The following is a 44,524-nucleotide window of genomic DNA, read 5'->3' on the forward strand; positions in this document are numbered from 1 at the left end:
CCCCACCCTCGCCCGCCGCCGCCACGCATTCCTCCGAGACCCCTCCCTGCGCCGAGGCCCCCGTGGGCGCGGACACCGAGGAGACCGCCCCCGTCACGGACGCCACCGTGACCCGCGCCGCCGCAGAGCCCGCCGAGGCCCCCGAGGCGCCGCGCCGCGCCCGCCGCCGCGCGACCCGTGCCGCCGCCGCGCCCGCCGCCGAGGCGAAGCCCGCGGCCGCGGACACCGAGGCCGCCGCCACGGACGCGCAGGACGCCCCGAAGGCCGCCGCCCGCAAGGCCGAGCCCGCCGAAGCCGTCGAGGCCGACGCCGACGCCGCGCCCCGCGCCCGTACCCGCCGCCGTGCGACCCGCAAGGCCGCCGCCGGGTTCAGCGCGCCCGCGGAGCAGCGGACGAAGGACACGGACGAGAGCGGGGACCGTCCGTCGCGGCCCGCCGTCGCCGTGTTCCAGGCGCCCGTGTTCACCGAGCCGATGTTCCAGACCCCGGAGCGCGCCGCGGCCGCTGCCGCCGCCGAGGCGGCCGAGGCCGAGGACACGGCCGTCGCCGCCGCCGAGGAGGAGCCGGCCCCGCGCCGCCGTCGCCGCCGCCGTGCCGCGGACGAGCAGCCCGCCGCCCCTGCGGCACCGGCCGCCGAGGAGACCGTGACCGCCGACGAGCCGCAGGACGCGGACGCCGACGCGGAGGCCGACGAGGCCGACGATGCCGCCGACGCCGAGGAGTCCGGCGAGCGCCAGGGCCGTCGCCGTCGCCGTGGTGGCCGTCGCCGCCGCCGCGGTGAGTCCGCCGAGTCCGACGACGTGGCCGCCGAGCAGGCGGAGCAGGACGCCGAGGACACCGCGGAGCAGGCCGAGGAGGACGCCGAGGACGCGGAGGACGCGGCCGAGGACGCCGACGACTCCGCCGAGGGCTCCGGCGGCAGCTCCAGCAGCAGCCGTCGCCGCCGTCGCCGTCGCCGCCGTGCCGGTGACGCCGCCGAGACCGAGCCGGGCGAGGGCGACCCGGAGCGCACGGTCGTGAAGGTGCGCGAGCCGCGCAAGAAGAGCGACGACGCGCCGTCGGACGAGGTGCAGTCCATCAAGGGCTCGACCCGTCTGGAGGCCAAGAAGCAGCGCCGCCGCGAGGGCCGCGAGCAGGGCCGCCGCCGGGTGCCGATCATCACGGAGGCCGAGTTCCTGGCCCGCCGCGAGGCGGTCAACCGCGAGATGATCGTCCGCCAGAACGGCGACCGCACCCAGATCGGCGTGCTCGAGGACAACATCCTCGTGGAGCACTACGTCAACAAGGAGCAGTCGACGAGCTACGTCGGCAACGTCTACCTGGGCAAGGTGCAGAACGTCCTGCCGTCGATGGAGGCCGCCTTCATCGACATCGGCAAGGGCCGCAACGCCGTCCTGTACGCGGGCGAGGTCAACTTCGAGGCGCTGGGCATGGCCAACGGGCCGCGCCGCATCGAGTCCGCCCTCAAGTCCGGCCAGTCCGTGCTCGTGCAGGTCACCAAGGACCCGATCGGCCACAAGGGCGCCCGCCTGACCAGCCAGGTCTCGCTGCCCGGCCGGTACCTGGTCTACGTGCCCGAGGGCTCGATGACCGGCATCAGCCGCAAGCTGCCCGACACCGAGCGGGCGCGTCTGAAGACCATCCTCAAGAAGATCGTCCCCGAGGACGCGGGCGTCATCGTGCGCACCGCCGCCGAGGGCGCGAGCGAGGACGAGCTGCGCCGTGACGTCGAGCGGCTCCAGGCGCAGTGGGAGGACATCCTCAAGAAGTCGAAGATGACCACGACCAGCTCGCCGAGCCTGCTGTACGGCGAGCCGGACATGACCGTCCGCGTGGTCCGCGACATCTTCAACGAGGACTTCTCGAAGGTCATCATCAGCGGCGACGAGGCGTGGGAGACCATCCACGGATACGTCTCGCACGTCGCGCCCGACCTGGCGGACCGGCTGCAGCGCTGGACGTCCGAGGTCGACGTCTTCGCGACGTACCGGATCGACGAGCAGCTCGCCAAGGCGCTCGACCGCAAGGTGTGGCTGCCGAGCGGCGGCTCCCTGGTGATCGACAAGACCGAAGCGATGGTCGTGATCGACGTCAACACCGGCAAGTTCACCGGTCAGGGCGGCAACCTCGAAGAGACCGTGACCAGGAACAACCTGGAGGCGGCCGAGGAGATCGTGCGCCAGCTGCGCCTTCGCGACCTGGGCGGCATCGTCGTCATCGACTTCATCGACATGGTCCTGGAGTCCAACCGGGACCTGGTCCTGCGCCGGATGCTGGAGTGCCTGGGCCGGGACCGCACGAAGCACCAGGTCGCCGAGGTCACCTCGCTGGGCCTGGTGCAGATGACCCGCAAGCGGGTCGGCCAGGGCCTCCTGGAGTCCTTCTCCGAGACCTGCGTCCACTGCAACGGCCGCGGCGTGATCGTCCACATGGACCAGGCGACGACGGCCGGTGGCGGCGGCAAGCGCAAGAAGCGCGGTCGCGGTGGCGCGGCCGAGCACACGCACGAGGCCGCTGCGGCGGTCGAGTCGGGCGTGACGGAGGCCGCCGAGACGACGGCCGAGGTCGCGGCGGAGGTCGCCGAGCCGGTGGCGCTGCCGGAGCCTGACTTCGCGCCCGACGAGGAGCTGTACAGCAGCGCGGCGGAGGCCGAGGCGGCCGCGTCCCGTGGCCGTTCGCGGCGCCGGGCCACGCGCCGGGCGTCGGCTCCGGCGGGCGCGCCGAAGCAGGAGACCGCGGAGCAGCCCGAGAAGGCCGAGAAGCCTGAGAAGGCCGAGAAGGCCGAGAAGGTCGGCAAGGCGGACAAGGCCGGTAAGAAGGCCAAGTCCCGCGCGGCCAAGGCCGAGACCATTGAGGCCGTCGAGGCCGCGGAGGCCGTGGAGACTGCTGAGGTCGCTCCGGCCGCCGAGGCCGCGCCTGAGGCGCCGGTCGCCGAGGCCGCCGACGTCGTCGAGGCCCCGGCCGCGGACGCCGTCGCGGCGCCCGCCGAGGACGACGCCGCCCCCAAGGGACGTACGCGTCGTCGTGCGACCCGCAAGGCGACGGCCCCGGCCGGTTCGCCGAAGGCGGCGGGCGAGGGCGAGATCGTCGTCGCGGATGCGGCCCGCCAGGAGGCCGTGGCGCCGGAGCCCGAGGCCGCCCCGGCCCCGGTCGTCGAGGCGCCCGCGGCACCCGAGGCGGCGGAGGCCCCCGCGGCCCCGGCCCGCCCGCGTCGCCGTGCCGTCCGCAAGGCGACCGCGCCGACCGCGTCCGAGGAGGCGGCCGTGGTGGTCGTCCCGTCGGCGGAGAAGGCCGAGCAGCCGGCCGAGGCCCCGGCAGCCGTGGACGGGGACGCCCCGGTCGCGGACGCCGGCGCGGAGGACGAGGCCAAGGCCGCCAAGAAGACGGCGCGCAAGACGGCCAAGAAGGCCACCGCCAAGAAGGCCGCGACGAAGAAGACCGCGGCCAAGAAGACGGCGGCCAAGAAGACGGCCACCACGAAGAAGGCGGCCGCCAAGAAGACGACGGCCAAGAAGGCCGCGACGAAGAAGACCGCCACGAAGAAGGCCGCGGCGGCGGAGCAGTCGTCGCCGTCCGCCGTGTCGGCCGACGCGAGCTGACCCGAAGGGTCACGGCGCTCCAGGTGCCCCCGTCCGGCGATTGCGCCGGGCGGGGGCATCCGCGTACGCACGTCACTGTGGTCTCCGCGCTCCCCCTGTGACGTATCCGTCACCTAGCTGTCTTCCACCTATCTGTCTTCGTTTTGTCCTTTCCGCCCCGCACTTGGTGCCCGGTGTGGATACCTGTAAGACTCACCGGGTCCGTTGAGCAAGGGGAGGGGATGGACGTGGCGGAAGCGCGCCCACGAGGGATACGGCTGAGGGGGACGGGACGCCACCGCGCGGTGCGGCCCGCGAAGGGCGGACGGCAGGCCGCGGCGTTCGCCACGGTGCTCTCCGCGGCCGCGAGCCTCCCGGCCGCGGGCACCGCCACCGCCGCCCCCGCCGAGGAGACGCCCCGCTGGACCGAGGGGCCGGTCTTCAACGACCCGCTGGGCACCGTCGAGGCGCAGCACGCGATCCGCACCCGCCTCATCGAGCTGACCGACGCCGCCGTGCCCGGCTCCACGATCAAGGTCGCGGTCTACCACGTGTGGGAGGCCCCGGTCGTCGAGGCCCTCGTGAACGCCCACCGGCGCGGCGTGCACATCCAGATCCTGCTCGACTCGACCAGCAGGACGGACCGCCCGGACAACACCGCGTACCGCACGCTCGCGGACGCGCTCGGCACCAGCAGGACCAAGCCGTCGTTCGTGACGCTGTGCCCGAAGGACAAGTCGTGCCTGGGCGATCCCCGGTACGGCAAGTCGATCATGCACAACAAGTTCTGGCTGTTCTCCGAGGTCAAGGGCGCCCGGGACGTCGTCGTGGAGACCACGTCGAACTCGACGCCGTCGGCGCACACCAAGTTCTTCAACGACGCGCTCGTGCTGCCGGACAACCCGGCGATGTACGACGCGTTCGCGGACTACTTCGACGACATGGTCCGCAAGGACTGGCGGGCCTGGGACTACCGCACGGTCAGCAACGGCGCGTACAAGGCGTACTTCTTCCCGCGCAGCGGCACCGTCAACGAGACCGACACCATGTACTCGGTCCTGAACAACGTGGGCTGCACCTACAAGGACGCGAACGGCGTCCTGCGCGCCACCAAGGTCCGCGCCTCCATCTTCAAGATCACGCGCAAGCAGATCGCCGACAAGCTGGTCTCCCTGAAGAAGGCGGGCTGCTCGGTGGACCTCGTGTACGCCGAGACGGACAGCGCCAAGAGCCAGAACGGCAAGCCCGGCACCTGGGAGGCGCTGCACAAGAGCGGCGGCCCGTCCGTGCGCTGCTTCAACGACGACCGGGACCCGCTCAGGCCGGGGCAGAAGCTCACGACGCCGTACATCATCCACAGCAAGTACGTGCTGATCGACGGCAAGTACGACGGCAAGATCAACAAGGTGTCCTTCACCGGCTCGCAGAACTACACCGCGCCCGCCCTGCGCGAGAACGACGAGCTGATCGTCAAGGTCGACGACGACGCGGTGCACGACACGTACCGGAGGCACTTCGACCGCGTGAAGAAGGTCGCCTGGCCGGGCACGCGCGACACGACGAACCTGTGCAAGGGCGTGAAGCCGCTCCCGCCGGACGGCGAGAAGCCGACGCACTAGGGCACGGGGCGTACGGGGGGAGGGGCCCGGTTTGACCCGTCCGGGTGGGGCCCGTAACCTTGACCGTCGGCGTGTCCATAGACGCGCTTCACCTCCGTAAACCTTTATTCCTCCCAGAATCCGCGAATCCGTGGATCCGGGGAGAGGCCGCTCGCGCGCCCCGCGCCGGGTGGCTGGACTGCGGGGGTCCCGTTCCGAGCGAGAGAGAGATCCGCGTGTACGCCATCGTGCGCAGCGGTGGTCGCCAGCACAAGGTTGCTGTCGGCGACATCGTTGAGGTTGACAAGATTTCCACCGCCAAGGTTGGCGACACGGTAGAGCTCTCTACCCTGCTCGTTGTCGACGGCGAGTCCGTGACCAGCGACCCGTGGGTGCTGGCCGGCATCAAGGTCCAGGCTGAGATCGTGGACCACCACAAGGGCCAGAAGATCGACATTCTGCGCTACAAGAACAAGACCGGCTACCGCCGTCGTCAGGGCCACCGCCAGCAGTACACGGCGATCAAGGTCACTGAGATCCCCACGGCTGCGAAGTAAGGGACTGAGGAGACATGGCACACAAGAAGGGCGCATCGTCCACCCGGAACGGTCGCGACTCCAACGCTCAGCGGCTCGGCGTGAAGCGCTTCGGCGGTCAGCTCGTCAACGCCGGTGAGATCCTGGTCCGCCAGCGCGGCACCCACTTCCACCCGGGCGCGGGCGTCGGCCGCGGCAAGGACGACACGCTGTTCGCCCTGGACGCCGGTGCGGTGGAGTTCGGTACCCACCGCGGCCGCAAGGTCGTGAACATCGTTCCGGTCGCCTGAACGGCTTCCTGACCGGTATTTTTCGCGAGGCGGACCTCACTTCCCGTACGGGAAGCGGGTCCGCCTTTCGCGTGTTTTGAATAGACGCAGTAGCAGTAGACATTTCCGTACGTTTCTGGAGGCCTGAACCATGACCACCTTCGTGGACCGCGTCGAGCTGCATGTCGCCGCGGGTAGCGGAGGCCACGGCTGTGCCTCCGTGCACCGGGAGAAGTTCAAGCCGCTCGGCGGCCCGGACGGCGGCAACGGCGGCCGGGGCGGCGACGTGATCCTCACGGTCGACCAGTCCGTGACCACGCTGCTCGAGTACCACCACAGCCCGCACCGCAAGGCCACCAACGGCAAGCCCGGCGAGGGCGGCAACCGCTCCGGCAAGGACGGCCAGGACCTCACCCTGCTGGTCCCGGACGGCACGGTCGTCCTCGACAAGCAGGGCAACGTGCTCGCGGACCTCGTCGGGCACGGCACCTCGTACGTCGCCGCGCAGGGCGGCCGCGGCGGGCTCGGCAACGCGGCGCTCGCCTCCGCGCGGCGCAAGGCGCCCGGCTTCGCGCTGCTCGGCGAGCCCGGCGACGGCGGCGACATCGTCCTGGAGCTCAAGACGGTCGCCGACGTGGCGCTCGTCGGCTATCCCAGCGCCGGCAAGTCCTCGCTGATCTCCGTCCTGTCCGCAGCCAAGCCGAAGATCGCGGACTACCCGTTCACGACGCTCGTGCCCAACCTGGGCGTGGTCACCGCGGGCTCGACGGTCTACACGATCGCCGACGTCCCCGGGCTCATCCCCGGCGCCAGCCAGGGCAAGGGCCTCGGCCTGGAGTTCCTGCGCCACGTCGAGCGGTGCAGCGTGCTCGTGCACGTCCTCGACACGGCCACCCTCGAATCCGACCGCGACCCGGTCTCCGACCTGGACGTCATCGAGGACGAGCTGCGGCAGTACGGCGCGGGCCTGGAGACCAGGCCGCGCCTCGTCGTCCTCAACAAGGTCGACATCCCCGACGGCCAGGACCTCGCCGACATGGTGCGGCCCGACCTGGAGGCCCGCGGCTACCGCGTCTTCGAGGTGTCCGCCGTGGCCCACAAGGGCCTCAAGGAGCTGTCGTTCGCGCTCGCCGAGCTCGTCGCCGAGGCGCGGGCCGCCAAGCCCAAGGAAGAGGCCACGCGCATCGTCATCCGGCCGAAGGCCGTCGACGACACGGGCTTCACGGTCACGCGCGAGGAGGAGGGCGGCGACGCCGTGTTCCGCGTGCGCGGCGAGAAGCCGGAGCGCTGGGTGCGGCAGACCGACTTCAACATCGACGAGGCCGTCGGCTACCTCGCCGACCGGCTCAACCGCCTGGGCGTCGAGGACGCCCTGATGAAGGCGGGCGCCCGCGCGGGCGACGGCGTGGCCATCGGCCCCGAGGACAACGCCGTCGTCTTCGACTGGGAGCCGTCGATGTCCGCCGGCGCCGAGATGCTCGGCCGCCGCGGTGAGGACCACCGGTTCGAGGCCCCGAGGCCCGCCGCGCAGCGCCGCCGCGACCGCGAGGCGGAGCGCGACGAGGCGGAGAAGGCGTACGACGACTTCGAACCGTTCTAGACGGGAGGGCGTGGCCGTTCGGCCCGCACCCATCCCGTACGCATGAGGAAGGCCCCGGAGCATCAGCTCCGGGGCCTTCCTCATGCGCTCAGCGTGCGCTCAGAGCGGCTTTACGCCGACTCCAGCTCCTCCGCCCCCGCCTCGGCGGCGTCCGACGCCTCGGCCTCGTCCAGGGAGTCCTCGCGCTGCGCGGGGATCTCCGCCGCGAGGCGGGCGGCGACGCGGGTCCTGCGGGCGTCGGCCTTGGCCGAGAGCGCGAGCGCCGCCGCGTTGAAGCGGACCAGGGAAGGCGGGTCGGAGGGCCCCAGGAGGTGCTCCTTGAGCTCGGCGCGCGCCTCGGCGTACACGTCGAGCTCGGGGGCGCGCACGGCCGCCAGAAGCGCCGGTACGCCCTCCGCCTCCGGCGAGAGGATCGTCGCGGCCCGCACGGTCGGGAACCCGGCGCGGAAGTCGGCCTCGGTCATCCCGGAGGTGTTGGCCACGGCGTACGGCTTCTCGCTGCTCAGCCAGTCCGAGACCACCGACGAGACGTCGCTGATGAGCACGTCGGCCTGGTTGAAGCAGGAGAAGATCGCGGGCTTGGACTCGACGATCTGGTGCTCCCACTCCGGCAGCGACGCCCAGTACGCGGACTCCCAGGCCGCCGTGGCCTCGGCGATGGCGGCACGGATGTCGCCGTCCGGGGCGCCCTGGAGCATCATGCGCTCCTGCTCGTCGGCGCTCTTGCGGAACTTCTTCGCCGTGAGCAGGCTCAGCTCCTCGGCGCGGCGCTCCAGCTCGGCGGCGGCCTCCGGGCCGGGCCGGGCGCCGGAGCGCTGCGCGGCGGCCTCGCGGATCATGTCCTTGATGCGCGCGTTGGCGGCGCCCGCGGCCGGGTTCTGCGAGCCGGTCATCGGGTGCGGCTTGTAGATGAGGCGCACGCCGGGGTCGGCGAGCAGGTGCCGGACGATGTTCTCGCCCGCGAGGACCACGGAGGTGTTGCCGGGGTTGCCGTCCCAGCCCTCCCAGGTGGGCGCGTACAGGACGGTCGTGTACGCACCGGTCGGCGCGCCCGCGTACGGGCGGATCGGCGACAGCTGCGGGCGGCCGACCTCCACGACGTCCTTGTCCTCGACGCCGATGTCGGCGAGCTGGTAGCGCTCGCGCGCCGCGGGGCCCGCCACCCACACCTCGTCGTACGCCTTGGCGTACGGGTTGCAGGAGGACAGCTTGTCGCTCTCGCCGTGGTTGATGAAGGCGTGCTTGATGGACGGGATGCGCAGGACCTGCGAGGTCTTCGCCGCGTTCGCCGGGTGCAGCAGCATCTTCAGGGTCGACTGCTCCAGGGAGAACATCGTGGCGACCTTGGGGAAGCAGATGATCGGCACGTCCGTGGAGTCGATCTTCTGCACCATGAAGCGCTCACGCAGCACGATCAGCGGGTTGCCGTCGAGCTGCGAGAGCGTGGAGAGCCACATGTTCGCCTGGTACGCCGACGTGGTGCCGCCGGAGAAGTACATGCCGACCGTGGGCCGGTACGCGGCCAGCCACTGGTCGAGCCACTCCATGACGGCCTCGCCGCTCTTGGCGCGCTTCTTCGGCAGCAGCCAGCTGGCGAGGTACACGGTGCCGGCGGCCATCATCGCGACGGAGACGCCGAGCCCGATGCCGCCCCACACCGCGTCCTTGGTGGCCGCCGTCACGAGCAGGCCGATGGTGGCGGGCCAGGAGAGGGTGAGCAGCCGGTAGGCGTGGCGGCGGGCGAAGAGCCGCGGCGGGGCGGCGCTCAGACGCAGCGCGGAGGTGTCGATGTTGCGGGTGACGATCGGCAGCGCGCGGGTGCGCCGCACCATCACGGCCGCGGCCGTGCAGGCGAAGTGCAGGGCGTAGAAGCCGAGCAGCGAGATCGTCAGCGGCGACTGCTCGGACAGCGGCTCGATGCCGTCGATGCGCAGCAGGCCGACCAGGATCAGCATGTCGCGCAGCAGCTGCCGGATGGTGACGTCGAAGCGGATCTTGCCAAGGAGGGACAGCAGCCCCGGCTGCTTTTTCTGCAGGTAGAGGTCGAGCGCGAGGTTCGCCGCCGACGCGGCGATGAACACCGGTACGTACGGGACCAGAGCGGTCACGAGCTGGGCCGCGAAGAGTGCGAACATCGTCAGCAGCGCGGTGAGCTGCAGGACGCGGCGGGGTGCGAGTCCGGCGGAGGGCACGGGCTTGGGCTCCTGGCGGGGGGCGGTCGGACGGGGGCGGGCGGTGCGATGGGTCCGGACGTGCGGCCGACGCCGTCAACCGTCCGGATAAGTAGAAGACCCCTGACCGTATGACGCGCAGTGCCTCCGGAGCAATCTTCCGTGATGCCAATCACCGCATAAAGGGCCAAAGGTCATGGAACCCGGGGGACTGAATCCCCCTCTTGGTCACTCAGGGGCCCCGGCCCGTCCGCCCGCCGAAACGCGGGGGCGTCCACGCGCCGTCTTCGCGTAGATTGCAGATCCAGCCGCAACGGGATCATTGGGGAAGCGCGTGACAAGGCAGGGCGTGGCAGAGGCCCACCGGGTCGTAGTCAAGGTGGGGTCCTCCTCGCTGACCACCGCGTCGGGCGGCCTCGACGCGGACCGCGTCGACGCCCTCGTCGACGTACTGGCCAAGAGCAGAAGCGGCGGCGAGCGCGAGATCGTGCTCGTCTCCTCCGGCGCCATCGCCGCCGGGCTCGCACCGCTCGGCCTGCGCCGCCGCCCCAAGGACCTGGCCCGCCAGCAGGCCGCCGCCAGCGTCGGCCAGGGCCTCCTCGTCGCCCGCTACACGGCGTCCTTCGCCCGCTACGGCGTACGCGTCGGCCAGGTCCTGCTCACCACCGACGACACCAGCCGCCGCGCCCACCACCGCAACGCCTCGCGCACCCTCGACAAGCTCCTCGCGATGGGCGCCCTGCCCGTCGTCAACGAGAACGACACCGTCGCGACCGACGAGATCCGCTTCGGCGACAACGACCGCCTCGCCGCCCTCGTCGCCCACCTCGTCCGCGCCGACCTGCTCGTGCTGCTCTCCGACGTCGACGGCCTGTACGACGGCGACCCCGCGGCCGCGGGCACCGCCCGGATCGCCGAGGTCACCGGGCCCGCCGACATAGCGCACGTCAAGATCGGCAGCGCGGGCAAGGCGGGCGTCGGCACCGGCGGCATGGTCACCAAGGTCGAGGCCGCCCGGATCGCCGCCGCCGCGGGCATCCCCGTCGTCCTGACCTCCGCGAGCCAGGCCGCCGACGCCCTCGCGGGCCGCGACACGGGCACGTACTTCCACCGCACGGGACGCCGCTCCGCGGACCGGCTCCTGTGGCTCCAGCACGCCTCGGAGCCGCGCGGCTCCCTCACCCTCGACGACGGGGCGGTGCGCGCGGTCGTCGAGGGCCGCAAGTCGCTGCTGCCCGCAGGCATCGCCGCGGTCGAGGGCGAGTTCATCGCGGGCGACCCGGTGGAGCTGCGGGACACCTCGGGGCGCTCCGTCGCGCGCGGCCTGGTGAACTACGACGCGAAGGAGCTGCCCCGCCTCTTCGGCCGCTCCACCCGCGACCTCGCCCGCGAGCTCGGCCCCGCCTACGAGCGGGAAGTGGTGCACCGCGACGACCTGGTGCTGCTCCACCACTGACAGTGACACTGGCGCCCCACCCCCCCCTAGCCCCGGCCGCGCCAACGGCACCAGCGGAAAACAGGCCGAAAACAGGCGCGAACACCGCACGACGCCTGTCCCGCGCGAGGTGAAACTCCCCAAAACCGCCCCGCGAGAGCGCTTGTCCTGCTCAACTTTGTGGCAGGGCAGTTCCGCACGACCGTTGCATATCCGCACCACCACTGGTTGAAGGAGGCCGTCGTGAGACGAGTGCGCCAAGGGGCGGCGTCCCGCGGGTCGGCCGAGCGCGCGCTGACGAGCGTCGCTGCGGGGGCGACGTACGCCGGTGACACGCACGGGGGCCACGAGCGGGAGGCAGGGCAGACACAGGAGACCAAGGACGGCGAGAGCGTGGAGGCGCCCCGCCTCTGGCACGTCACGCTGAGCGTGTCCGGCGAGCGGACACCGCTGCAGGAGATCAGACGCGGCCTCGAACAGCTCGCCCACGACCACCCCTTTCTGCTGACCAGCCGGTACGCCCACGACCACGCGGAGATCCGCTACTGGGAAGAGGCCCGCGACCTGCACGACGCCGCCGCGGTGGCGCTGCGCCTGTGGGGCGAGCACCGGCAGAGCGCCCAGCTGCCGCCGTGGGAGATCGTCGGCCTCGAGGTCATCGACCGCGACACCTACCACCAGCGGATCGCGGAGGGCTACGGCCCCCTGCCGGCGACTCCGGTGGGCGTCCACCCGTTCTGAGACCGTTCTGAGAGCTCTGAGAGCGCGGCCGCGGCGGGCCGCGTTCCCGAGGCCCGCCGAGTGCACCGTTTCTGCGGGTCCGGACCGAGGACACGACCGGGTTCCCGGCAGTGGTCAATACCAGCCATGTCTCGCGGAGCGGAATACCCGCTGGACGCCCCCCGGCGCGGGGCTACGCTGCCCCCTATGACCGCCCCGCTCTCCCCGTACGACAACATGACCCCGGTCGCCCAGGCCGCCTACCGCGCCCGCGCCGCCGCCGCGCGGCTCGCCCCGCTGCCACGCGCGGCCAAGGACGACGCGCTGCTCGCGATCGCCGACGCCCTCGAGGTGCGCACGGCGGAGATCGTCAAGGCCAACGCCGAGGACATCGCGCGCGCCCGCGAGGCCGGCACCAGCGAGGCGATCGTCGACCGGCTCACGCTCACCCCCGAGCGGGTGCGCGCCATCGCCTCCGACGTACGGGACGTCGTCGCCCTGCCCGACCCGGTCGGCGAGGTCGTCCGCGGCTCCACGCTGCCCAACGGCATCGACCTGCGCCAGGTCCGCGTCCCGCTCGGCGTCGTCGGCATCATCTACGAGGCCCGCCCGAACGTGACCGTCGACGCCGCCGCCCTCTGCCTGAAGTCGGGCAACGCGGTGCTGCTCCGCGGCTCGTCATCGGCGTACGCGTCCAACACCGCGCTCGTGCGGGTGCTGCGCGACGCCGTCCACGGGGCGGGCCTGCCCGCGGACGCCGTGCAGCTCGTGCCCGGCGAGAGCCGCGACTCCGTGCGCGAGCTGATGCGCGCCCGCGGCCTGGTCGACGTCCTCATCCCGCGCGGCGGCGCCTCGCTGATCAAGACCGTCGTCGAGGAGTCCACCGTCCCCGTCATCGAGACCGGCACCGGCAACTGCCACGTCTACGTGGACGCCCACGCCGACCTCGACATGGCCGTCGAGATCCTGATCAACTCCAAGGCCCACCGCGTCAGCGTGTGCAACGCCGCCGAGACCCTCCTCGTCCACGCCGACATCGCCGACGCCTTCCTGCCGCGCGCCCTCGACGCCCTCGCCGACGCGGGCGTCACCGTGCACGCCGACGAGCGCGTCCAGGAGTACGCCCCGGGCTCGAAGGCGACCGTGGTGCCCGCGACCGCCGAGGACTGGGAGACCGAGTACCTCTCGTACGACATCGCGGCCGCCGTCGTCGACTCCCTGGAGCAGGCCGTCGAGCACATCCGCCTGTGGACCTCCGGGCACACCGAGGCCATCGTCACCACCTCGCAGCAGGCCGCGCGGCGCTTCACCCAGCTCGTCGACTCCACGACGGTCGCCGTGAACGCCTCCACCCGCTTCACCGACGGCGGCCAGTTCGGCTTCGGCGCCGAGATCGGCATCTCCACGCAGAAGCTGCACGCGCGCGGCCCGATGGGCCTTCCGGAACTGACGTCGACGAAGTACATCGTGACCGGGGACGGGCACGTGCGCTGACCCTTCGCGCCGCGCGGGGGCGGCACGGGTCACACCGGCCGAATTCCCTTTCCGTCTGCCCAAATCGCCCCCTTCAGGTCTACGCTGGATCCGTGCCGGAGGACGTGGGGGGCACGCCGTTTCCCGACGGCAGGGAGCCCGACGACGACCGCGACCACGGGGGTGCGGACGACGAGTTCGCCTCCGTGGTCTTCGACGAGGACTTCGTGCGGGCCGCCGAGATCCACGAACCCACCGCCGTGGAGCGCCTGTTGGCCGCCGCCCAGGCCCGCGCCGAGGCGTCCGAGGCCGAGGCCCGCCGCGGCCGCGCCCGCCGCTCGGGAACCGACTCCGCCGACTCCACGGACGACGACTTCGACGACTTCCCCTACGACGGGTACGGCCCGGACGAGAGCGGCGAGTTCGGCCGCGACGGCGAGTACGAGTACGGGAGGTACGGCGAGCTCGACGACCGGGAGTTCCTGGAGGGCGGCCGCTTCGGGCGGCGCGGCAAGGTCCGCTGGCACCGGCCCGTGGCCTGGCTGCTCGCCCTCCTGATGGGCATAGGCATGGTCGCGTTCGCCTTCGCCGCGGTCTACCGGGGGGCGTCGTCCGGCCGCCAGGACCGCATACCCCCGCCCGCCACGACCGAGGTCGAGCAGAGCACGGGCGCCGACGGCACGGGAGCCGAAGGCAAGGGCGGCCCCTCCGCTTCGGCGGAGTTCGGCCAGTCCGCCGTGCCCGCCGAGCCTCGTACGCCGTGACGGGCCCCCACGAACCCCCCTCAAGAGCTTGACGAACGCCCTGAAGACGTCCGTGAGGACTTGTCAGAACTTGTCGTGTACCAGGGCGTTTACCTCGCGGCCCGGAGACCTACCCTGAAGGTATGGGCGGGCCAGGAGAACCACCTGCGGGGACACCCGAGGGCGCTCCCGGTGGTGACGACGAGTACGGCTCCGTCGTCTTCGACGAGTCGTTCGTCCGCGCTGCGCGCCTGCAGGAGTTCTCCGCGCAGGAGCGCATGGGCGAGCACGCCCGCGCCGTGCGCCGCAGGCCGGGACCCCACCACCGGCTCTCCAAGCAAGTGGTGATTCTGGTCGTCCTCATCGCCGTCGCCTTCGGCACCGCGATCTACATGGGCGTGCGCCACCCGTACCAGACGCCCGCCGCCCAGCGCCCCGAGCCGCTGCGCATGACGGTCGTCCCGCTCGCCCCGCAGGGCCGCGTCCCCGGCAGCGAGAAGGTCGCCGACCTGTTCGCGAAGAGCCCCGCCGCCCAGTTCGGCGTCGGCGCGAGCGGCATCACGATGCCCGCGGTCCACCGCACCGCGCACTTCTCCGAGGAGCAGGTCCGCTCCGCGCTCGCCACCGCCAAGGACTACCTCGTCGAGTCCTCGCTCGACCCCGAGGTGCTCACCGGACGCGCCATCCGCTCCGCCCGCGTCCTGCTCGACCCGGCCCAACTCGACCAGTTCGACCGCAGTTTCACCCACCCCGCGACCGACGGACGGCACGCGCCCACCGGCTGGCTGGTGCGCTTCGACCCGGAGCGGACGGCGCTCGCGGCCCCCGGCGTCCGCGTCCGCGGCACCCTGCGGGCCGTCGAGGCGAGCAAGGACACCCTCGACGTGTCCTCCGACCACACCTTCGTCTACGCGCTGCGCCCGGCAGGCGCCGACGACCGCGCCCGCGCCTCGCTGTTCACCGTCCGCCGCGAGCTGCACTTCCGCTTCGACCGCGACGACCTGCGCATGCACCAGGCCGAGCTGCTCGTGTCGTACGCCCAGGCCGGGCCGCTCGCCTGCGCCACCGACACCACCCGCCACCTGCGGCCGCTGCTCGCGGGCCAGAAGGCGTCGGCGGGCGGGCCCGCGGGCACCGATCCGTACGCGACCGGGGACGCGACGGCACTGTGCGGGACGCTGGCGCGCACCGCCCAGCCGACCGTGTGACCACGTGCCCGTGTGACCGCGTGCCCGTGTGACCGCGTGCCCGTGTGACCGCGTGCCCGTGTGACCGCGTGCCCGTGTGACTACTTGCCGCCGTCGCCGCTGCTGCTGTCGGTGCCGCCGCCGGTGCCGTCGCCGCCGCCCGTGAACTTCCCGCGCAGCTTGCCGCCCAGGTCGCCCGCGCCGCCCGCGATGTCGTTGACCAGCTTCATCAGCGGGTCCTTGCTGTTGCGCACCGTGTCCGCGTACGAGGAGGCGGACTGGCGGAACGAGTCGCTGACCGAGGTGTCCCTGTCGTCCTCGCGGCGCGGGTAGTGGCCGTCCATGATCCGCTGGTACTCGCGGGTCGCGGCCCACTTCTTCAGCTCCGCGGCCCGCACCGTGGTGAAGGGGTGCGAGCGCGGCAGCACGTTCAGGATCTTCAGTACGGAGTCGCGCAGGTCGCCCCCGGCCTCGTACTCATCGGCCTGCTCCAGGAACGCGTCCACGTTCATCTCGTGCAGGTGGTTGCCGCCCGCGATCTTCATCAGGCCGCGCATGGACGCCTGCAGGTCCTGGCCGACGAGCAGGCCCGCGCGGTCCGCGGACAGCTCCGACTTGCGGAACCACTCGCGCAGCGCGGTCACGATCGCCATGATCGCCACGTTGCCGAGCGGGATCCACGCGACCTTCAGGGCGAGGTTGGTCAGGAACAGCAGGATCGTGCGGTAGACGGAGTGGCCGGAGAGGGCGTGGCCGACCTCGTGGCCGACGACCGCGCGCATCTCCTCCTCGTCGAGCAGCTCGACGAGCCCCGTCGTCACGACGATGATCGGCTCGTCGAGACCGATGCACATCGCGTTCGGCACCGGGTCCTGATTGACGTACATCGGCGGGACCTTCTCCAGGTCCAGGATGTAACAGGCGTCCCGCAGCATGGTGTTGAGGTGCGCGAACTGCGCGTCGGACACGCGCACGGAGTCCGAGAGGAACAGCAGCCTCAGGCTCCGCTCGGGCAGCAGCCCGCTGAGCGCCTTGAACACCGTGTCGAACCCGCTGAGCTTGCGCAGGGCCACCAGGGCCGAGCGGTCCGCCGGGTGCTCGTACGCCCGCGACGAGATCCCGGGGAAGCGCCTGCGCTGCCGGCTCGGCACGTGCTCCTGCCCTTCCCCCGCGCCGTCGTGATTGCCGTTGGTCATGCCGCGTCCCCCATGTCGAGTCTCGATCGGGCCCCCGAGATGGAGTCAAGACTAGGCGGAGATACCGTGACAGGGCAGCACACAGAAGGAGTCATCCGCCATGGAGCACATCTCCCCCGCAGACGCCCTCACCCTGGCCGCCCAGGCGGCCGACAAGCAGGGCCCGGGCAACCTGCTGCGCGTCGTACTGATCGTGATGGTCATCGGCTGCGTCCTGGTGGGCTGGCTGCTCCTGCGCGGCTACCGCAAGTGAGACGGATTTTCAGCCCGTCCGGCGTTTGAGGACGAGGCGCGAAGCGCTGATGAACGGGGGTGCCAGGGGGCGGAGCCCTCTGGTTTCGGTGGAGGGGCGGGCTTGGGGGCCTCCCGGCAGGGCGGCGTGCCCCCCTCCGAACCCGCCGCTTACGATGGCCCCAAGTCTTTATCCCGATCCCACACCGGATAGGTCCTGCTGACGATGAGCCTCCACAGCACCGCCGCCCAGCTGGTCACCCTTGCCTCCGAAGGCGGCGAGCACACCGACCAGCACGAGAGCATCAGCCCCTACCTCACCGGCGGCGGCGCGTTCGTCGTGCTGCTCCTGCTGCTGTGGATCACCACGCGCTTCAACCGCGACCGCTGAACCCGGACCGCCGAGCCCGGACCGCTGACCCGGACGGCTGAAAACCTGGCGCGTCTGCCGGGCCGGTAGTGTCTGCACGCATGGGAGAGCAGGACATGCCTACCGGCCCGCTGAGCGCACCCGGCACAGGCCCGGAGAGCACGGCCAAGCGCCGCCTGGGCGTCATGGGTGGAACGTTTGACCCGATCCACCACGGACACCTGGTGGCGGCCAGCGAGGTCGCCGCCCAGTTCCACCTCGACGAGGTCGTGTTCGTACCGGCCGGGAACCCTTGGCAGAAGAGCGACAAGCATGTCTCGCCCGCCGAGGACCGCTATCTGATGACGGTCATCGCGACCGCCGAGAACCCGCAGTTCTCGGTGAGCCGCATCGACATCGACCGCGGCGGACCCACGTACACCACGGACACCCTGCGCGATCTGCGCCGCCTCAACCCCGACACGGACCTCTTCTTCATCACGGGCGCCGACGCGCTCGGCCAGATCCTCACCTGGCGGGACACCGAAGAGCTGTTCTCGCTGGCCCACTTCATCGGCGTCACCCGGCCCGGCCACACCCTGACGGACCCCGGTCTGCCCGAGGGCGGCGTCTCGCTGGTGGAGGTCCCGGCCCTCGCGATCTCGTCCACGGACTGCCGCGCGCGGGTCGCGAAGGGGGACCCCGTGTGGTACCTGGTGCCGGACGGTGTGGTGCGTTATATCGACAAGCGCGAGCTGTACCGCGGCGACTGAGCCGAGAGGGGCACCGGTGAACGACCGACAGTACGACCCGTATGCGGGCGAGTACGCGGCTGGCGCGGCGGAGCAGGCGGCCATCCAGTACGAAGTCGTCGGCTACGACGAGTACGGGCAGCCGGTGTACCAGCAGGTGCCGCACCAGGCACCGCCGCCCGCGTACGACACGTACGCGGCGCAGCAGCAGCCCCAGGGGTACGGCTACGACCCGTACGCGGGGACGTACGAGACGTACGGCGCCGGCGCCGCGTACCAGAGCGGCCAGCCCGGCCACGCCGGCCAGCCCGGCCAGAGCGTGGAGCAGACCGGCTGGATCCCGCAGCAGCAACAGCCGCCGCAACAGCCGCTGGAACAGCCGTCGCAGCACCCGGAACAGCCGCCGCAGCCGCCTCAGCGACACCAGCAGTCTCAGCAGCTTCAGCAGTCTCAGCAGAGCCAGCAGCCCCAGCAGCAGCACCAACAGCCCGCCTCCGAAGGGGAATCCGCGGCGCAGCGCGAGTACCACACCGCGCAGTTCTCCTTCATCGAGGAGCCGGACGAGGACTCCGAAGACGTCATCGACTGGCTGAAGTTCACCGAGAGCCGTACCGAGCGGCGCGAGGAGGCCAAGCGGCGCGGCCGCTCGCGGGTCGTCGCGCTCGTCGTCGTGCTCGCGCTCGTCGTCGTGGGCGGCGTCGGCTATCTGTGGGCCACGGGCACGTTCGGCGGCTCGGACGACGAGTCCGGCGGCGCGGCCGCGGCGGGCCCGCAGAAGCGCGACGTGATCGCCGTCCATCTGCACAACACCAAGGGCGGCGGCACCTCCACCGCGCTGCTCGTGAACAACACCACCACCAAGCGCGGCACCACCGTCCTGTTGCCCAACTCCCTCGCCCTGACCGGCGACGACGGCACCACGACCACACTCGGCAAGTCCGTCGACGACGACGGCTCCACCGGCACGCGTGAGGAGTTGGACACGCTGCTCGGCACGCACGTCGGCGGCACCTGGCGCCTCGACACCCCCTACCTCAACAACCTCGTCGAACTCGTCGGCAACATCGACATCGACACCAACGCCGACGTGCCCGACCCCAAGGCGAAGCGCAAGGGCGAGGCACCGCTGGTCAAGAAGGGCGAGCAGCAGACCCTGAGCGGGCCGATGGCCGTCGCGTACGCCACGTACCGCGCGCCCGGCGAGGCCGAGACCGCGCAGCTCACCCGGTTCGGGCAGGTCATGCAGGGCGTCCTGCGCAAGCTGTCGTCGGACCCGCAGGCCGCGACGGTCACCGTGCAGTCGCTCGCGCAGATCCTCGACCCGTCCCTGAAGGAGAAGGACCTCGGCGCCTTCCTCGCCAAGCTCGCCGACCGCGCCAAGGGCGGCGACTACGCCACCGCGCTGCTCCCGGTGCAGCAGGACGGCACGCTCACCGAGAAGGCCTCCACCAGCGTGGTCAAGGACGTGCTCGGCGGCGTCGTGAAGAGCCCCGAGCAGGGCGCGGCCGTCCGGGTCGGCGTGAAGAACGCGACCGGCGGCAAGGCGGCGACGGAGAGCGCCCGCATCGCCCTGGTCAACGGCGGCTACACCTTCGTCGACTCCGGCGCCACGAGCGCGGCCACGTCGTCGCAGGTCACGTACGCCGACGCGGCGAAGAAGAAGGAGGCGCAGGAGGTCGCCAAGACCCTCGGCCTGCCCGCGAGCGCGGTCAGCAAGGGCAAGGCGGCGTCGAACGCCGACGTGTCGGTGGTCCTCGGACAGGACTACAAGAAGGGGTGAGGGCCGGGGCGGGCCGACGGCTTCGTCGGTGACCGCCTCATCGGTGACGGCCGCATCGGTGATCGAGTAATCGGTGATCGAATAATCGTCTGGGGAGTGGCCGGTGGTCCGTGAGACCCTTGTCGGGTATTGCCCGTCTGAAGGAAAGCTCTCTAGTGACCGCCACGGACCGCTCCACCGAGCTCATCACCGTCGCCGCCCAGGCGGCCGCCGACAAGCTCGCGCACGACATCATCGCGTACGACGTCAGCGACGTGCTGTCGATCACGGACGCCTTCCTGCTCGCCTCCGCGCCCAACGACCGCCAGGTCAAGTCGATCGTCGACGAGATCGAGGAGCGCCTCAGCAAGGAGCTCGGCGCCAAGCCGGTGCGCCGCGAGGGCGACCGCGACGCCCGCTGGATCCTCCTCGACTACGTCGACATCGTCGTCCACGTCCAGCACAGCGAGGAGCGCGTCTTCTACGCCCTCGAGCGGCTGTGGAAGGACTGCCCCGAGATCGAGCTGCCCGCCGACGCGAAGGCCACCCGCGGCAAGGCCGCGGAGCACGCGAAGCTGCAGCAGGCCGCGGAGGAGGCCGAGGAGCTGCGCGAGCTGGGTGGTGAGCTGCGGTGAGCAGCCGCGGCTGCCGCATCATCCTCTGGCGGCACGGCCAGACCGCCTGGAACCTGGAGCGCCGCTTCCAGGGCTCCACGGACATCGAGCTGACCGAGGCGGGCGTCGCGCAGGCGCGGCGCGCCGCCCGGCTGCTCGCGTCCCTGAAGCCGGACGCGATCATCGCGTCCGACCTCAAGCGCGCCGCGGCCACCGCCGCCGAGCTCGCCGCCGTCACGGGCCTCGACGTCACGCACGACGAGGGCCTGCGCGAGACCTACGCCGGTGACTGGCAGGGCCTCACGCACGAGGAGATCATCGGGCGCTACGGCGAGCAGTACGCCGCGTGGAAGCGCGGCGAGCCGGTGCGGCGCGGCGGCGGTGAGCTGGAGACCGAGGTCGCCGACCGTGCCGCCCCGATCGTGCTGCGGCACGCCGAGAAGCTGCCGGACGAGGGCACGCTGGTCGTGGCCAGCCACGGCGGCACGATCCGCACGACCATCGGCCGTCTGCTCGGCCTGGAGGCGCACCACTGGGAGAGCCTCGGCGGGCTCTCCAACTGCTGCTGGTCCGTCCTCGGCCAGGGCGCCCGCGGCTGGCGCCTCCTGGAGCACAACGCGGGCACGCTGCCCGAGCCGGTGCTCGGCGACGACGACTAGGACGACTGGCCCGTGGGCGCCACTGACCAGGTCCGGGACCCGGATTTCGCGTTTCGGCAGGTCGCAGGCTAAAGTTCTTCTTGTTCGCCCCGCCGGGCGGGAAGAACACGAGGAACACAAGGGGCTATAGCTCAGTTGGTAGAGCGCTTGCATGGCATGCAAGAGGTCAGGAGTTCAATTCTCCTTAGCTCCACAATCAGGTCCCGTCCCCGCAAGGGGGCGGGACCTTTGCGTTGCCCGCCTTCGCCGACCGGGTCCGCCGCCCGCGTTCCGTGCCCGTGCCTTCGTCAGCCGCGCCGCAGCTCGCGTATGCGGGCCATGCGCCGGCGCGTCTCCTCGTCCTCCGCCGTGTACGCCACGATCCGGCACTCCGGCATGCCGTTGATCGACAGCGACACCGACGTCATCCGCAGCTCACCGACCGCGTTGTGCCGGAACGTCTTCACGCGCGGCCCCGGCGGCACCACGTCGCCGCTCGCCCACAGCAGGGCGAACTGCGGGCTCGCCACGGACAGCGCCCGTATGAAGTCCTCCCACGCGGGCTCGCCCACATGCCGCCCGTACGCCCCGCGCAGCGTCGCGACCATCACCGGCAGCTCCGAGTCCCGGAAGACCAGCGGGCAGTAGCGCTCGGGCACGACGAACAGCGACCACAGCACGTTCGCCACGCCGATCGCCTCTATCTGCGGGACCGCGAAGAGGTCCCGGTAGGCCGCGTTCGTCGCGAGGATGTCGTACCGCGTGTTGTAGACCACCGCCGGGTGCGGGTCCAGGGCGTCGATGATGCCCTGGATCTCCGGGCCGACCGTCTCCACCGCCTCCTCGTGCCGTGGCGCGGGCGCCACCTCCGCGAGGTCGTACAGATGGTCGCACTCCGCCTTGTCCAGGCGCAGCGTGCGCGCGACGGCGTCCAGGACCTGCGCCGACGCGTTGATGGGGCGGCCCTGCTCCAGCCACGTGTACCACGTGATGCCGACGCCGGAGAGCTGGGCGACCTCCTCGCGGCGCAGGCCGGGGGTGCGGCGCCGCGGGCCCGGTGGCATGCCCACGTCGGCCGGGGTGATGCGGGCGCGGCGGCTGCGCAGGAACGCGGCCAGCTCAGAGCGCCGCCGGGCGCCCGCGGGCGCCGCCGACGGCCCCACCCCGTCGAGAGTGCCCTTGAGAGCCCCCTTGAGAGCCCCCGTGGCGGCCGGGCTCACCCTGCTCGTCGTATCCATCGTCGTCACGTCCCCCATCGTCATCGCCCGGCCCTGTCCGTGCCAGGTGCTGCCAGTACCAGCATCAGCGGGCTCTCACTACCTGTACCGAGCGGTCGGCACGCTCGCCTGCATGACGACCACCAGCCCACCCACGCCCGTCCCCGCCCCAACTCCCGCAACCAGTAAAGACCCTGCCACTGACAACCGCCCGGGCCGCGTGCTCGCGATCGTGCTCGCCGCCCAGTTCATGGCGCTGCTCGACGTGTTCATCGTCAACGTCGCGGCGCCCACGATCCGCGTCGACCTCGACGCGTCCGGCGCCGGTCTGCAGCTGGTGATCGCGGGCTACACCATCACGTACGCCGTCCTCCTCATCACCGGCGCCCGCCTCGGCGAGCGGCTCGGGCACCGCCGCGTCTACCTCGTGGGCCTCGCCGTGTTCACCGCGGCGTCGCTCGCCTGCGGGCTGAGCCAGAGCACCGGCCAGCTGATCGCCTTCCGGCTCGCGCAGGGCGCGGGCTCCGCCGTCCTGATCCCACAGGTGCTCAGCATCATCCAGCGCACCTTCACCGGCGAGGGCCGCGTGAAGGCGCTCGGCGCGTACTCGGCGGTGCTCGCGACCGGCGCCGCCGCGGGCCAGGTGCTCGGCGGCGTCCTGGTCAGCGCCGACCTGTTCGGCACCGGCTGGCGCCCGGTGTTCCTCGTCAACGTGCCCGTCGGCGTGGCCCTCCTCGCCCTCGCCGCCCGCGTGCTGCCGCGTGACGAGCGGCACGCGCCGGGGCGGGCCCGCGGCCTCGACCTGCCGGGCCTCGTGCTGCTCGGCGCGGCCGTCACGCTGTTCACCGTGCCCCTGGTGCTCGGTGAGCAGAAGGGCTGGCCGCTGTGGACCTGGCTCTCGCTCGGCGCCGCCGCCGTGCTCTTCGGCCTGTTCTGCGCGTACGAGACGCGCCTGGCGGGGCGCGGCGGCGCGCCGCTGATCTCGCCGCGGGTCCTGCGCGTCCCCGGCATGGGCCTCGCCGTGTTCCGCCTCGCCGCGGTGATGGCGGTCAACTCAGGCTTCCTGTTCGTCCTCACCCTGCACGTACAGGGCGGCCTCGGCTACAGCGCGCTGCGCGCGGGGCTGACGTTCGCGCCGTCCGCGCTGCTCTTCGGAGTGATCGGTCTGACCTGGCGGAGGTGGCCGGCCGCGCTCCAACAGGCGCTGATTCCCGGCGGGTTCGCGCTTGCTGCGGCGTCGATGCTGAGCCTCGGCCTGCTGCTGCGGGACGGCGGGGACGGCGGCGCGTGGCTGTACGTCGCCCTGGTCGTCGGGGGCACCGGGCTCTCGCTCGGATTCAGCCCCACGCTGACCCGCGCCCTTGCGACGGTCCGCCCCGAGGACGCGGCGGACGCCAGCGGTGTCCTCGCCACCGTCACCCAGCTCGGACAGCTGACGGGCGTCGCCGTCTTCGGCGCGCTCTTCCTCGGTCACCTTGAGTCGAACGGGGCCCCTGGGGCGTATTCATCGGCGGACGCGCTCCTGGTGTGCTCCTACGCGCTCGCGGGAGCCGCCGCCCTGGGGGCCGTGTCCGGACTGGTACGTATGCGTCGCTGACCGGCTCGCCGTGGTCGTGGCAGAATTCGGTGGGCCGGAAGGGGACTGCACCAATGCGCCGACGGTGACCCGACGGGAGGGAGAGCGTGATGCCTGCGAGCATCATCGAGGAGGCCGACCGCCTCCTCGAAGGGGCCGACATACGGTCCGGCGACGCCACGCTCCTCCACTGTCCCTCTTGCGGCTCGTCCCACGTCGCCCAAGTCCTCGGTGACAACGGCGGCGTCAGTTACGTGTGCACGGCCTGCGGCCACAGCTGGAGCTGATCGATGGGTGCACACAGGCGGAAATGCGACTGGTGCGGCAGCGGTACGCCGATCGTCCGCGACATGGAACCGGTCAACCCGGACTACCAGTACTGGTGCGAGGAGTGCGCGCGGGCGCTGATCATAAAGGGCGACCCCATCGAGACGTACCGCGAGCTCGAAGGGGAGCCGATCTACGGCCGCCTGCTCGACGAGCACTGCACCCTCAAGCGCTTCTATTCGTTCGCCACGGCGTGAGCCCCGCGCGCGGGCGCGGCACGGCGGCCCCCGGCGGCGCGAGGGCAGCGGTCGTCGGTGGCGCGGGGGCAGTGGCCGCCGGGGGTGTGAGGACCGTGGCCGCGGCGACGGCGAGGAAGCCGAGAGCGGCCAGCGGATAGAGCGCCGACAGCGTCATCTGGCCAAAGTCCTGGGCGAGTTCGGGCCGCCCCGTGCCGTGCGGAACCCACCACAGGGCGTACGAACAGAACACTACGGAGAGGCCGATCGCCGCCGCCCACCACGCCCGGCCGCCCCGGCGCAGCGCGCCCGTCCACAGCAGCAGCGCCATCGGCACACACCACACCCAGTGGTGCGACCACGACACCGGACTGACGAGCAGCGCGGTCGCCGCACAGGCGGCCGCGCCCCAGGCCCGCTCCCCGCGCACCGCGACGGCCACCGCGACCCCCAGACCGGCCGCGCACGCCACCGCCGCGACAGCCACCCACCACAGCCCCGGATCGCCGGTGTGCAGCAGCCGGGCGAGGATCCCGCGCAGCGACTGGTTCGCGGTGTTCTCCGCCCGCCCGACCCGGTCCGCCGCGAAGACCACACGGGTCCAGAAGCGCCAGGAGTCGTACGGCAGCACGGCGGCGGCCAGCAGCGTCGCCCCGAGGAACGCGGCGGCGGCCGTGCCCGCGTGCCGCACGGCGGGCCGCCACGCACCCCGTCGCACGGCCTCCACGACGCCGACGAGCAGCAGGAACACCGCGAACAGCGCGGGCGTGAGCTTGATCGCCGCCGCGACCCCGATGCCCACGCCCGCCCACCGGTGGCCCGGGCGCCGGGTCAGATCCCACAGGACCAGGACGGCAAGGAGCAGATTGATCTGTCCGTAGCGCAGCGTCGTCCACACCGGCTCCGCCCACACGGCCGACGCGGACGCCCACAGGGCGGTCTCCACGCGCGCGTGCCCCGGCCGCTCCACGCGCGCGTGCCCCCGCTCGTCGGCCAGGCGCAGGCACAGGCGCACGAAGACGACGAGCAGGAGCAGGTTGACTGCCGTCGCGAGGATCCGCATGTCCGCCGTGCCCAGCAGTGTCAGCGGAGTGAAGAGCAGCGCGGCGAACGGCGGGTACGTCATGGGCAGCTCGGCCTCGGTGGCGCGCAGCGCGTACAGATCGCCGCCCGCGCGCACGGCCTCGCCCTCCGCCCGGTAGACCATCAGGTCGATCATCGAGACGTCCGCCGCGCGCTGGGCGGCGCAGAAGGCCGCGAAGGAGAGCAGGCAGACCCCGGCGGCCAGGGGAACGCGGCGGCGGGCGACGGTGGACACGAGCACGGTCACGGGGGCAGACAGTAGCGCCCCGGTCACCCCTCACCGGGGCGGACCGGAATCGATTTGGTGGAGCACCGGGGGGACCGTGTAATGTTGGCGGAGCCGCCGGGGAAACCGGGCGGACAAGCAAGGGGCTATAGCTCAGTTGGTAGAGCGCTTGCATGGCATGCAAGAGGTCAGGAGTTCAATTCTCCTTAGCTCCACAGCAGATGAGAGCGGGCCACCCGATCCGGGTGGCCCGCTCTCTTGCATCCCGCCCTCCTGTGGGCCCTGCGCCCCGGTGCTTACTGCCGCCCGCTGCCGAGCGCCCGGCGCCCGCGGCCCCGGGGCAGCGTCGGCAGCGGTGCCGCCGCCGCGGGTGCCGCTCCCGGATCCTCCTCGATGCGCAGGGCGAGCGCCGGACAGCGGCGCACGGCGCGCTGGGCGCGCGCCTCCGAGTAGCGCGGCACCGCGGCCTCCGCGACCGCGGGGAAGCCGTCGGGGCCCAGGCGGATCAGCTCCGGGACGATGTCCGCGCACAGGCCGTGGCCCTGGCACAGCGTCCAGTCGACGGCCAGCCTGCGGCCGCTCGGGGCCTCGCCCTGCGGGCCCTCCTCCTGCAGCGGCAGCACGCCCTCCACGGGGCGCCCGCAGCCGTCTCCCAGGACGTGCGCGGCCAGGTCGTCCGTGAACGCCCCGATCGTGGACTCCAGGAACGCCGCCGAGCCGTCCGGGTGCTTGCACGCGCCGCGCCGCTTCACGGCGTGCGTCACCTCGCGCAGCGCCTCCAGGGCGGTCGGGCCGCCGCCGTCCAGGACGTCCGCGAGCCCGCGCGCGGCAGCGGGCAGCCCCAGGTAGCAGGGGCCGCACTGGCCCGCGCTCTCGGCCGCGAGCCAGTTCGCCACGCGCAGGGACTCGCCCAGGGGGCACGTCCCGGGGCCGAGGGGCAGGACCGCGCCCGCGCCGAGGGCGCCCCCGCAGGCCTCCAGGGCGGCGCGTGAGACGACCGCGTCGTGTGCGGTGACCGGGTCGAGCCACCGGCCGTGATAGCCGCCCGTGAGGACGCCCTGGGGCAGCGGGGGAGCGCCGGCGAGCTGCAGAACGTACCGGAGGGGCACGCCCGTTGGGACCTCGATGACCATGGGGCGGGCGACGGCTCCGGAGAGGGTCAGCAGGACGGTGCCCGGCTCGTCGCGCATGCCGGTGCGCCGGTAGCGGTCCGCTCCGCTGCGGGCGGCGACGGCGAGCTGCGCGAACGTCTCCGCGTTCGACAGGAGCGTGGGGGCGCCGCCCACCCCGGAGTCGGCGGTGCGGACCTTGCGCCCCGGAGGCAGCGGCGGGCCGCCGTCCGCCGAGCGCACGAGCGCGGAGGACTCACCGGTCACCATGCGCACGGGATTGCGCTGCACCCGCGCGCGCAGGGACGACCGGCGCCGGTCGCTCAGACCCCGCTCGGCGAGCGCCGACCGCATCGATGCCTCCGTGGAGTCACGGGTCACACCGATGACGAGGGTGCGGGCGCCGAGCGCCTCGGCGGCGAGGAGGGCGCCGTCCAGGATGAGGTGCGGGGCGCGGTTGATCAGGACGGTGTCCTTGCGGCAGGCGGGCTCGTCCTCGCTGCCGTTGACGACGACCACGGGACGCACGCCCCGGCGGATCGCGGCCTCGGCGACGGCCCGCAGCTTCCTGGCGAACGGGAAGCCCGCGCCGCCGCGCCCGCGCAGCGAGATCTGCTCGGCGAGCGTGGCGAGGTGCTCGCCCGCCATGGGTTCGAGCGGGCCGTGCACCTTCAGGTGCATGGCGAGGTCGAGCCGCTGAACCAGGTCGAAGCCCGAGGTCAGGAGCGGAAGTCCGACCACGCGGACTTCGGGGACGTCGGGCAGTGCCGCGTTCACTTGCCTCCTCCGGTGGCCGCGTTCCAGGGTTCACCGGTGCTGGGCGCCTGGAACGGGCCGGGTAGCTGCTGGGTGGCGGGGCCGTCGTCGTGGGCGGGGTCCCGCAGCGGTTCGTGATGGGCCTCCCGCCGGGGTTCGTACGGGGGCTCGTGGAGCGGTTCGTACGCGGGCGGGTGGTAGGCGGGCTGCGGGCCGGTGTCGTGCGAGCCGGTGTCCGTGGGGCTGTACCGGGCGTCTCCGTAGTCGTGCTGGGTGTCCACGGAGTCGTAGCCGTCGGCCGGGGTGTCGTACCGGGCCACTCCGGGGACGCAGGGCGCCGTGACGGGGGCGTACGAGGTCTCTGCGGAGCCGTACCGGGTCTCCGGTGCGTCGTAGTGGGTCTCTACGGAGGGGTGCGGGGTCTCTACGGAGTCGTACGGGAACGGGGTCGCCGGTGCTTCCACGGGAGGGGGCGGTGACGGGGTCGGCCAGCGCGGGGTCATGGTGGGCAGGACCTCCGTGGGCTGGAGGTCGCGCGGCAGGTCGGCGGCGTCGCGCTCGGACGTCGTGGCCAGCGCGCGGTAGGCGGCGGCGATGCCGACGACGGGCGCCGTGTCGGGCGGGGTGCTGCCGCGGCCGGACCCGGTGCCGGGCAGGGGGGCGGACGAGGTGTCCCGGGTCGGCGTCGGGGCACCGCGGCGTCGGGGTTCACGGGGGGCGCCCCGGCCGTCCGGCTCCAGGAGGGCGAAGATCCGCGCAGCCACCTTGCGCTTGACCGGGCCCGGAGCCGTGCGCAGCGCCACCGCACCGGCGACCGCGACCAGGCACAGGCAGTACAGGGCGACCACCCAGGTCTTCGGCGGGCGGCCCGCGTACAGGCCGTGGATGAGGGCCGCGCACCAGGCGGGGTAGGCCAGCATGTGCAGGGCCCGCCACCGCGAGGCGACCTGGACCGGCGAGGCGAAGGCGCTGCGCAGCGCGCCGGTCACGCTGGTCGTCACCATGAGGAGCCCGGCGAGGGAGCCCAGGCCGATCAGGCCGTCACCGCCCGCGAGGCCGAGCCCGAAGGGCACGAGGGCGCCCACGAAGGACACGTGGTCCAGGGCGAGCTTGACCGTGCCGTGCAGGAGCAGGAAGCCGACGGAGGCCACCGCGGTGGCCCGGTGCACGGCCTGGGCGAGCAGGCGCTGCCGTGAGCGCAGGAAGAGCCGGTCCGAGGCGACCAGGCCCCAGGCGACGGAGGCGGTCAGGGCGACGAGCGACAGGACGCCGGTGGTGTAGTCGAGAGCGGCGCGGAAGTCGTCGCCGCCCGCGAACACGACCAGGGGTATCAGCAGGAGCGCGGCCGTGGTCAGCAGGCCGCGAGCCGCCCGGCTGGGCTCGCGGAACGGGCGCAGCGAGGGGGTGCCGGGTAAGGAGGGGCTCTCGGGACTCTTGCGGTGCGGTTTCAGAGGGTTCATGGGGGCGACTCCGAAGTGGTCCGGTCGCCGCATGCTAAGTCGCCCCCATACCGGTGGGTACGGGGTTTGAGTTATTGCGTTGTTATCAAAGTGCGACTCGATCTTGGTGTTGCCCCGATAGTGGGCGGTACGCGGGGTAATCCTTGGCCAAGGGTGAGGTTCCGCTTCCGGTGAGGCGTCCGGTGAGGCGTCCGGCCGGGACCCGGACAAAGCGCGTCGCTCCGTGCGGGAGCCCTGCGGTACTCTGACGCCATGCGTGCCGTACGCCTTCTGCTTAGCGGGCCGCGCTGATCAGTCCCGACCGCACCGTGAGCGCGGTCGGAATCGGCGCGGCGTCCCCTCCTGTGCGAGGGGCATTTTTATTTGGCCACACGGCCGTTTCCGCAGGCAGAGACGATCGATGGAGCTTTGAAAACCATGAGCGAGACGAATTCCTCCGCCACCGCTGAAGGTGCGGGAGGCGCCCCTTCGGCCGCCGAGGCGGCCGCGCCGCACCGCTACACGGCCGTCGTCGCGGCCGAGATCGAGGCGCGCTGGCAGGACTTCTGGGACGCGAACGGCACGTACGAAGCACCGAACCCGAGCGGCGACCTCGCCGGGGACGCGGAGCTGGCGGCGCGGCCCAAGAAGTTCATCATGGACATGTTCCCGTACCCCTCCGGTGCCGGCCTGCACGTCGGCCACCCCCTGGGGTACATCGCCACGGACGTCTTCGCGCGCTTCCAGCGCATGACCGGCCACAACGTCCTGCACTCCCTGGGCTTCGACGCCTTCGGCCTGCCCGCCGAGCAGTACGCGGTGCAGACGGGCACCCACCCGCGCGTGTCCACCGAGGCCAACATCGTCAACATGAAGGCCCAGCTGCGCCGCCTGGGCCTGGGCCACGACAAGCGCCGCTCGTTCGCCACGATCGACCCGGACTACTACAAGTGGACCCAGTGGATCTTCCTGCAGATCTTCAACTCCTGGTACGACGACGAGCTGCGCAAGGCCCGCCCGATCGCCGACCTGGTCGCCCAGTTCGAGAGCGGTGAGCGCGCCGTACCCGGCTCCACGCGCGCGTGGAACGACCTGACCGCCACGGAGCGCGCCGACGTCCTGAGCGGCTTCCGCCTGGCGTACGCCTCCGACGCGCCCGTCAACTGGTGCCCCGGCCTGGGCACCGTCCTGGCCAACGAGGAGGTCACCGCCGACGGCCGCTCCGAGCGCGGCAACTTCCCCGTCTTCAAGTCCAAGCTGCGCCAGTGGAACATGCGCATCACGGCCTACGCCGACCGCCTCCTGGAAGACCTGGACGCGCTGGACTGGCCCGAGGCCATCAAGCTGCAGCAGCGCAACTGGATCGGCCGCTCCGAAGGCGCCCGCGTCGACTTCCCCGTCGGCTCCGACGGCGACGCGATCACCATCTTCACGACCCGTCAGGACACCCTGTTCGGCGCCACGTACATGGTCCTGGCGCCCGAGCACGAGCTGGTCGACAGCATCGTCCCGGCGGCCTGGCCCGAGGGCACCCACGAGGTGTGGACCGGCGGGCACGCCACCCCGGCCGAGGCCGTCGCCAAGTACCGCGCCTTCGCCGCCGCCAAGTCCGACGTGGAGCGCCAGGCCGACGCCAAGGAGAAGACCGGCGTCTTCACGGGCGCGTACGCGACGAACCCCGTCAGCGGCGAGCAGGTCCCGGTCTTCATCGCCGACTACGTCCTGATGGGCTACGGCACCGGCGCGATCATGGCCGTGCCCGCGCACGACAGCCGTGACTTCGCCTTCGCGCGCGCCTTCGAGCTGCCGATGCGCTGCGTGGTCGAGCCCTCCGACGAACGCGGCACCGACCCGTCGACGTGGGCCGACTCCTTCGACTCGTACGAGGCGAAGATCATGAACTCGGCCAACGACAGGGTCACCCTGGACGGCCTGGTCGTCGTCGAGGCCAAGGCCCGCATCACGGAGTGGCTGGAGCGCGAGGGCATCGGCCACGGCACCGTCAACTTCCGCCTGCGCGACTGGCTGTTCAGCCGCCAGCGCTACTGGGGCGAGCCCTTCCCGATCGTCTACGACGAGGACGGCGTCGCCCGCGCGCTGCCCGAGTCGATGCTGCCCCTGGAGCTGCCGGAGGTCGACGACTACTCGCCGCGCACCTTCGACCCGGACGACGCCGACACCCGGCCCGAGACCCCGCTGTCCCGCAACGAGGACTGGGTCAACGTCACGCTGGACCTGGGCGACGGACCCAAGAAGTACCGCCGCGAGACCAACACCATGCCCAACTGGGCGGGCTCCTGCTGGTACGAGCTGCGCTACCTGGACCCGCACAACGACCAGCAGCTGGTCGCCCCGGAGATCGAGCGCTACTGGATGGGCCCGCGCGAGGGCCAGCCCACGGGCGGCGCCGACCTGTACGTCGGCGGCGCCGAGCACGCCGTGCTGCACCTGCTGTACGCGCGCTTCTGGTCGAAGGTCCTGTTCGACCTGGGCCACACCTCGTCGGCCGAGCCGTTCCACAAGCTGTTCAACCAGGGCATGATCCAGGCCTACGTCTACCGCGACAGCCGCGGCTTCCCCGTCCCGGCCGCCGAGATCGAGGAGCGCGACGGCGCGTACTTCTTCGAGGGCGAGCCGGTCAAGCGCGAGCTGGGCAAGATGGGCAAGTCCCTGAAGAACGCGGTCACCCCGGACGAGATCTGCGAGGAGTACGGCGCGGACACGCTGCGCCTGTACGAGATGGCGATGGGCCCCCTGGACGTCTCGCGTCCGTGGGACACCCGTGCCGTGGTCGGCCAGTACCGGCTGCTGCAGCGCCTGTGGCGACTGATCGTCGACGAGTCCACCGGCGAGGTCACCGTCGTGGACGCCGAGCCCGGCGAGGACGCGCTGCGCGCGCTGCACAAGGCGATCGACGGCGTGCGCCAGGACCTGGACGGCATGCGGTTCAACACCGCCATCGCCAAGATCACCGAGCTGAACAACCACCTGACCAAGGCCGCGGGCCCGGTGCCGCGCTCCGTCGCCGAACGCCTGGTCCTGCTGGTCGCGCCGCTGGCCCCGCACATCGCGGAGGAGCTGTGGCGCCGCCTGGGCCACACCGGCTCGGTCGTCCACGAGGACTTCCCGGTCGCCGACCCGGCGTACGTCGTGGACGAGACCGTGACCTGCGTCGTGCAGATCAAGGGCAAGGTCAAGGCGCGCCTGGAGGTGTCGCCGTCGATCTCCGACGCCGACCTGGAGCAGGTGGCCCTGGGCGACGAGCGCGTCGTGGCCGCGCTGGGCGGCGCGGGCATCCGCAAGGTCATCGTGCGGGCGCCGAAGCTGGTGAACATCGTTCCTGCCTGATCCTTCCAGGCGGTCCCATCGGTGAGGGGCGATCGCCCCTTGGCCGATGGGTGACCGGCCGGACCCCGCTCGGGGGCCGGCCGGTCAACTGTTTGTCGGGTGGAGTGCGTTGTGCGGGGCGCGTTGCCCGGGCGCGGGGGCGCGGGGGCGCGGTGGGTCGGCGGGCCAGCAGGTCGTCGGGTCGTCGGGTCGGCGTATCCGGGTAGTCCCCTACGGGCAGGTTCCGGGTTCCGCTGGAACCCTCGACAGGCCCGCGGCGTTTACCGTGGAGAGGCGGACGGGCCCGTCCGCCTCCGACGCAACCGACCGACCCGCCCGGCCGAAGGAGAAGCATCGTGGAAGCCGTGATCGCAGTGGTCGCGCTGCTCTTCGTGCTGTTCCTGGCAGTCGGCGCGTACGCGGCGGTCAAGGCCGTCGGCGCCGCCAAGCGCGGCGTGGACCGCACCCTCACGCAGGCCCGCCGCACGGTGGAGGACACCACGCTCCGAGCGCGGACGCTCGCCCAACCCGGCGCCGTGGGCGAGCTGGCCCAGCTGCGGCTCAAGCTGCGCACCTCCATGCGGGCCACCCAGGACGCGCTGCGCGCGGGCGTCGCCGAGGACCCCTCGCTGCACGAGTCCCTGGCGCTCTTCGAGCGCCTGAGCGTCCACGGCCACGAGTTGGACGACGAGCTCAAGCGCCTGGAGAGCGAGCCGGACCGCATCACCCTGAGCCAGCGCCTGCCCGCGCTCCGCGAGCGCACGGAGCAGATCACGAAGGCCGCGGACTCGCTGCGCTGGGCGGCGCGCGACCGGGCCCACAAGTTCGCGGACGACGACCTCGAGCTCCTGCGCTCGCAGATCGACATGGAGGCGGGCGCGCTGCGGCACTGGGCGACGGATCCGGCCGACGGGCAGCCCACCACCTCCGGCACCCCGGCGGCCTCAGCCACCTCAGCTACCTCAGCCACCTCATGGTCCGACCCGTCGCCGGCCGGGCGTCCGGGCCGGGCGCAGAGCACGCCCGACAGCGCCGCGGCCCAGGAGCCGACCCGACCGGCGATCACCCCTCCGGGGCCCAAGCCGACGTACCCCTGGCAGAAGAACACCAAGCCCGAGAGCACGACCTGAGGCGACGACATCCGACGTCAACGGCGGTGCGCGGCGCCGTCGACCGGAAGCCGCACGGCCCCGTGCGGGCGCCGTCGCCCGGGTGAAGGGGTCGGACTGCCGCGCCGGGGTTCCTGCGGGTAATCTCCAGCTCATGTCCCGCCATGTCGCGATCGTCACCGATTCAACGGCCTACCTGCCGCAGCGGACGATGGAGCGGCACAGCATCACCTCGGTGCCACTCACCGTGGTGCTCGGCAACCAGGCGCTCGAAGAGGGCACCGAGATCTCCGCCCGCTCCCTCGCGCTCGCCCTGCAGAAGAGGCGGTCCGTGACCACGTCACGGCCCAGCCCCGAAGTCTTCGCGCAGACCTACCGCAAGGTCGCGGAGGCGGGCGCCACAGGCATCGTCTCGCTGCACCTGTCGGCCGAGTTCTCAGGAACGTACGACGCGGCCGTCCTCGCGGCCCGCGAGGCGCCGGTGCCGGTGCGCGTCGTGGACACCGGCATGGTCGCGATGGCCCTCGGCTTCTGCGCCCTCGCTGCGGCGGAGGCGGCGGAGTCGGGCGGCTCGGTGGACGAGGCGGTCTCGGCCGCGGAGAAGAGGGCCGCGAGCACCTCCGCGTACTTCTACGTCGACACCCTCGACTATCTGCGCCGCGGCGGCCGGATCGGCGCCGCCCAGGCACTCCTCGGCTCCGCACTCGCCGTGAAACCGCTCCTCGAGCTGGACGGCGGCCGCATCGAACTCCTGGAAAAGGTGCGCACGGCATCGAAGGCGATCGCCCGGCTCGAGGAGATCGCGGTCGAGTGCGCCGGCGCGCACACCGTCGACATCGCGGTACACCACCTGGCGGCGCCCGAGCGGGCGTCCGCACTGGCGGAACGGCTCAGGGACCGCGTTCCGGCGCTCGCCGAACTGCATGTCAGCGAGGTCGGCGCGGTGATCGGGGCGCATACGGGGCCGGGGCTGCTGGGGGCTGTGGTTTCGCCTCGGTGACGGGTTCTCGCCGCGAGGCGATCTGCGGCGAGGCCGCCCGCGGTGCGGCGCGAGGGGTGGTGCGTTGCGCGTGACGCTGTCGCACGTGTGGGTGACGGAGATATCCACAACTGCCGGGTAATCCCCGGGAATTGAGCAAGATCAACTAGTTGTCGCCGCGGTGCCTAGCGTTTCTGACATGGGACTTCGAGCACCTTCACGAGTAACGGGTACGGCGACGAGCGGGCCGGGGCGGCCACCGGGATCGGACGGCCGGGCGCGGCCGCGCCGAGCGTCCGACGTCCGCGCCGACGGCGACCACGGCGCCTCGGACAGCCATGCTTCCGGCGACCGCATGACGCAGCGTCACGTGCGCAAGCGGGCCCGCCGCAGACGTGCGGCGGCGGAGGCGATGCGGCTGCGGGCGGAGGCACTCTTCGCGGAGCAGGCGCGGGCACCTGCGCCGGTTGAGGCCGGGGCGTATGGCGCAAGCGGGACACGGGGCGTAGGCAAAGGGACCGTGCCGGTGCCGGTGCCGGTGCCGGTGCCGGTGCCGGTGCCGGAGCCGGGGCCGGGGCCGGAGTCAGGGTCAGGGTCAGGGTCGACGTCGGGGTCGGGGTCGGGGTCGGACACGGCGTGCCCGGCGGACGGCGAGGATGTTCCCCGTCGGAAGGCGGCGCCCTCGTGGCGGACGCGGGCCGGGCTCGCGGTGCGGGAGCGGCTGCCGGTCTGGCTGCAGGTGCGGTGCGGCATGGAGCGGCGGAGCGTTCTCGCGCTCAGCGTGGTGCTGCTCGTCGCCGCCGTGTTCGCGGCGCAGCACTTCTGGGCCGGGCGGACCCAGCCGGTCCGTGCGCCGGACGTGGTGGGCGAGGCGGCCGCGCCCGGTCGGCAGAGGGGGCCGTCCATGCCGCCGCCGGGGCCCGACGCGGGGCTGTCAGCGGGTGCCGAAGGTGAGGCCGGCGCCGGAGCGGGTGGTGGCGGCGCGGGCGCGGCCGGTGCGGCAGGCGGCGGGGTCGTCGTGGACGTGCGGGGCAAGGTCCGCAGTCCCGGCGTGCAGCGGTTGCCGGCCGGTTCCCGGGTGGCTGACGCACTGCGGGCGGCGGGCGGAGTCCGTCCCGGCACGGACACGGACGACCTCAACCGCGCCCGGCTCCTCGTGGACGGAGAACAGGTGGTCGTGGGCGGCCCCGCGCCGACAGGGCCGGGAGCGGTAGCGGGCGGCGCCGCGGCAGCCCCGACCGGCGCGCCCGGTGCGGCGACCACCGGACCTGTCGCGCTCAACACCGCCACGGCCGAGCAGCTCGACACTTTGCCGGGAGTCGGCCCGGTCCTGGCGCAGCACATCATCGACTACCGCACGGAGCACGGCGGATTCCGCTCGGTGGACGAGCTCCGCGAGGTCACCGGCATCGGTGACCGACGCTTCGCCGATCTGCAGAACCTCGTACAGCCATGAACCGGAGGGACACACCCACGCCACACCCAGGCACAGCCACCGGGCGGGCGGCCACGGACACCGGGCGGGCGGCAGACACCGGGAGGGCGGACACGCACACGGCAAGACGCACGGCAAGGCATGAGGACACTCACGCGGATGCGCCCCACCGACGCGGCGCGTCCGACCCCCGGCAGGAAGGCCCCGTGGACCTGCGCCTGGTGCCGCCCGCCCTGGCGGCCTGGGCCGCGGCGGCCCTCGCGCTGGACGCTCCACCCCGTCTCGTCGTCGGCGCCGTGGCGGTCTGTGTGGTCGTGGCCGGTGTCCTCCTGGTGACATGGACCACGCGGCGCCGGCGACCGGACCGCGGACGAGGGCGCCTGTGGTGGCCGGGCGGCGCTTGGGGGCGCGTCAGTGTGGCCGCCGTGCTGCTCTGCGCCGGGGCATCGGCGGCCGCCGCCGGACTGCACGGGGCCGACCTGCACCGCGGCCCGGTCCCGGAGCTGGCCGGGCGGTACGCCAAGGTGACGGCCGAGGTCGAGGTGACATCGGACCCGCGCCGCACCAGGCCCAGGGTGACCGGCGACCACACCATGCCACCGTCCGTCGTGCTGAACGCGGAAGTCGTCCGCGTCACGGAGACCGACGGCACGACGAGCACGACACGGGCACCGGTCCTGATCATCGTGCGGGAGGACCGAGAGAAGGGGGAGGGCGAAGAAGGGCAGCGCGGGGAGGGAGCGGGGCGGCCACCGCCGGACGCGCGGGACTCCGGCCGGAGCCAGAGCTCGCCCTGGCTCCGCCTGCTGCCCTCCACCCGGCTGCGCGTACGGGCGGGACTCGCGCCGCCACTGCCGGACAGCGACCGGATCGCGGCGGTGCTGCGGGTGACGGAAGACCGGGCGCCGGTTGTGATCGGGGAGCCGTCCGGGGCGCAGCGGCTCGCGGGAGAGCTGCGCGGTGGGCTGCGGGAGGCGACGGACGGGCTGTCGTCCGACGCCCGGGCGCTGGTGCCGGGCCTGGTGATCGGGGACACCTCCAGGGTTCCGCCGGACCTGGAGCAGGCCTTCCGGGCGACGGACCTCACGCATCTGCTCGCCGTGAGCGGTGCCAACCTCACGATCGTCCTGGCCCTGCTCGTCGGCCCGCCCGGCACGGCCCACCGTGCCGAACGGCGCGGACTGGCTCCGAGGCTGGGCATCCCGCTGCGGACGACCGCGCTGCTCGGCGGGGGACTGACGCTCGGGTTCGTCATCGTGTGCAGACCGGAGCCGAGCGTGCTGCGGGCGGCGGCGTGCGGTCTGATCGTCCTGCTCGCCATTGCCACCGGACGGCGCAGGTCGCTCATCCCGGCGCTGGCCACCGCGGTGCTGTTGCTCGTCCTGTACGACCCGTGGCTGTCACGGAGCTATGGGTTCCTGCTCTCCGTACTCGCCACGGGCGCGCTGCTCACGCTCGCCCCGAGGTGGAGCGCCGGACTTCGACGGCGTGGAGTTCCGGGGCGGCTCGCCGAGGCGCTGGCCGCGGCTGCGTCCGCGCAGGCGGTGTGCGCACCCGTGGTCGCTGTGCTCGCGGCGCGGGTGAGTCTGGTGGCGGTGCCGTGCAATCTCCTCGCGGAGTTCGCGGTCGCGCCCGCCACGGTGCTCGGGTTCGCGGCGCTCGCGGTGGCACCGGTGGCGCTGCCCGTGGCCAAGGCGCTGGCCTGGGGAGCGAGTTGGCCGACCGAGTGGATCGCGGGCATCGCAAGGGCGGGGGCGGCGCTGCCCGGGAGCGGGGTGGACTGGCCGGGCAGCTGGCGCGGCGCGCTGCTGCTCGCCGTCGCCACGGTCGTCGTGGTCCTGGTGGGCCGCAGGCTCATGCGGCACCCGTGGCTGAGCGCGGCCTGCGCGCTGCTGCTTCTCGTCGTGATCGTCCAACCCCCGCCGCTCACACGGGTGATCGCGGGCTGGCCGCCGCCGAAGTGGCGCATGGTGATGTGCGACGTGGGCCAAGGGGACGCGATGGTGCTCGCGGCCGGGCCGGGTGCGGGGGTGGTGGTCGACGCGGGGCCCGACCCGGTGCTGGTGGACCGGTGCCTGCGGGCGCTCGGCATCACGCGGGTTCCGCTGGTCCTGCTCACGCACTTCCACGCGGATCATGTGGCGGGGCTTCCGGGCGTGCTGAGGGGGCGTTCGGTGGGGGTGATTCAGACGACGGGGTTTCAGGAGCCGTCGGGACAGGTGGCGTTCGTGCGGGGGCGGGCGGCCGCGCGGGGTGTTCCGGTGACGCGGGCCGTGGCGGGGGAGCGGCGGCGCGCGGGCGGGCTCGACTGGCAGGTGCTGTGGCCCCAGCCGCGCCCGGCACCGGAGCCGGAGGGACCGAACGACGCCAGTGTCACGCTCCTCGTACGCGTCGAGGGCCTCACCCTGCTCCTGCTCGGCGATCTCGAACCACCCGCTCAGCGAGCCCTGTTGCGCACGTCGGCCGTGGCGGCGCTACCCGCTGTGGATGTGCTGAAGGTCGCCCATCACGGTTCGGCGTACCAGGACCCGGGGTTCCTGCGCCGGACAGCGCCCCGCCTGGCGTTGATCTCCTGCGGCGAGGACAACCCGTACGGACATCCGTCGCCGCGCACGGTCATGGCGCTGCGCGCGGCGGGCGCGGAGGTGCTGCGGACGGACACGAGCGGCGCGATCGCGGTGACCGGAGGGCGGGAGGGGGCGACGGAGGGAGCCGGGCTGGGGGCGGTCACCTGGAGTCGCTAGGTCGTGTACGCAAAGTCGTGTGGCTCGGTGGGTAACTCGTGGTGTGTCGTCAGGAGTTGACCGATCAGGCGTGGGCTGTGATCGAGCCGTTGCTGCCCCGGTCCCGGATGGGGCGTCCGGTCCGGGACCGGCGGCAGGTCGTGAACGGGATCCTGTGGAAGCTGTCCACCGGGGCGGCCTGGCGGGACCTGCCCGAGCGTTTCCGCGCGGGGCGGGCTGACCACGAAGATCCATCTGGCCTGTGACGGCCGGGGTCGGCCGCTGGCGTTCACCTTCACCGGCAAGAACGTCAACGACTGCACATAGGCGGTCCTGCGTGCGCAGGCGTGGGATCGCTGCCGCCATCCCTGAACGCGTCGATCAGGTCAGCGGACGTCTGTGGCGCGGCGGGAGCAGGTGCCGGCTCGACCGGGCCGCCTGCCGGCGCTGCAACGCGTCGAACGCTGCTTCAACCGCCTCTTGCCCTGACTATGCGGACATAACCTAGCGAGGGGTGTGGGGAGGGGGAGCCCCCCGAAGGGGATGCGTCCCGAGGTGGGCCCCAGGGAAGGGCGCCCCCAGAAACCGTTCGCAAAAGCTCACCAGAGCGGGCCTCGACGATCACCACGGCGCCCCGTCCCTCCCCGAAGATCAATTCGGGTTACTCGGACAGTCCTAGCAGTTCTCCTGTTTCCGCAACCTTCCTGCTGAAGTGGGCCCGTGTTGCATCGAAAGTCGCAATGGTGATCGAATGCCTCTTCGTTACAGGTGTTGTCAAGGCCCGCGGGGGTGTGTCGCAGTGTTCGGCCGTTGGCTGGGAGACCGTTCGAGCCGGGGAGGGCGGTCGGGGCCGCTGTCGGCGGTGACGGTGCCACCCAGCGCGGGGGTGCTCAGCTGCCGGGTGCTCGACCCGGTCAATGAGCCGGTGGGGCACGCGGAGCTGTCCGTGAGCGACAGCATGGGGCGCAAGGTCGTCAGTGGAGGGACGGATCCGTTCGGGTCGTTCCTGACGACGGTGCCGGCGGGGGAGTACCGCCTGGCGGTGTCGGCGGAGGGCTTCACTCCGTATCGGGCGAACGTGACGGTCGGCGAGGGGGCGCACGCCTCCATGGGGGATGTGACGCTCCAGGTCGCCCAGCTTCCCGCGCTGCCCGAGTCGGGGGACTGGGAGATCGACCCGATGCACTCGTCGATCGCGTTCACGGCGCGGCACATCGGGCTCGCGCGGATCCATGGGCGGTTCAACACGTTCGCGGGTGCGATTCGGCTGGCTGATCGGATGGAGGAGTCGGCCATGCATGTGGTGATCGACGCCTCCTCCATCGATACGGCCGTGAAGATGCGTGACGACCATCTGCGGTCCGGGGACTTCCTGGACGTGGCGCGGTTTCCGACGATGGAGTTCTACAGCGACCGCTTCGTGCACAAGGGCGGCAGCCGCTGGGGGATCACCGGGGCGCTGTCGCTGCACGGTGTGACGCGGACGGTCACGTTGGACACGGAGTACCTGGGTGTCGGCCAGGGGCTTGAGGGCGAGACCCGCGTCGCCTGCCGGGCGACGACCGAGCTGCACCGCGACGACTTCACGATCACGTGGCAGACGATGCTCGCCCGGGGCATCGCGGCGGTCGGCGCCAGCATCACGATCGAGCTGGACATCCAGGTCGTACCGAAGAAGAGCTGACGCCCGGCCCCGCCCGTCCCGCCGTCGCCGGGCCCGCGGCCCCGCGTCACGGGCCTTCGAGCCAGCCCTCGTACTCCGCCGCCAGTTCGTCGAGCGCCGTCGGGTCGAGGCGGCGGTCGGGGTCCTCGACGACGACCAGCCACTGGGCGTCCTCGGCGTCGTCCTCGCCGGCCAGGGCGTCGCGGACGAGCTGGGGTTCCTCGCTCACGCCGAAGCGGTCGGGGAGCTCTTCGGCGACTTCTTCCGCGGCGTCGCGGTCGGGCAGCACCAGGACATGTCGTACGTCGGTCACCTGGTCATTCTCCCGTACGGGACCGGGTGTCAGTGGCGCGTGGGATGCTTGACCGCGATGGCCAGGAAGAACGCAAACGACAATCCGCTCGCTCCTGTCACGGTCGCCGTGGGGCAGGAGGACCTGCTGCTCGACCGCGCCGTGCAGGAGGTCGTCGCGGCCGCCCGCGCCGCGGACGCCGACACGGACGTGCGGGACCTCACCCCCGACCAGCTGGGGCCCGGCACGCTGGCCGAGCTGACCAGCCCCTCGCTGTTCGCCGAGCGCAAGGTCGTGGTCGTGCGCAGTGCGCAGGACCTGTCGGCGGACACGGTCAAGGACGTGAAGGCGTATCTGGGCGCGCCCGTCGAAGAGATCACGCTCGTGCTGCTGCACGCGGGCGGCGCCAAGGGCAAGGGGCTGCTCGACGCCGCGCGCAAGGTGGGGGCGCGGGAGGTCGCGTGCCCCAAGATGACCAAGCCCGCGGACCGGCTGTCTTTCGTACGGGGTGAGTTCCGGGCGCTGGGGCGTTCGGCGACGCCCGAGGCGAGCCAGGCCCTGGTGGACGCGATCGGCAGTGATCTGCGGGAGCTGGCCTCCGCGGTGGCGCAGCTGGTGGCGGACGTGGAGGGGACGATCGACGAGGCGGTCGTCGGCAGGTACTACACGGGGCGGGCGGAGGCGTCCAGCTTCACCGTCGCCGACCGGGCCGTCGAGGGGCGGGCGGCCGAGGCCCTGGAGGCGCTGCGCTGGTCCCTCGCGACCGGTGTCGCCCCCGTCATGATCACGAGTGCGCTCGCGCAGGGCGTGCGGGCGATCGGGAAGCTGTCCTCCGCGCGGGGTGGGCGGCCCGCCGATCTCGCCCGTGAGCTGGGGATGCCGCCGTGGAAGATCGACCGGGTGCGGCAGCAGATGCGGGGGTGGACCCCGGACGGGGTCGCTGTGGCGCTGCGGGCCTGTGCGGAGGCTGACGCGGGCGTCAAGGGCGGTGGGGACGATCCTGAGTACGCGTTGGAGAAGGCCGTGGTCGCGGTCGCCCGCGCCGCGCGGGCCCGTCGGGGATAGCTCCCCGAACGGGCAGGGGGCGGTACCCCTCCGGGGCGGGGCGGACGGCACCGCAGCCCTCTCCGGGGTGGGGGCCGGACTGAGCGCCGCCCTCTCCGGGGGATCCGGCACCGCAGCCTCTCCGGCGCGCCCGGCCTCTCCGGCACCGCAGCCTCTCCGGCGCGCCCGGCCTCTCCGGCACCGCAGCCTCTCCGGCACGCCCGGCCTCTCCGGCACCGCAGCCCCTCCCGGTGCCCGGCCCCTCCGGGAAATTCCGCGCCGCAGCCCTCCAAAATGGGGATCCCCGCACCGCACCCACTTCCCGAGCCGGGGGGATTCCGGGCACCCCCTCCCGGGTCGGGGGGATTCCGGGCACCCCCTCCCGAGCCGGGGGGGATTCCAGGCACCCCCCTCCCAGGTCGGAGGGGATTCCGGCACCGCCGGGACGGCCCGTCGTGGCTGCTCACCGTCGCGGCGGGGATTGATTCCCCCATCCCGCCCCTTCCCGAAACCGGGGGGCTCCGCCCCTGGCCCCCCGCACCGGAGGGCTCCGGGCTCCGCACACCAAAGACATACCGAGGTACACCAAAGACCCCGCCCCCTGTCCTGGAAGGACAAGGGACGGGGTCCCAAGTTCACGCTGTGAAATGAGCTCGCACCCGCGTGGCGAACGCAGGCCGCGTACGAGCTCGGGGGGCCGGTCGGGGGCGGATGAGAGAGGGCCCGCCCTGGTCCTTCCGGCGTTACATCAGGGGTCAGCCCTTGAGGGACGCGACCTTCGAAGCAAGCGCCGACTTCTTGTTGGCGGCCTGGTTCTTGTGGATCACGCCCTTGGAGACGGCCTTGTCCAGCTTGCGGTTGGCGTCGCGCAGGGCCTCGGTGGCCTTCTCGACGTCGCCCGCGGCGGCAGCCTCACGGGTCTTGCGGATCGCGGTCTTCAGCGAGGACTTGACGGCCTTGTTGCGCAGGCGCGCCTTCTCGTTGGTCTTGTTCCGCTTGATCTGGGACTTGATGTTCGCCACGAAAGAGCCTTTTCAGGTTCAGGTACTGCTGATTTCTCTGACATGAGCCTCGTGCTGAGAGGGCTACGAGACACAGCTGCCCACGATATCAGCCGTCCTCCGACCGGCCCAAACCGATCCTCGGGGCCCGCCCGTGGGACCATGGAGGCTACGTATCGATCCGACCGAGGCATAAGGCGCCTCAAGAGACAGGACCCTGCGTGCCCGCGACCCCTATGAATGTGCCCGAGCCGAGCCGTACCGACCCGGCTCTGATCCGCAATTTCTGCATCATCGCGCACATCGACCACGGCAAGTCCACGCTCGCCGACCGCATGCTGCAGCTGACCGGCGTGGTCGAGCAGCGGCAGATGCGTGCCCAGTACCTCGACCGCATGGACATCGAGCGCGAGCGCGGAATCACGATCAAGTCCCAGGCCGTGCGTCTGCCCTGGGCCCCGACCGAGGGCCCTGACCAGGGCAGGACGCACATCCTCAACATGATCGACACCCCGGGCCACGTGGACTTCACCTATGAAGTCTCGCGTTCGCTCGCGGCCTGTGAGGGCACGATCCTCCTGGTCGACGCGGCCCAGGGCATCGAGGCGCAGACCCTCGCCAACCTGTATCTGGCGATGGAGAACGACCTCCAGATCGTCCCGGTGCTCAACAAGATCGACCTGCCGGCCGCGCAGCCGGAGAAGTTCGCCGAGGAGCTGGCGAACCTGGTCGGCTGCGAGCCCGACGACGTGCTGCGGGTCTCCGCCAAGACCGGGCTCGGCGTGGAGGCGCTGCTCGACCGGGTCGTCAAGGACGTGCCCGCGCCGGTCGGCGTCGCGGACGCGCCCGCCCGCGCGATGATCTTCGACTCGGTGTACGACTCGTACCGCGGTGTCGTGACGTACGTGCGTGTCATCGACGGCCAGCTCAACAAGCGTGAGCGCATCCGGATGATGTCCACGGGCGCGACCCACGAGCTCCTCGAGATCGGCACGAACTCGCCCGAGATGCTGCCGGCCGACGGCCTCGGCGTCGGCGAGGTCGGCTATCTGATCACGGGTGTGAAGGACGTCCGGCAGTCCAAGGTCGGTGACACCATCACCACCCTGCACAAGGGCGCCACGGAGGCCCTCGGCGGCTACAAGGACCCGAAGCCGATGGTCTTCTCCGGCCTGTACCCGCTGGACGGGTCGGACTACCCGGAGCTGCGCGACGCCCTCGACAAGCTCCAGCTGAACGACGCGGCCCTGGTGTACGAGCCGGAGACGTCCGCGGCGCTCGGCTTCGGCTTCCGCGTGGGCTTCCTCGGCCTGCTGCACCTGGACGTGATCCGCGAGCGCCTGGAGCGCGAGTTCGGCCTCGACCTGATCGCGACCGCGCCGAACGTGGTCTACCGCGTGATCATGGAGGACGGCACCGAGCACACGGTCACCAACCCGAGCGAGTTCCCGGAAGGGAAGATCGGCGAGGTGTACGAGCCGGTCGTGCGGGCCACGATCCTCGCGCCGTCGGAGTTCATCGGCTCGATCATGGAGCTCTGCCAGGCCCGCCGCGGCACGCTGCTCGGCATGGACTACCTCTCCGAGGACCGCGTCGAGATCCGCTACACGCTGCCGCTCGCGGAGATCGTCTTCGACTTCTTCGACCAGCTGAAGTCCAAGACCCGCGGCTACGCCTCGCTGGACTACGAGCCCACGGGCGAGCAGACGTCCAGCCTGGTCAAGGTCGACATCCTGCTGCACGGCGACAAGGTCGACGCGTTCTCGGCGATCACGCACAAGGACGCGGCGTACGCGTACGGCGTGCGGCTGGTCGCGAAGCTGCGCGAGCTCATTCCGCGGCAGGCCTTCGAGGTGCCCATCCAGGCCGCCATCGGCTCCCGGGTCATCGCCCGCGAGACCATCCGCGCCATCCGCAAGGACGTCCTCGCCAAGTGCTACGGCGGTGACATCTCGCGTAAGCGGAAGCTGCTCGAGAAGCAGAAGGAAGGCAAGAAGCGGATGAAGATGGTCGGCTCCGTGGAGGTCCCGCAGGAGGCCTTCATCGCAGTGCTCTCCAGCGACGAGGGCTCGGCCAAGAAGAAGTAGCCGGGTTCCCCGCCCCGCACGGGAAGCGCCCGCACGGGAAGCGCCCGTCGCCCCGCGTACGAGAAGCGGCCCGCCCGAAACCCGCCCGGCGCGGGACGGATTCGGC

General features: G+C 72.2%; 35 protein-coding genes, 2 tRNA genes and 1 pseudogene. 30 read left to right on the plus strand and 8 right to left on the minus strand.

Features of this window, described 5'->3' with window-relative positions; translation table 11 throughout:
- From ACFWZ5_RS22400 to obgE, 5 genes are all read left to right on the plus strand, one after another.
- A partial coding sequence (locus ACFWZ5_RS22400) for a ribonuclease E/G (RefSeq protein WP_384891221.1) occupies positions 1 to 3,599 on the plus strand: 3,599 nt, incomplete at its 5' end.
- Between the two features lie 221 nt (positions 3,600 to 3,820).
- Complete coding sequence (locus ACFWZ5_RS22405) at positions 3,821 to 5,197, plus strand: phospholipase D-like domain-containing protein (RefSeq protein WP_384806174.1); 1,377 nt, start codon at positions 3,821 to 3,823, stop codon at positions 5,195 to 5,197.
- A 215-nt stretch (positions 5,198 to 5,412) separates the two neighbouring features.
- On the plus strand, positions 5,413 to 5,733 hold the full coding sequence (gene rplU / locus ACFWZ5_RS22410; RefSeq protein WP_384806172.1) for a 50S ribosomal protein L21: 321 nt from the start codon (positions 5,413 to 5,415) through the stop codon (positions 5,731 to 5,733).
- Between the two features lie 14 nt (positions 5,734 to 5,747).
- Positions 5,748 to 6,002 carry a 50S ribosomal protein L27 gene (gene rpmA, locus ACFWZ5_RS22415; protein ID WP_384806170.1) on the plus strand — a complete coding sequence of 85 codons (255 nt, stop codon included), beginning with the start codon at positions 5,748 to 5,750 and terminating at the stop codon, positions 6,000 to 6,002.
- Between the two features lie 130 nt (positions 6,003 to 6,132).
- Positions 6,133 to 7,581 (plus strand): GTPase ObgE, encoded by a 1,449-nt coding sequence (gene obgE, locus ACFWZ5_RS22420; RefSeq protein WP_384806168.1) that lies wholly within the window; start codon positions 6,133 to 6,135, stop codon positions 7,579 to 7,581.
- Positions 7,582 to 7,691: 110 nt separating this feature from the next.
- On the opposite strand, the gene ACFWZ5_RS22425 is transcribed toward obgE, so the two are convergent.
- Positions 7,692 to 9,773 (minus strand): hypothetical protein, encoded by a 2,082-nt coding sequence (locus ACFWZ5_RS22425; RefSeq protein WP_384800603.1) that lies wholly within the window; start codon positions 9,771 to 9,773, stop codon positions 7,692 to 7,694.
- A gap of 328 nt (positions 9,774 to 10,101) precedes the next feature.
- Between ACFWZ5_RS22425 and proB the strand changes: the two genes are divergently transcribed.
- The 5 genes from proB to ACFWZ5_RS22450 all read left to right on the plus strand — a co-directional run bounded on the left by proB (position 10,102) and on the right by ACFWZ5_RS22450 (position 15,331).
- Positions 10,102 to 11,208 (plus strand): glutamate 5-kinase, encoded by a 1,107-nt coding sequence (proB, locus tag ACFWZ5_RS22430; RefSeq protein WP_384800600.1) that lies wholly within the window; start codon positions 10,102 to 10,104, stop codon positions 11,206 to 11,208.
- A gap of 222 nt (positions 11,209 to 11,430) precedes the next feature.
- On the plus strand, positions 11,431 to 11,928 hold the full coding sequence (locus tag ACFWZ5_RS22435; protein WP_384800597.1) for a hypothetical protein: 498 nt from the start codon (positions 11,431 to 11,433) through the stop codon (positions 11,926 to 11,928).
- Positions 11,929 to 12,114: 186 nt separating this feature from the next.
- Positions 12,115 to 13,401 (plus strand): glutamate-5-semialdehyde dehydrogenase, encoded by a 1,287-nt coding sequence (locus ACFWZ5_RS22440; protein ID WP_384800594.1) that lies wholly within the window; start codon positions 12,115 to 12,117, stop codon positions 13,399 to 13,401.
- Positions 13,402 to 13,493: 92 nt separating this feature from the next.
- Entirely contained in the window at positions 13,494 to 14,144 is a 651-nt protein-coding gene (locus ACFWZ5_RS22445; protein WP_384800592.1) for a hypothetical protein, read from the plus strand.
- 122 nt (positions 14,145 to 14,266) lie between these two features.
- Positions 14,267 to 15,331 (plus strand): hypothetical protein, encoded by a 1,065-nt coding sequence (locus ACFWZ5_RS22450; protein ID WP_384800589.1) that lies wholly within the window; start codon positions 14,267 to 14,269, stop codon positions 15,329 to 15,331.
- A gap of 80 nt (positions 15,332 to 15,411) precedes the next feature.
- On the opposite strand, the gene ACFWZ5_RS22455 is transcribed toward ACFWZ5_RS22450, so the two are convergent.
- Positions 15,412 to 16,506, minus strand: coding sequence for a M48 family metallopeptidase (locus ACFWZ5_RS22455; protein ID WP_384800586.1), 1,095 nt, complete (start codon positions 16,504 to 16,506; stop codon positions 15,412 to 15,414).
- Between the two features lie 100 nt (positions 16,507 to 16,606).
- On the opposite strand from ACFWZ5_RS22455, the gene ACFWZ5_RS22460 reads away from it, so the two are divergent.
- The 7 genes from ACFWZ5_RS22460 to ACFWZ5_RS22490 all read left to right on the plus strand — a co-directional run bounded on the left by ACFWZ5_RS22460 (position 16,607) and on the right by ACFWZ5_RS22490 (position 21,063).
- Complete coding sequence (locus tag ACFWZ5_RS22460; protein WP_384800583.1) at positions 16,607 to 16,759, plus strand: hypothetical protein; 153 nt, start codon at positions 16,607 to 16,609, stop codon at positions 16,757 to 16,759.
- Between the two features lie 204 nt (positions 16,760 to 16,963).
- Positions 16,964 to 17,128, plus strand: coding sequence for a hypothetical protein (locus ACFWZ5_RS22465; RefSeq protein WP_384800581.1), 165 nt, complete (start codon positions 16,964 to 16,966; stop codon positions 17,126 to 17,128).
- Between the two features lie 80 nt (positions 17,129 to 17,208).
- Positions 17,209 to 17,859, plus strand: coding sequence for a nicotinate-nucleotide adenylyltransferase (gene nadD, locus ACFWZ5_RS22470; RefSeq protein WP_384800578.1), 651 nt, complete (start codon positions 17,209 to 17,211; stop codon positions 17,857 to 17,859).
- 16 nt (positions 17,860 to 17,875) lie between these two features.
- Positions 17,876 to 19,618: an LCP family protein gene (locus tag ACFWZ5_RS22475; protein ID WP_384800576.1), complete on the plus strand. Its 1,743-nt coding sequence runs from the start codon at positions 17,876 to 17,878 to the stop codon at positions 19,616 to 19,618.
- A 155-nt stretch (positions 19,619 to 19,773) separates the two neighbouring features.
- Positions 19,774 to 20,232 (plus strand): ribosome silencing factor, encoded by a 459-nt coding sequence (gene rsfS, locus ACFWZ5_RS22480; RefSeq protein WP_384800573.1) that lies wholly within the window; start codon positions 19,774 to 19,776, stop codon positions 20,230 to 20,232.
- Positions 20,229 to 20,870 (plus strand): histidine phosphatase family protein, encoded by a 642-nt coding sequence (locus tag ACFWZ5_RS22485; RefSeq protein ID WP_384800570.1) that lies wholly within the window; start codon positions 20,229 to 20,231, stop codon positions 20,868 to 20,870. Before rsfS ends, ACFWZ5_RS22485 begins: the two co-directional genes overlap by 4 nt.
- 120 nt (positions 20,871 to 20,990) lie before the next feature.
- Positions 20,991 to 21,063: transfer RNA gene (locus tag ACFWZ5_RS22490), tRNA-Ala, on the plus strand.
- A 94-nt stretch (positions 21,064 to 21,157) separates the two neighbouring features.
- Here the strand turns inward: ACFWZ5_RS22490 and ACFWZ5_RS22495 are convergent.
- Complete coding sequence (locus ACFWZ5_RS22495) at positions 21,158 to 22,087, minus strand: helix-turn-helix transcriptional regulator (protein ID WP_384800606.1); 930 nt, start codon at positions 22,085 to 22,087, stop codon at positions 21,158 to 21,160.
- A gap of 112 nt (positions 22,088 to 22,199) precedes the next feature.
- Between ACFWZ5_RS22495 and ACFWZ5_RS22500 the strand changes: the two genes are divergently transcribed.
- From ACFWZ5_RS22500 to ACFWZ5_RS22510, 3 genes are all read left to right on the plus strand, one after another.
- On the plus strand, positions 22,200 to 23,663 hold the full coding sequence (locus tag ACFWZ5_RS22500; protein ID WP_384800567.1) for an MFS transporter: 1,464 nt from the start codon (positions 22,200 to 22,202) through the stop codon (positions 23,661 to 23,663).
- A gap of 89 nt (positions 23,664 to 23,752) precedes the next feature.
- On the plus strand, positions 23,753 to 23,929 hold the full coding sequence (locus ACFWZ5_RS22505) for a hypothetical protein (protein ID WP_384800564.1): 177 nt from the start codon (positions 23,753 to 23,755) through the stop codon (positions 23,927 to 23,929).
- Positions 23,930 to 23,932: 3 nt separating this feature from the next.
- Entirely contained in the window at positions 23,933 to 24,166 is a 234-nt protein-coding gene (locus tag ACFWZ5_RS22510; protein WP_016643127.1) for a hypothetical protein, read from the plus strand.
- Here the strand turns inward: ACFWZ5_RS22510 and ACFWZ5_RS22515 are convergent.
- Positions 24,135 to 25,475 carry a glycosyltransferase 87 family protein gene (locus tag ACFWZ5_RS22515; protein ID WP_384800561.1) on the minus strand — a complete coding sequence of 447 codons (1,341 nt, stop codon included), beginning with the start codon at positions 25,473 to 25,475 and terminating at the stop codon, positions 24,135 to 24,137. The genes ACFWZ5_RS22510 and ACFWZ5_RS22515 overlap by 32 nt on opposite strands.
- Before the next feature lie 121 nt (positions 25,476 to 25,596).
- Here ACFWZ5_RS22515 and ACFWZ5_RS22520 point away from each other — a divergent pair.
- Positions 25,597 to 25,669, plus strand: a tRNA-Ala gene (locus tag ACFWZ5_RS22520).
- An 81-nt stretch (positions 25,670 to 25,750) separates the two neighbouring features.
- Here the strand turns inward: ACFWZ5_RS22520 and ACFWZ5_RS22525 are convergent.
- Together ACFWZ5_RS22525 and ACFWZ5_RS22530 are read right to left on the minus strand one after the other, a co-directional pair.
- On the minus strand, positions 25,751 to 27,340 hold the full coding sequence (locus tag ACFWZ5_RS22525; protein ID WP_384800267.1) for a ferredoxin: 1,590 nt from the start codon (positions 27,338 to 27,340) through the stop codon (positions 25,751 to 25,753).
- A complete protein-coding gene (locus ACFWZ5_RS22530) occupies positions 27,337 to 28,779 on the minus strand; it encodes a cytochrome b/b6 domain-containing protein (RefSeq protein ID WP_384800270.1) in 1,443 nt (480 codons plus the stop codon). Before ACFWZ5_RS22530 ends, ACFWZ5_RS22525 begins: the two co-directional genes overlap by 4 nt.
- A gap of 417 nt (positions 28,780 to 29,196) precedes the next feature.
- On the opposite strand from ACFWZ5_RS22530, the gene leuS reads away from it, so the two are divergent.
- The 7 genes and pseudogenes from leuS (at position 29,197) to ACFWZ5_RS22565 (ending at position 40,015) form a co-directional block, all read left to right on the plus strand.
- Complete coding sequence (gene leuS, locus ACFWZ5_RS22535) at positions 29,197 to 32,106, plus strand: leucine--tRNA ligase (RefSeq protein WP_384800273.1); 2,910 nt, start codon at positions 29,197 to 29,199, stop codon at positions 32,104 to 32,106.
- A gap of 335 nt (positions 32,107 to 32,441) precedes the next feature.
- Positions 32,442 to 33,215, plus strand: a complete 774-nt coding sequence (locus tag ACFWZ5_RS22540; RefSeq protein ID WP_384800276.1) for a hypothetical protein — start codon at positions 32,442 to 32,444, stop codon at positions 33,213 to 33,215.
- Positions 33,216 to 33,348: 133 nt separating this feature from the next.
- Positions 33,349 to 34,194 (plus strand): DegV family protein, encoded by an 846-nt coding sequence (locus tag ACFWZ5_RS22545; protein WP_384800279.1) that lies wholly within the window; start codon positions 33,349 to 33,351, stop codon positions 34,192 to 34,194.
- A 730-nt stretch (positions 34,195 to 34,924) separates the two neighbouring features.
- A complete protein-coding gene (locus ACFWZ5_RS22550) occupies positions 34,925 to 35,629 on the plus strand; it encodes a helix-hairpin-helix domain-containing protein (protein ID WP_384800282.1) in 705 nt (234 codons plus the stop codon).
- Positions 35,626 to 38,352, plus strand: a complete 2,727-nt coding sequence (locus ACFWZ5_RS22555; RefSeq protein WP_384800285.1) for a ComEC/Rec2 family competence protein — start codon at positions 35,626 to 35,628, stop codon at positions 38,350 to 38,352. Before ACFWZ5_RS22550 ends, ACFWZ5_RS22555 begins: the two co-directional genes overlap by 4 nt.
- A 38-nt stretch (positions 38,353 to 38,390) precedes the next feature.
- A pseudogene (locus ACFWZ5_RS22560) lies at positions 38,391 to 38,811 on the plus strand (transposase); the annotation flags it as partial.
- Between the two features lie 319 nt (positions 38,812 to 39,130).
- Positions 39,131 to 40,015: a YceI family protein gene (locus ACFWZ5_RS22565; protein ID WP_384800288.1), complete on the plus strand. Its 885-nt coding sequence runs from the start codon at positions 39,131 to 39,133 to the stop codon at positions 40,013 to 40,015.
- 46 nt (positions 40,016 to 40,061) lie between these two features.
- On the opposite strand, the gene ACFWZ5_RS22570 is transcribed toward ACFWZ5_RS22565, so the two are convergent.
- Entirely contained in the window at positions 40,062 to 40,307 is a 246-nt protein-coding gene (locus ACFWZ5_RS22570; protein ID WP_384800291.1) for a hypothetical protein, read from the minus strand.
- 57 nt (positions 40,308 to 40,364) lie between these two features.
- Here ACFWZ5_RS22570 and holA point away from each other — a divergent pair, with 57 nt between their 5' ends.
- A complete protein-coding gene (gene holA, locus ACFWZ5_RS22575; protein ID WP_384800294.1) occupies positions 40,365 to 41,351 on the plus strand; it encodes a DNA polymerase III subunit delta in 987 nt (328 codons plus the stop codon).
- 734 nt (positions 41,352 to 42,085) lie between these two features.
- Here holA and rpsT read toward each other — a convergent pair.
- Entirely contained in the window at positions 42,086 to 42,352 is a 267-nt protein-coding gene (gene rpsT / locus ACFWZ5_RS22580) for a 30S ribosomal protein S20 (protein WP_384800297.1), read from the minus strand.
- A 200-nt stretch (positions 42,353 to 42,552) separates the two neighbouring features.
- On the opposite strand from rpsT, the gene lepA reads away from it, so the two are divergent.
- Positions 42,553 to 44,418, plus strand: a complete 1,866-nt coding sequence (lepA, locus tag ACFWZ5_RS22585; RefSeq protein WP_384800300.1) for a translation elongation factor 4 — start codon at positions 42,553 to 42,555, stop codon at positions 44,416 to 44,418.
- Positions 44,419 to 44,524: the final 106 nt, after the last annotated feature.

It is taken from the genome of Streptomyces sp. NPDC059003 (genome assembly GCF_042740445.1).
Classification (GTDB): domain Bacteria; phylum Actinomycetota; class Actinomycetes; order Streptomycetales; family Streptomycetaceae; genus Streptomyces.

Coding starts and splice junctions, on each gene's coding strand:
- ACFWZ5_RS22405 (WP_384806174.1), top strand. CDS start 3,821: ATGGACGTGGCGGAAGCGCGCCCACGAGGGATACGGCTGAGGGGGACG.
- rpmA (WP_384806170.1), top strand. CDS start 5,748: ATGGCACACAAGAAGGGCGCATCGTCCACCCGGAACGGTCGCGACTCC.
- obgE (WP_384806168.1), top strand. CDS start 6,133: ATGACCACCTTCGTGGACCGCGTCGAGCTGCATGTCGCCGCGGGTAGC.
- ACFWZ5_RS22440 (WP_384800594.1), top strand. CDS start 12,115: ATGACCGCCCCGCTCTCCCCGTACGACAACATGACCCCGGTCGCCCAG.
- ACFWZ5_RS22450 (WP_384800589.1), top strand. CDS start 14,267: ATGGGCGGGCCAGGAGAACCACCTGCGGGGACACCCGAGGGCGCTCCC.
- ACFWZ5_RS22455 (WP_384800586.1), bottom strand. CDS start 16,506: ATGACCAACGGCAATCACGACGGCGCGGGGGAAGGGCAGGAGCACGTG.
- ACFWZ5_RS22460 (WP_384800583.1), top strand. CDS start 16,607: ATGGAGCACATCTCCCCCGCAGACGCCCTCACCCTGGCCGCCCAGGCG.
- ACFWZ5_RS22465 (WP_384800581.1), top strand. CDS start 16,964: ATGAGCCTCCACAGCACCGCCGCCCAGCTGGTCACCCTTGCCTCCGAA.
- nadD (WP_384800578.1), top strand. CDS start 17,209: ATGGGAGAGCAGGACATGCCTACCGGCCCGCTGAGCGCACCCGGCACA.
- ACFWZ5_RS22495 (WP_384800606.1), bottom strand. CDS start 22,087: ATGGATACGACGAGCAGGGTGAGCCCGGCCGCCACGGGGGCTCTCAAG.
- ACFWZ5_RS22500 (WP_384800567.1), top strand. CDS start 22,200: ATGACGACCACCAGCCCACCCACGCCCGTCCCCGCCCCAACTCCCGCA.
- ACFWZ5_RS22505 (WP_384800564.1), top strand. CDS start 23,753: ATGCCTGCGAGCATCATCGAGGAGGCCGACCGCCTCCTCGAAGGGGCC.
- ACFWZ5_RS22510 (WP_016643127.1), top strand. CDS start 23,933: ATGGGTGCACACAGGCGGAAATGCGACTGGTGCGGCAGCGGTACGCCG.
- ACFWZ5_RS22530 (WP_384800270.1), bottom strand. CDS start 28,779: ATGAACCCTCTGAAACCGCACCGCAAGAGTCCCGAGAGCCCCTCCTTA.
- leuS (WP_384800273.1), top strand. CDS start 29,197: ATGAGCGAGACGAATTCCTCCGCCACCGCTGAAGGTGCGGGAGGCGCC.
- ACFWZ5_RS22545 (WP_384800279.1), top strand. CDS start 33,349: ATGTCCCGCCATGTCGCGATCGTCACCGATTCAACGGCCTACCTGCCG.
- ACFWZ5_RS22550 (WP_384800282.1), top strand. CDS start 34,925: ATGGAGCGGCGGAGCGTTCTCGCGCTCAGCGTGGTGCTGCTCGTCGCC.
- ACFWZ5_RS22555 (WP_384800285.1), top strand. CDS start 35,626: ATGAACCGGAGGGACACACCCACGCCACACCCAGGCACAGCCACCGGG.
- holA (WP_384800294.1), top strand. CDS start 40,365: ATGGCCAGGAAGAACGCAAACGACAATCCGCTCGCTCCTGTCACGGTC.